Source organism: Pseudomonas sp. 18.1.10 (assembly GCF_024655625.1).
Lineage (GTDB): Bacteria > Pseudomonadota > Gammaproteobacteria > Pseudomonadales > Pseudomonadaceae > Aquipseudomonas.
In genome coordinates, this window is sequence record NZ_JANLGL010000014.1 from 1 (window position 1) to 55,020 (window position 55,020).

General features: G+C 61.3%; 51 protein-coding genes. 36 read left to right on the top strand and 15 right to left on the bottom strand.

The window, feature by feature from the left end:
* The first annotated feature begins 70 nt into the window (after positions 1-70).
* From cobU to NUV89_RS04195, 7 genes are all read left to right on the top strand, one after another.
* On the top strand, positions 71-592 hold the full coding sequence (cobU, locus tag NUV89_RS04165) for a bifunctional adenosylcobinamide kinase/adenosylcobinamide-phosphate guanylyltransferase (protein WP_257780407.1): 522 nt from the start codon (positions 71-73) through the stop codon (positions 590-592).
* Entirely contained in the window at positions 589-1,644 is a 1,056-nt protein-coding gene (cobT, locus tag NUV89_RS04170; RefSeq protein WP_257780408.1) for a nicotinate-nucleotide--dimethylbenzimidazole phosphoribosyltransferase, read from the top strand. Before cobU ends, cobT begins: the two co-directional genes overlap by 4 nt.
* The gene (gene cobC / locus NUV89_RS04175) at positions 1,641-2,216 is read left to right on the top strand and encodes an alpha-ribazole phosphatase family protein (RefSeq protein WP_257780409.1); all 576 of its coding nucleotides are present in this window, start codon (positions 1,641-1,643) and stop codon (positions 2,214-2,216) included. The genes cobT and cobC overlap by 4 nt, the downstream gene beginning before the upstream one ends.
* A gap of 2 nt (positions 2,217-2,218) precedes the next feature.
* Complete coding sequence (locus tag NUV89_RS04180) at positions 2,219-2,947, top strand: adenosylcobinamide-GDP ribazoletransferase (RefSeq protein WP_124526549.1); 729 nt, start codon at positions 2,219-2,221, stop codon at positions 2,945-2,947.
* 42 nt (positions 2,948-2,989) lie between these two features.
* Positions 2,990-3,394, top strand: a complete 405-nt coding sequence (locus tag NUV89_RS04185; RefSeq protein ID WP_124526548.1) for a MarR family winged helix-turn-helix transcriptional regulator — start codon at positions 2,990-2,992, stop codon at positions 3,392-3,394.
* 63 nt (positions 3,395-3,457) lie between these two features.
* A complete protein-coding gene (locus tag NUV89_RS04190; protein WP_177325305.1) occupies positions 3,458-4,657 on the top strand; it encodes an MFS transporter in 1,200 nt (399 codons plus the stop codon).
* Positions 4,658-4,807: 150 nt separating this feature from the next.
* Positions 4,808-5,356 (top strand): glutathione peroxidase, encoded by a 549-nt coding sequence (locus NUV89_RS04195; protein ID WP_257780410.1) that lies wholly within the window; start codon positions 4,808-4,810, stop codon positions 5,354-5,356.
* Between the two features lie 66 nt (positions 5,357-5,422).
* Here NUV89_RS04195 and NUV89_RS04200 read toward each other — a convergent pair whose 3' ends face one another.
* The 4 genes from NUV89_RS04200 to NUV89_RS04215 all read right to left on the bottom strand — a co-directional run bounded on the left by NUV89_RS04200 (position 5,423) and on the right by NUV89_RS04215 (position 8,585).
* Positions 5,423-6,700 (bottom strand): OmpP1/FadL family transporter, encoded by a 1,278-nt coding sequence (locus tag NUV89_RS04200; protein WP_257780411.1) that lies wholly within the window; start codon positions 6,698-6,700, stop codon positions 5,423-5,425.
* Positions 6,701-6,846: 146 nt separating this feature from the next.
* The gene (locus tag NUV89_RS04205) at positions 6,847-7,329 is read right to left on the bottom strand and encodes a hypothetical protein (protein WP_257780412.1); all 483 of its coding nucleotides are present in this window, start codon (positions 7,327-7,329) and stop codon (positions 6,847-6,849) included.
* 282 nt (positions 7,330-7,611) lie between these two features.
* Entirely contained in the window at positions 7,612-7,836 is a 225-nt protein-coding gene (locus tag NUV89_RS04210) for a hypothetical protein (RefSeq protein ID WP_005790139.1), read from the bottom strand.
* Between the two features lie 443 nt (positions 7,837-8,279).
* Positions 8,280-8,585, bottom strand: coding sequence for a hypothetical protein (locus NUV89_RS04215; RefSeq protein ID WP_257780413.1), 306 nt, complete (start codon positions 8,583-8,585; stop codon positions 8,280-8,282).
* A 456-nt stretch (positions 8,586-9,041) separates the two neighbouring features.
* Between NUV89_RS04215 and NUV89_RS04220 the strand changes: the two genes are divergently transcribed.
* Together NUV89_RS04220 and rmuC are read left to right on the top strand one after the other, a co-directional pair.
* A complete protein-coding gene (locus NUV89_RS04220; protein WP_257780414.1) occupies positions 9,042-9,365 on the top strand; it encodes a sel1 repeat family protein in 324 nt (107 codons plus the stop codon).
* Between the two features lie 61 nt (positions 9,366-9,426).
* Positions 9,427-10,905, top strand: a complete 1,479-nt coding sequence (rmuC, locus tag NUV89_RS04225) for a DNA recombination protein RmuC (protein WP_374684457.1) — start codon at positions 9,427-9,429, stop codon at positions 10,903-10,905.
* Positions 10,906-11,045: 140 nt separating this feature from the next.
* On the opposite strand, the gene NUV89_RS04230 is transcribed toward rmuC, so the two are convergent.
* The 3 genes from NUV89_RS04230 to NUV89_RS04240 form a co-directional block, all read right to left on the bottom strand.
* On the bottom strand, positions 11,046-14,516 hold the full coding sequence (locus tag NUV89_RS04230; RefSeq protein WP_257780415.1) for a PAS domain-containing hybrid sensor histidine kinase/response regulator: 3,471 nt from the start codon (positions 14,514-14,516) through the stop codon (positions 11,046-11,048).
* Positions 14,517-14,636: 120 nt separating this feature from the next.
* Entirely contained in the window at positions 14,637-15,020 is a 384-nt protein-coding gene (locus NUV89_RS04235; RefSeq protein ID WP_257780437.1) for a YbaN family protein, read from the bottom strand.
* A gap of 20 nt (positions 15,021-15,040) precedes the next feature.
* Positions 15,041-15,628, bottom strand: coding sequence for a YecA family protein (locus NUV89_RS04240; protein WP_257780416.1), 588 nt, complete (start codon positions 15,626-15,628; stop codon positions 15,041-15,043).
* Between the two features lie 276 nt (positions 15,629-15,904).
* Between NUV89_RS04240 and recQ the strand changes: the two genes are divergently transcribed.
* Together recQ and NUV89_RS04250 are read left to right on the top strand one after the other, a co-directional pair.
* Positions 15,905-18,031 carry a DNA helicase RecQ gene (gene recQ / locus NUV89_RS04245; protein ID WP_017734657.1) on the top strand — a complete coding sequence of 709 codons (2,127 nt, stop codon included), beginning with the start codon at positions 15,905-15,907 and terminating at the stop codon, positions 18,029-18,031.
* Positions 18,032-18,152: 121 nt separating this feature from the next.
* On the top strand, positions 18,153-18,587 hold the full coding sequence (locus tag NUV89_RS04250; protein WP_017734658.1) for a MarR family transcriptional regulator: 435 nt from the start codon (positions 18,153-18,155) through the stop codon (positions 18,585-18,587).
* Between the two features lie 141 nt (positions 18,588-18,728).
* Here NUV89_RS04250 and NUV89_RS04255 read toward each other — a convergent pair whose 3' ends face one another.
* Positions 18,729-20,918, bottom strand: a complete 2,190-nt coding sequence (locus NUV89_RS04255; RefSeq protein WP_257780438.1) for a patatin-like phospholipase family protein — start codon at positions 20,916-20,918, stop codon at positions 18,729-18,731.
* A gap of 83 nt (positions 20,919-21,001) precedes the next feature.
* Between NUV89_RS04255 and NUV89_RS04260 the strand changes: the two genes are divergently transcribed.
* A complete protein-coding gene (locus NUV89_RS04260; RefSeq protein WP_257780417.1) occupies positions 21,002-21,289 on the top strand; it encodes a SelT/SelW/SelH family protein in 288 nt (95 codons plus the stop codon).
* A gap of 37 nt (positions 21,290-21,326) precedes the next feature.
* Here NUV89_RS04260 and NUV89_RS04265 read toward each other — a convergent pair whose 3' ends face one another.
* The 3 genes from NUV89_RS04265 to NUV89_RS04275 form a co-directional block, all read right to left on the bottom strand.
* A complete protein-coding gene (locus tag NUV89_RS04265) occupies positions 21,327-21,608 on the bottom strand; it encodes a hypothetical protein (protein WP_017734661.1) in 282 nt (93 codons plus the stop codon).
* Positions 21,609-21,736: 128 nt separating this feature from the next.
* Positions 21,737-22,621, bottom strand: a complete 885-nt coding sequence (locus tag NUV89_RS04270; protein WP_257780418.1) for a DMT family transporter — start codon at positions 22,619-22,621, stop codon at positions 21,737-21,739.
* A gap of 100 nt (positions 22,622-22,721) precedes the next feature.
* Positions 22,722-23,468 (bottom strand): AraC family transcriptional regulator, encoded by a 747-nt coding sequence (locus NUV89_RS04275; protein ID WP_257780419.1) that lies wholly within the window; start codon positions 23,466-23,468, stop codon positions 22,722-22,724.
* Between the two features lie 137 nt (positions 23,469-23,605).
* Here NUV89_RS04275 and NUV89_RS04280 point away from each other — a divergent pair, with 137 nt between their 5' ends.
* Positions 23,606-24,415, top strand: a complete 810-nt coding sequence (locus tag NUV89_RS04280; protein ID WP_207045245.1) for a UDP-2,3-diacylglucosamine diphosphatase — start codon at positions 23,606-23,608, stop codon at positions 24,413-24,415.
* Between the two features lie 122 nt (positions 24,416-24,537).
* Here NUV89_RS04280 and NUV89_RS04285 read toward each other — a convergent pair whose 3' ends face one another.
* The 3 genes from NUV89_RS04285 to phhA all read right to left on the bottom strand — a co-directional run bounded on the left by NUV89_RS04285 (position 24,538) and on the right by phhA (position 26,977).
* A complete protein-coding gene (locus NUV89_RS04285; protein WP_257780420.1) occupies positions 24,538-25,731 on the bottom strand; it encodes an amino acid aminotransferase in 1,194 nt (397 codons plus the stop codon).
* Positions 25,731-26,087 carry a 4a-hydroxytetrahydrobiopterin dehydratase gene (locus NUV89_RS04290; protein ID WP_017735186.1) on the bottom strand — a complete coding sequence of 119 codons (357 nt, stop codon included), beginning with the start codon at positions 26,085-26,087 and terminating at the stop codon, positions 25,731-25,733. The genes NUV89_RS04285 and NUV89_RS04290 overlap by 1 nt, the downstream gene beginning before the upstream one ends.
* Positions 26,088-26,185: 98 nt before the next feature.
* Positions 26,186-26,977: a phenylalanine 4-monooxygenase gene (phhA, locus tag NUV89_RS04295; protein ID WP_257780421.1), complete on the bottom strand. Its 792-nt coding sequence runs from the start codon at positions 26,975-26,977 to the stop codon at positions 26,186-26,188.
* Positions 26,978-27,234: 257 nt separating this feature from the next.
* Between phhA and NUV89_RS04300 the strand changes: the two genes are divergently transcribed.
* Entirely contained in the window at positions 27,235-28,788 is a 1,554-nt protein-coding gene (locus NUV89_RS04300) for a sigma-54-dependent transcriptional regulator (RefSeq protein WP_257780422.1), read from the top strand.
* Between the two features lie 72 nt (positions 28,789-28,860).
* Here the strand turns inward: NUV89_RS04300 and NUV89_RS04305 are convergent, their stop codons facing one another.
* Positions 28,861-29,706: a hypothetical protein gene (locus NUV89_RS04305; RefSeq protein WP_257780423.1), complete on the bottom strand. Its 846-nt coding sequence runs from the start codon at positions 29,704-29,706 to the stop codon at positions 28,861-28,863.
* Positions 29,707-30,438: 732 nt separating this feature from the next.
* On the opposite strand from NUV89_RS04305, the gene NUV89_RS04310 reads away from it, so the two are divergent.
* From NUV89_RS04310 to fliJ, 22 genes are all read left to right on the top strand, one after another.
* Positions 30,439-31,179, top strand: coding sequence for a flagellar basal body rod protein FlgF (locus NUV89_RS04310; protein WP_026136592.1), 741 nt, complete (start codon positions 30,439-30,441; stop codon positions 31,177-31,179).
* Positions 31,180-31,241: 62 nt separating this feature from the next.
* A complete protein-coding gene (flgG, locus tag NUV89_RS04315; RefSeq protein WP_017735191.1) occupies positions 31,242-32,027 on the top strand; it encodes a flagellar basal-body rod protein FlgG in 786 nt (261 codons plus the stop codon).
* Between the two features lie 53 nt (positions 32,028-32,080).
* On the top strand, positions 32,081-32,776 hold the full coding sequence (flgH, locus tag NUV89_RS04320) for a flagellar basal body L-ring protein FlgH (protein WP_257780424.1): 696 nt from the start codon (positions 32,081-32,083) through the stop codon (positions 32,774-32,776).
* A gap of 6 nt (positions 32,777-32,782) precedes the next feature.
* Positions 32,783-33,892: a flagellar basal body P-ring protein FlgI gene (locus NUV89_RS04325; protein ID WP_370695328.1), complete on the top strand. Its 1,110-nt coding sequence runs from the start codon at positions 32,783-32,785 to the stop codon at positions 33,890-33,892.
* Between the two features lie 4 nt (positions 33,893-33,896).
* The gene (flgJ, locus tag NUV89_RS04330) at positions 33,897-35,165 is read left to right on the top strand and encodes a flagellar assembly peptidoglycan hydrolase FlgJ (protein WP_257780425.1); all 1,269 of its coding nucleotides are present in this window, start codon (positions 33,897-33,899) and stop codon (positions 35,163-35,165) included.
* Positions 35,166-35,175: 10 nt separating this feature from the next.
* A complete protein-coding gene (gene flgK / locus NUV89_RS04335) occupies positions 35,176-37,224 on the top strand; it encodes a flagellar hook-associated protein FlgK (protein ID WP_257780426.1) in 2,049 nt (682 codons plus the stop codon).
* Between the two features lie 14 nt (positions 37,225-37,238).
* On the top strand, positions 37,239-38,828 hold the full coding sequence (locus tag NUV89_RS04340) for a flagellar hook-associated protein 3 (protein WP_257780427.1): 1,590 nt from the start codon (positions 37,239-37,241) through the stop codon (positions 38,826-38,828).
* 281 nt (positions 38,829-39,109) lie between these two features.
* Positions 39,110-40,039, top strand: coding sequence for a ketoacyl-ACP synthase III (locus NUV89_RS04345; RefSeq protein ID WP_257780428.1), 930 nt, complete (start codon positions 39,110-39,112; stop codon positions 40,037-40,039).
* 266 nt (positions 40,040-40,305) lie between these two features.
* Entirely contained in the window at positions 40,306-42,045 is a 1,740-nt protein-coding gene (locus NUV89_RS04350; protein ID WP_257780429.1) for a flagellin, read from the top strand.
* 75 nt (positions 42,046-42,120) lie between these two features.
* Positions 42,121-42,471 (top strand): flagellar protein FlaG, encoded by a 351-nt coding sequence (locus NUV89_RS04355; protein ID WP_017735199.1) that lies wholly within the window; start codon positions 42,121-42,123, stop codon positions 42,469-42,471.
* Between the two features lie 83 nt (positions 42,472-42,554).
* Entirely contained in the window at positions 42,555-43,925 is a 1,371-nt protein-coding gene (gene fliD, locus NUV89_RS04360; protein ID WP_257780430.1) for a flagellar filament capping protein FliD, read from the top strand.
* 139 nt (positions 43,926-44,064) lie between these two features.
* Entirely contained in the window at positions 44,065-44,454 is a 390-nt protein-coding gene (gene fliS, locus NUV89_RS04365; RefSeq protein WP_026136596.1) for a flagellar export chaperone FliS, read from the top strand.
* 25 nt (positions 44,455-44,479) lie between these two features.
* Positions 44,480-44,776, top strand: a complete 297-nt coding sequence (fliT, locus tag NUV89_RS04370) for a flagellar protein FliT (protein WP_017735202.1) — start codon at positions 44,480-44,482, stop codon at positions 44,774-44,776.
* Between the two features lie 169 nt (positions 44,777-44,945).
* Positions 44,946-46,418 carry a sigma-54 dependent transcriptional regulator gene (locus NUV89_RS04375; RefSeq protein WP_257780431.1) on the top strand — a complete coding sequence of 491 codons (1,473 nt, stop codon included), beginning with the start codon at positions 44,946-44,948 and terminating at the stop codon, positions 46,416-46,418.
* Positions 46,419-46,529: 111 nt separating this feature from the next.
* The gene (locus NUV89_RS04380; protein WP_308220184.1) at positions 46,530-47,720 is read left to right on the top strand and encodes an ATP-binding protein; all 1,191 of its coding nucleotides are present in this window, start codon (positions 46,530-46,532) and stop codon (positions 47,718-47,720) included.
* Positions 47,721-47,726: 6 nt separating this feature from the next.
* The gene (locus tag NUV89_RS04385) at positions 47,727-49,103 is read left to right on the top strand and encodes a sigma-54 dependent transcriptional regulator (RefSeq protein WP_257780433.1); all 1,377 of its coding nucleotides are present in this window, start codon (positions 47,727-47,729) and stop codon (positions 49,101-49,103) included.
* A 131-nt stretch (positions 49,104-49,234) separates the two neighbouring features.
* Positions 49,235-49,564, top strand: a complete 330-nt coding sequence (fliE, locus tag NUV89_RS04390) for a flagellar hook-basal body complex protein FliE (RefSeq protein ID WP_017735206.1) — start codon at positions 49,235-49,237, stop codon at positions 49,562-49,564.
* A gap of 16 nt (positions 49,565-49,580) precedes the next feature.
* Positions 49,581-51,362, top strand: a complete 1,782-nt coding sequence (gene fliF, locus NUV89_RS04395; protein WP_017735207.1) for a flagellar basal-body MS-ring/collar protein FliF — start codon at positions 49,581-49,583, stop codon at positions 51,360-51,362.
* Entirely contained in the window at positions 51,355-52,374 is a 1,020-nt protein-coding gene (gene fliG / locus NUV89_RS04400; protein WP_017735208.1) for a flagellar motor switch protein FliG, read from the top strand. The genes fliF and fliG overlap by 8 nt, the downstream gene beginning before the upstream one ends.
* 10 nt (positions 52,375-52,384) lie before the next feature.
* Positions 52,385-53,149, top strand: a complete 765-nt coding sequence (fliH, locus tag NUV89_RS04405; RefSeq protein WP_257780434.1) for a flagellar assembly protein FliH — start codon at positions 52,385-52,387, stop codon at positions 53,147-53,149.
* Positions 53,139-54,497 (top strand): flagellar protein export ATPase FliI, encoded by a 1,359-nt coding sequence (gene fliI / locus NUV89_RS04410; protein WP_017735210.1) that lies wholly within the window; start codon positions 53,139-53,141, stop codon positions 54,495-54,497. The genes fliH and fliI overlap by 11 nt, the downstream gene beginning before the upstream one ends.
* A 3-nt stretch (positions 54,498-54,500) precedes the next feature.
* Positions 54,501-54,950 carry a flagellar export protein FliJ gene (gene fliJ / locus NUV89_RS04415; protein WP_257780435.1) on the top strand — a complete coding sequence of 150 codons (450 nt, stop codon included), beginning with the start codon at positions 54,501-54,503 and terminating at the stop codon, positions 54,948-54,950.
* Positions 54,951-55,020 lie beyond the last annotated feature (70 nt).

Below are 55,020 nucleotides of genomic sequence, written 5' to 3' on the forward strand. Positions count from 1 at the left end.
GACTGACCCACCGCATTCGCGAGCAAGCCCGCTCCCACACAAGCCCGCTCCCACAGGAAGGTATGAGTTTATGCTGCAACTGATCCTCGGCGGCGCCCGTTCCGGCAAGAGCCGCCTCGCCGAAAAGCTCGCCAGCGACAGCGCGCTGCCGGTCATCTATATCGCCACCAGCCAACCCCTGGACGGCGAGATGAACGAGCGCGTCGTCCTGCATCGCCAGCGCCGCCCTGACCACTGGGGCCTGATCGAGGAACCCATCGAACTGGCACGCGTGCTGCGGGAAAACGCCGCCGCTGACGTCTGCCTGTTGGTGGACTGCCTGACCCTGTGGCTGACCAACCTGCTGATGCTCGAAGACCCGCAGCGCTTGGCGTTCGAGCGCGATCAATTGCTGGAAACCCTGGCGACGTTGCCGGGTGAAATCATTTTTGTCAGCAACGAGACCGGAATGGGTGTCGTGCCGCTGGGCGAATTGACTCGCCGCTATGTGGATGAAGCCGGTTGGCTGCATCAAGCTTTGGCCGAGCGGTGTCAGCGTGTTGTCCTGACGGTTGCCGGCCTGCCCCTGACTTTGAAAGGACCTGCGTTATGACTGACACCTGGTGGCTCAACCCTTGTAAGGCAATCGACGCGAATGCGTACGAACAGGCCCTGGCACGCCAGCAGCAACTGACCAAGCCGGCCGGTTCCCTTGGCCAGCTGGAAGCGTTGGCCGTGCAGTTGGCGGGTTTGCAAGGCCAAGTCAAACCCGCGGTGGAGCAACTGTGGATTGCGATCTTTGCCGGCGACCACGGTGTGGTGGCGGAGGGCGTGTCAGCATTCCCCCAGGAAGTGACCGGGCAGATGCTGCATAACTTTGTCAGCGGTGGCGCGGCGATCAGCGTGTTGGCGCGGCAGTTGAACGCGCAATTGGAAGTGGTCGATCTCGGCACCGTGACGCCGACCTTGGACTTGCCTGGGGTGCGTCACCTGAATATCGGCGCGGGCACCGCCAACTTCGTCAACGGCCCGGCGATGACCGCAGCTCAGGGGCGCCTGGCCCTGCAAGCCGGTCGCGACAGTGCACATCGTGCGCTTGAGAGCGGTGCGCAGTTGTTTATCGGCGGCGAAATGGGCATCGGCAACACCACCGCCGCCAGTGCGCTGGCGTGTGCGTTGCTCGATTGCCAGGTCAGCGACCTGACAGGGCCGGGCACCGGGCTGAATGCCGAGGGCGTCAGCCACAAGGTGGCCGTGATCGAGCGCGCGCTGGCGCTGCATGCCGGGCAGCGTGGTGATGCGCTGCACACCCTGTTCAACCTGGGCGGTTTTGAAATTGCCGCGCTGGTCGGCGCCTACCTGGCCTGCGCCCAGGCAGGCATCGTGGTGTTGGTGGATGGGTTTATCTGCACCGTCGCCGCGCTGGTGGCCACGCGCCTGAACCCGGCGAGCCGCGAATGGCTGCTGTTCGGCCATCGGGGCGCCGAGCCGGGGCATCGGCATGTGCTGCAAAGCCTCGACGCGCAACCGCTGCTGGAGCTCGGCCTGCGCCTGGGCGAGGGCAGTGGCGCGGCGCTGGCGGTGCCGCTGTTGCGCCTGGCCTGTGCCCTGCACGGTCAGATGGCGACATTCGCCGAAGCCGCCGTGGCAGATCGTCCGGCATGACCTTGCACCTGGACCTGCTGCGCCACGGCGAGACCGAGCTGGGCGGCGGCCTGCGCGGCAGCCTGGACGACGCGCTCACCGCTAGGGGCTGGGCGCAGATGCGCGCCGCCGTGGTGGCGCAGGGGCCGTGGGATCGGGTGGTCAGCTCGCCGTTGCAGCGTTGCGCACGGTTTGCCGACGAGTTGGGCGCGCAGCTTAAGGTCCCGGTGAGCCTGGAGAAGGATCTGCAAGAGCTGCATTTTGGCGCCTGGGAAGGGCAGAGCGCGGCGGCACTGATGGAGACCGACGCCGAAGCGCTCGGCTTGTTCTGGGCCGATCCCTACAGCTTCACGCCGCCGCAGGGTGAGCCGGTCAGCGACTTCTCCGACCGTGTGCTTGGCGCCGTCGCACGCTTGCATCAGGCTTATGCCGGTGAGCGCGTGTTGTTGGTCAGCCATGGCGGCGTGATGCGCCTGCTGCTGGCTCGAGCGCGCGGGTTGCCCCGGGAGCAGTTGCTGAATGTCGAAGTCGGCCACGGCGCACTGTTCAGCCTGGACGTTGCGGCTGATGGCGTGTTGAAGGAAGGAGTCTGACAATGCTGCCGTTCTGGATCGCCCTGCAATTTCTCAGCAGCTTGCCGATTCGCCTGCCGGGTATGCCGCAGCCGCAGGAATTGGGGCGTTCGTTGCTGTTTTATCCGCTGGTCGGCCTGTTGTTCGGCGGGCTGCTGTGGGGTTTGAACGCGGTGTTGATGGGCGCGCCCTTGCTGCTGCACGCCGCGCTGTTGTTGACAGCCTGGGTGCTGCTCAGTGGCGGCCTGCACCTGGACGGCCTGGCCGACAGCGCCGACGCCTGGCTCGGCGGCTTTGGCGACCGCGAGCGCACGCTCACCATCATGAAGGACCCGCGCAGTGGGCCGATTGCGGTGGTTACCCTGGGCTTGGTGTTGCTGCTCAAGTTCACCGCGCTGGTGGCGTTGATCGAACAACACAATGGTGCGGCGCTGATCCTCGCGCCATTGATTGGCCGGGCGTCGATGCTCGCGCTGTTTCTGACCACGCGCTACGTACGCGCCGGTGGATTGGGCCAGGCATTGTCGGATCATTTACCGAGGGTTGTCGGCCAACAGGTGCTGATCCTCAGCGGCCTCGCGTGCCTGCTGATCGGTGGTTTCAGTGGCGGGATTGCGGTACTGCTCGCGGCGCTGTGCTTCGTCGGCCTGCGCCACCTGATGGTCAAGCGCCTGGGCGGCACCACGGGCGACACTGCCGGTGCCTTGCTGGAACTGCTGGAAGTCGCGGTGTTGGTCGGCTTGGCGCTGTAACACTTTCTTGCATTCTCTTAATCGCGGGTATATACACGTTCCATGCTTGCCTCCCAATGTTTATGCACTAACCTGCGTCGCGCCGCTCGTGGCGTCAGCAGGCACTACGACGGCGCTCTCGACGGCTTCGGGATCAACGTTGCCCAGTATTCCTTGCTGTGCAACCTGCAACGTCTCGACCAACCGAGCATTTCCAGCCTGGCCGAAGCCATGGGCCTGGATCGCAGCACCCTGGGGCGCAACCTGCGGGTGTTGGAAGGCGAAGGCCTGGTGCAGTTGGTGGAAGGCGATGACCTGCGCAACCGCCTCGTGTTGTTGACCGAAGCAGGTGAGGAACGATTGGCCGCCGCGTTACCGGCCTGGGAAGCAGCGCAGCAGAAATTGATCGATCAACTCGGCGCGGAAAAACGCGAAACCTTGTTGGCCTTGCTGGACGAACTCGCCTGACGGCGGGTTTGTTCGAATACAAGCGGGTATATACCCGCGAGCGGAGAATAAGAAATGACCTCGATGTGGCGCACCAGTGGTTGGATTCTTTTGGGGAGTGCACTGATCCTGGCGTTGTCCTTGGGCGTACGGCATGGCTTCGGCCTGTTCCTCGCGCCGATGAGCGCCGAATTCGGCTGGGGTCGTGGCACGTTTGCCCTGGCGATCGCCTTGCAGAACCTGGTGTGGGGCCTGGCCCAGCCTTTCGCTGGCGCATTGGCCGACCGTTTTGGTGCGACCAAAGTGGTGTTTGTCGGCGGGGTGCTCTACGCCGTGGGCCTGGTGTTGATGGGCTTGTCTGATTCAGCGTGGTCGTTGTCTCTGAGCGCAGGTTTGCTGATCGGTATCGGCCTGTCCGGCACCTCGTTCTCGGTGATTCTCGGCGTGGTGGGCCGTGCCGTCGCGCCGGAAAAACGCAGCATGGCCATGGGCATTGCGAGCGCCGCCGGTTCGTTTGGCCAGTTCGCCATGGTGCCGGGCACCTTGGGCTTGATAAGTTGGTTGGGCTGGTCCGCCGCATTGCTGGCGTTGGGCCTGATGGTCGCGCTGATCTTGCCGCTGGTCGGCATGCTCAAGGACAAGCCGCTGCCGGTCATGGCCGGCCAGCAAACCCTGCGTGAAGCGTTGAAAGAAGCCTGCTCCCACTCCGGGTTCTGGCTGCTGGCGTTCGGCTTTTTCGTCTGCGGTTTCCAGGTGGTGTTTATCGGCGTGCACCTGCCGGCTTACCTGGTGGATCAGCACTTGCCGGCGACCACCGGTACCACGGTGCTCGCGTTGATTGGCCTATTCAATATCATCGGCACCTACACCGCCGGTTGGCTCGGCGGGCGCATGTCCAAGCCGCGCTTGTTGACGGCGTTGTACCTGTTGCGTGCGGTGGTCATCGTGTTGTTCCTGTGGGCGCCGGTGACGCAGGTCAGTGCCTACCTGTTCGGCATGGCGATGGGCTTGTTGTGGCTGTCCACCGTGCCACTGACCAACGGCACGGTGGCGACGCTATTTGGTGTACGAAACCTGTCGATGCTCGGTGGGATTGTGTTCCTGTTCCATCAGATCGGCTCCTTCCTTGGCGGTTGGCTGGGCGGGGTGGTCTATGATCGAACCGGTAACTACGATTTGATCTGGCAAGGCGCGATTCTCTTGAGCCTGCTGGCGGCGGCCCTGAACTGGCCGGTGCGCGAGCGGCCGGTGGCGCGTTTACAGGCGCAGATGGAGGCGGCATGAGCCTAGCGGTACGGAGTTTGTTGATCGCAGCAGGGTTGATTCTGATGGTGCTGGCCTGGATGGGCTGGCAGCACGGTGGCCTGGCATTGATGCAACTGGGCATGGCGATCTGTTAAGTTCGTTGCCTGAATCTATTCAAGGACACACGACATGCAGATGCGCTGGCTCGCTGTACCCGTGCTGATGGCCATTGGCAGTGCCGCGATGGCTGCCAGTTGCCCGCCGTTGCTGGAGGGCCAATTGCCCAAGCTGCGGGCCAAGGAATCCATCGACCTGTGCCAGCGCTTTGCCGGCAAGCCCCTGGTGATCGTCAATACCGCGAGTTTTTGCGGGTTCGCCCCGCAATTCAAAGGGCTTGAGGCCCTGTATCAGCGTTACAAGGATCAAGGGCTGGAAGTGATTGGCGTACCGTCCGATGACTTCAAGCAGGAAGCCAAGACCGGCGAGGAGACCGCCAAGGTCTGCTACGTGAACTACGGAGTGACCTTCACCATGACTGAGCCGCAGAAGGTCAAGGGGCCGGATGCGGTGCACCTGTTCAAGGTGTTGGCGCAGCAGAGCAACGCGCCGAAGTGGAATTTCTATAAATACGTCGTAGACCGCCAAGGCACGGTGATCGCCGATTTCTCCAGCCTGACCAAGCCGGACAGCCCGGATTTGATCGAGGCCGTGGAGAAGGCGTTGGCTTCCAAGCCCTGATCGCCGGCCACTAAAAAGCCCCGCCTCCTTTGCAGGAGAGCGGGGCTTTTTTTACGCGGTTCTGAATCAGAACTTGTAAGTCATGCCCAGGCCGAAACCGTTGGCACTGTTTTCATACTTGGCGCGGTAGCTCGACGGCGCGGCGGTGTTGTTCACCTTCACGTCCTCTTCCTTCAGGTAGGAGTACGCCAGGTCGATGGTCATGTTGTCCATGACTGCGTAGCCCAGGCCAACGCTGAAAATCGTCCGGTCGCCGGTAGGGATACGTGGCGAGCGGTCCTGGTTATTGGTTGGCGACTGGTCGAAGGTCAGGCCGGTACGCAGCACAACCTGCTTGGTCAGCTGGTACGAGGTACCCACGGCGTAGGCCCAGGTGTCGTGCCAGTCTTGTTTCTCGGTGATGTTGCTGATTCGGCTTGGGGCGAGAATACCGCCGTTGGCTCCGGTCACACCTTCGTTGTTGACGGTGATCTCTTTCAGGCGGCTCCAGCGGGTCCAGGTTGCACCGCCGTAGAGTTTCCAGGCGTCAGTCAGGTCTTGAGTCACCGACAGGTCGTAGGATTCCGGCGTCTCGATTTTCAGCGAGGCGTCGTAACGGTTGTTGCGCAGGAAGCCTTGGGTCTGCGCCGGGCCGCTGACGGTGGTGTGACCTTCCAGCTTGTAGTTGACCTTGGAGTGGTAGGTCAGGCCGACGCGCGTGGTGTCGGTTGCCTGGACCAGCACGCCGATGTTGAAGCCCAGGGCGGTGTCGTCACCCTTGATCTTGACGTTGGTGTCAGAGAATCTCGGGTCCAGGGTTTTTTCCGATTCCAGCACGCCGGAAATCCGGTTGATGGTCGGACCGAAACCAATGGACACGCGGTCGTTGAATGCATAGCTGACAGTTGGCTGGAAGGTCATCACCTTCACTTCGCTCTTGCTGCCGAAACCACGGCCCTGGAAGCCGTTTTCATAGTCGGTCACCAGGCCGAACGGTGCGTAGACACCAAAGCCGATAGCCCACTGATCGTTGAGTTTGTTGGTGTAGAAACCGAAAGGTACGGCGGTGAATGGAACCATGTCACCTTTGTTGGTGCCGCTGGAAGCGCCACCCGTATCCTTGATATTGGTCGAGGCATCGATGGCCGCGACGCCGCCGGTGACTTGCTGGCCATTCAGGCGCGACATACCGGCAGGGTTACCGTAAACAGTGCTTGCATCATCGGCAGAAGAAGAGCGACCTGCGAAACCGGTACCCATCCCGCTGACGCTCTGTTCGTTGAGGGCAAAGCCGCTTGCGAACAGTTGGGAGGATGCCATGGCAACGGCGAGGCTAAGTGTGGTCTTGAGCATTACTTTTTTCATTATTAGAACTCCGTGGTGATCACCGCTGCGGAAAGTATCAATAAAATTAAGTTCGCGCTATAGGCTGAAATGCTGGAGATAGAGCGGTTTTGTAGGACAATCCGACCAAAATTGAGGTTTTTTGACGAATCTTGCAAATTGCCCGGTCAGCAAGCCACGTGATTCATGGGTGAAACACAGGTCTGCCAGGTCTGGGTGAAATCCCGCAGGCGTCCTTGAGGATGAAATATTTCTTTCCAGATACGCGCCATGGCCAAGACATCGCCAGGGGGTGGCAGTGCGGGGTGATGTTGTTCGACCAGCAGCCAGGCGATGGCGGTGGCGTAACGCAGGTTTACGGTGAGCTCAAGTTGTGGCGCGCTGAGGAAGGCGTGTTGGCTGGCCAGCCCACGTACAAGGCTGGCGCGTTCCGGGTCCAGTGCCAGGTAGTCGTCCCACAGGGCGCGATGGCGCGGCTCGGTGATGCTGTACAGGCCATGGCCGCGCCGGTCGTGCAGGGCCGAGCCCAGTTCTGACTGGCTGGCCGCGATGCCCAGCAGCAGGGCTTCAGCAGTCGGGTTATGGCGGCCGAGGTAGATCAACGTCGGCCGGATCACATAACGACACAATTCGCTGGCAGCGATACCCATACAAGCCTCAATCCGTGACGAAAAGGGGCGGCTAAGCCTGAGAGAGGGGGCTTGGCAGCAATGGATCGGATCTCAGGCTTGCCGGAAGCGGATCATGCCGCTTGAGTTGAAGTGTAGTGTCATATTCATGATGTAAAGGACTGTTTTTAAAACATCTTATTCATTTAGTTATATCGGTTATATCTATTCGGCCTGAGGGTAAAAGTGCATCGCAGAAATTTCAGGCAATAAAAAACCCTGTGTTTTAAACAGGGTTTTTGGTGTTTCAGCGACTCGGGTCGATCAGGCAGTCAGTGCCTGACGGGTACGCTCGATCACGGCCTGCAGCGGTTCTGCGCTGGAGTATTGATCGGGGTACAGGCGTTCGCTGTGACGAGCGATGCCGTGTTCGTTGACCAGGGTGAAGCTGAAGCAGCCTTTGCGAGCGGCCATGATTAGGCAGTTCATTGGTGCAAAAGCGTTGGTGAGGGTGCGAATGGCATCCTGAGTATGGATTTGAGCGTTCATATTATTGGTGTTCCTACAAATGACACAGATAAGAACCGTGCCGTATTAAAACGTTCCAGCGACGTTGATCACGATTGATCGAACGAAGAAACCGACTGGAACAAAGCAGCCAGTTTGAAGCGCTGATAAGTTAGGCGCGCTTGGGCTGGCAGGTAGGTACTTAGGAGGGCAGGCAACACAACAGGGGCAAAGGTTCTGGGCCCGGGGTGAAGATCCTGATCAATTTGCAGGTTGGTTCGGTCAGAGTATCAAGACTTCGCGTCACCCTTTGCTTGTACAAAGGCAGTGTCGTCGCAAGTGATACCTGGAAACCATCGAGGTGGTCGATCCCACGTTGTTCGGGGGAGTTGTTCGACCAGAATTGACTTTCAGCTTGGTACTAACGCCGCGGATAGTAACGGATTGAAACAAGGAAAGAAAGTGTGCTAGCCAAAAAACTTCAATCAACCGCCCAGCAGGCCGCGATAGACCAGCACCGTAGCGGCTGCGGCCAGCGAGCAGCCCAAGGCATAGGCGGCCAGTGTCAGGCGCAATGATTGGCCGGCCTCGATCACTTTCATCACGTCGCGCATGTCGTTGATCCGGCCGTCGCCCAGCTCGATGCACAGGCTCACGGCGGTAAAGGCGGCGGACAACAGAATGGCGATGGCAAACAACGCACCGTCGGGGGAGGGCAACGCCGCATTGATCCCCAACGATATCGCGCAGATGGCCAGGAGCAACACGGCGAATAACAGTATCCCTTTCATCGGCTCACTCACCGTTGCGCTATCGGTGGGGCAGTGTGGCGAGCCGGCCAGGATTTGAAAAGTGGCCGATTCGCGGTAGCGGTAACATTTTTGCGGCCAAGCGCTTTAAAAAAAACGGGGATATAACCATCGGATGGGTACTTGTGCACATTAGTTGCGAAGTGTGTAACCAACCTGTCATCGGCTTCGAAGGGATGCCTTTAGCCTGCGATGGAAATTTAAGTCAATGAAAAATCTCGCTTTTTTTAATTGGTGAAAAAATCGTCAGTTTGACTGCGGCCCCCGCTCCATGGGCCTTTGCGTGAGTTTAAGCAGGGTTGTCCACTGACTTATCCACAGCTTCTGTGGATTGTCCCGAGCGCTTGCTCTAGAACGGGCGTGCCGCGTTTTTTCAGCTTTACCTGTACGAAAAAAAGAGTAGAGTGGCGCGCCTTCCGTTCTGTCCCACAGTGCTTTATGAAGTTTCGCTCAGTATCACCTTCTGTTACCGACACCTCCCAAACTGTTACGGCACCCAAGCGTTTTTCCTTGAAAGTCGCGTTGTGGTTGCTCGACAGCCCGCGCCTGGGGCACAACACCAACGTCAAACACTTTGCCGGGCGCTTGCTCAAGCAGCCTGCCCGTGACGGCGTCGTGGCCGCCCAGAGCCGACTGGGCCAACTGATGTGCCGCGAATGCGGGAATGCGCGTGATCGCCGCATCGGCCATGACCTGTTGCGCCTGGCCGCCCGCGCCGGTGACCGCCGCGCCCAGCGTGAACTGGGCCAGGTCGAAGACTGAGCTGTCGCCTGGCCCTGAGCTCCGTTAACCTCTCTCTTTTTCGCTGATGGCAGAAATGGCTATGGCTTTTGACTGGACAGGTATTGCCCTGGGCCTCGCTGGCGCTGCAGTGCCGTTGTTGGCCTTGTGCTGGCAGCTGCAACGGCGGTTGACCGCACGCACCACCGGCTGGGAATTGCTCGAAGAGCGCCTGGCCACGGCACTGATGGCCCAGGAAGGCCTGGCTGCCCAGCTGGATGCGAGCCGCGATGAAATCAGTGACCTGAGCCAGGCCAATGCTGCCAAGCAAGCCGACCTGGCCGCCGTGCGCCGTGAAGTCGAACTGTTGCAGATCGACCGCGACAACGCCCGCGACGCCGCCCATGCCTGGAACCTCGACCGCAACGCCAAGGACACCGAACTGCGCCGCCTCGACGCGTTGTCGGCGGCGCTGCGCGCTGAACTGCGCGAGCAACAGGACAGCCATCAACAGCGCCTCACCGACCTGCAAGGCTCACGTGACGAGCTGCGGGCGCAGTTTGCCGAGCTGGCCGGCAAGATCTTTGATGAGCGCGAACAACGCTTTGCCGAAACCAGCCAGGAGCGCCTGGGGCAGTTGCTCGACCCGCTGAAAGAGCGCATCCAGTCCTTTGAAAAGCGCGTGGAAGAGAGTTACCAGAATGAAGCCCGCGAGCGCTTTTCCCTGGCCAAGGAACTCGAACGCCTACAGCAACTGAATCTGCGTCTGTCCGACGAAGCCACCAACCTGACCCGCGCCCTCAAGGGCCAGAAAACCCAGGGCAACTGGGGTGAGCTGATCCTTGAACGCGTGTTGGAACACGCCGGTCTGGAAAAGGGCCGCGAATACCAGACCCAGGTAAGCCTCAAAGGCCCGGACGGCGAGCGCTTCCAGCCGGACGTGCTAATCATGTTGCCTGGTGACAAGCAGGTGGTGGTCGATTCCAAGGTCAGCCTGACCGCCTATCAACAGTATGTGGGCGCGGATGATGAGGTGATCGGTCAGGCGGCGTTGAAGCAGCACGTGTTGTCCCTGCGTAATCACGTCAAAGGCCTGGCCGGCAAGGATTACAAGCGCCTGGAAGGCTTGCACAGCCTGGATTTCGTGTTGCTGTTCGTGCCGATCGAAGCGGCGTTTTCCGCGGCGTTGCAGGCCGAGCCCAACCTGTTCCAGGAGGCGTTCGACCGCCATATCGTGATCGTCAGCCCGACCACGTTGCTTGCCACCCTACGGGTGATCGACAGCCTGTGGAAGCAGGAGCGGCAAAGCCAGAACGCGCGGGAAATCGCCGAGCGTGCCGGGTGGCTGTACGACAAGTTCGTGTTGTTTATCCAGGATCTGGATGAAGTGGGCAATCGTCTGCAGCAGTTGGATAAGGCTTACAGCGCGGCGCGGAACAAGCTGACAGATGGACGCGGAAATCTGGTCAGTCGTACCGAGCAATTAAGGTTGCTGGGTGCCCGCGCCAGCAAAAGCCTGCCGGCAGATCTGTTGGAGCGGGCAATGACCGATGCCGATGGCGTAGCCCATCTCCCTGAATAAACACCGATCAAAATGTGGGAGCTGGCTTGCTCGCGAAAGCGGTGGATCAGCCAATACAAATGTCGCTGATATACCGCTTTCGCGAGCAAGCCCGCTCTCACACAAGCCCACTCCCACAATTCAGATCGAGTAAGGCCTACCTACAGCGGCAAATGCCGACTCAGCAACGCCCGCAACGCCGCCGGTTTCACCGGCTTGGCCAGGTAATCCAGCCCCGCTGCATGCACCTCGGCGACCATCTCTGGCCGGCCGTCGGCGCTGATTACCACGCCGGGGATCGGCTCCGCCAATTGCGCCCGTAGCCAGCCCATCAACTCGGTACCCGTCTCGCCATGGTCCAGGTGGTAATCCACCAACGCCAGTTGCGGGCGCACGCCGTCGGCCAACAGCGCCGCACATTGCGCCTGGTCGGTGGCGGTCCACACCTCGCAGCCCCAGCGGCTCAACAGGCTGCGCATGCCGATCAGGATGCTTTCTTCGTTATCCACGCACAGCACTTGCGCACCGCTCAATGGCAGGCCGCTTTCTTGCGCGCTCTTCACCTGCGGACTCGCCTGGTTGCGCGCCAATGGCACGCGCACGCTGAAGACGCTGCCCTTGCCGGGCCATGAACGCACGCTCAAGCGATGGCCCAGGACGCGGCACAGGCCATCGGCAATCGCCAGGCCCAGGCCCAGGCCTTTTTCGGCGCGGGTCTGGTGGCTGTCCAGGCGCTTGAATTCTTCGAAGATCACCTTCTGTTTATCCACGGGGATGCCGGGGCCACGGTCCCACACCTCCAGGCACAACTCACCCTTGCGCCGGCGTACGCCAAGCAGCACCGGGCCGTCGGCATAGCGGAACGCGTTGGTGAGAAAATTCTGCAAGATCCGCCGTAGCAGCTTGATGTCACTGTCTACCCGCAGGCGGCTGCCGCGCAGGCGGAAGCGCAAGCCTTGTTCTTGGGCCAGGGCCTTGAATTCAGCGCCAAGGGTGTCGAACAGTTCATTGAGGGCGAAGGGCTGGCGCTGTGGATTGATCTTGCCGTTTTCCAGGCGCGAGATGTCCAGCAGGTCGCTGATAAGGTCTTCGGCGGAGCGCAGCGAGCTATCCAGGTGCTGCACCAACTGCCGTGCCTCACTGGACAGGCCGTCGTTCTGGTGGGACAGGGCGGCAGAGAACAGGCGTGCGGCGTTCAGCGGTTGCATCAGGTCATGGCTGACCGCTGCGAGGAAGCGCGTCTTCGATTGGCTGGCGGACTCGGCGACGCCTTTGGCATCGGTGAGCGCCACATTGAGTTGGGACAGTTCATAGGTGCGTTCGGTCACCCGTTGTTCCAGGCCTTCGTTGGCCTCGGTCAGCGCTTGCTCGGCTTCGCGGAAGGCGGTGATGTCGGTGAAACTCATGACAAAACCGCCGCCTGGCATCGGGTTGCCGATCAGCTCGATCACCCGCCCGTTGGGGAACAGGCGCTCGGAGGTGTGCGCGCGGCCCTGGCGCATCCAGTGCAGGCGGCGCGCCACATGCACTTCCGCCTCGCCCGGCCCGCACAGGCCGCGCTCGGCGTTGTAGCGAATGATGTCGGCAATCGGCCGGCCGACGCTTATCAGGCCGTCTGGGTAGTTGAACAGTTCCAGGTAACGGCGGTTCCACGCCACCAGCTTGAGGGATTGGTCCACCACGCTGATGCCCTGGGTGATGTTTTCAATCGCGCCTTGCAACAGCGCCCGGTTGAATTGCAGCACCTCGGAGGCTTCGTCGGCGATCCGTACGACGTCCTCTAGCTGCATTTCCCTACCTTCAATCGCGGCTTTTACCACGGCCCGGGTGGACGATGCGCCAAGCACGCCGGCCAACAGGCGTTCGGTGTGGGCGATCCAATCGTTATCGGCATTCTGGTTGGGGTTGAAGCCTTTGCCCTGGCGGTAGGCGAAACGGATAAAGCTCTGCTGGGCACGCTCTTCACCGACAAAACGCGCCGCGAGGCTCAGCAGGTCGCTGATCTGCACCGACAGCATCGAGCGTGCATTGGCCCGCTGGCTGATTTCCTGGCCAATGAAGCGTCCCGCCTGCCAGTGCTCGGATACCCGTGTGCGCGACAACATCGACACCCAGACGAACAGGGTGAAGTTGCCCGCCAGGGAGAATACGGTGCCCAGGGTCAGCGAGGTCACCGACAAGCCGAACGGGTGGGAATGCATCCACGTCAGGCCGGGGAAAAGGCTCAAGGACCAGCCGAGACTTTTCGCCGTTACCGGTAGGACCAGGGTGTAAAACCACAGGAACGTGCCCGCAGCCAAACCGGCAAATACGCCACGCCGGTTGGCTTGTTTCCAATACAGCGCGCCGAGCATGGCCGGCGCCAGTTGGGTCACGGCGGCGAAGGCGATCTGGCCAATGGTTGCCAGGCTCGCGGTGGAGCCCAGCAAGCGGTAACTCACGTAGGCCAGCAACAGAATGATCACAATGCTGACTCGGCGTACCGACAACATCCAGTGGCGGAACACTTCGAACGGCCGCTCGGCGCTGGAACGGCGCAACAGCCAGGGCAGCAGCATGTCGTTGGAAACCATGGTGGACAGGGCGATGCTCGCCACGATCACCATGCCGGTGGCCGCCGAAGCGCCGCCGATAAACGCCAGCACGGCGAGGGTCGGGTGGGCTTCGGCCATGGGCAGGCTGATGACGTAGGAATCCGGCAGCACCGAGCCGGGCAGCAGCATCTTACCGCCCAAGGCGATAGGGATGACGAACAGCGCGGCGAGGATCAGGTAGGCAGGGAACACCCATTTGGCCAGGCGCAGGTCCTGGGGGTCGATGTTCTCCACCACCGTTACGTGGAACTGCCTCGGCAGGCAGATGATCGCCATCATGGCCACGCCGGTCTGCACCACCATCGACGGCCAGTTGACGGTTTCTTTCCAGTATTCCTCCAGGCGCGGCGCGAGCATCGCCTGGTTGAACAGGTCGCCGAAACCGTCGTACAGGCCGTAGGTCACGAACGCGCCGACGGCGAGAAAAGCGAACAGCTTGACCAGCGATTCAAACGCAATCGCCAGCACCATGCCGCGGTGGTGTTCGGTGGCGTCGAGGTTGCGGGTACCGAAGACAATGGTGAACAGCGCCAGCACCAGCGACACGATCAATGCCGTGTCCTGGGCGCGGGTGCCGGTGGTGTCTGCGCCGGCGCCGATCAGCAGGTTCACGCCGAGCACGATGCCTTTGAGTTGCAAGGCGATGTAGGGCAGCACGCCGACCAGGCAGATCAGCGCGACCACCACCGCTAGGGACTGGGATTTGCCGTAGCGCGCGGCGATAAAGTCGGCGATGGAGGTGATGTTTTCCTGCTTGCTGATCAGGATCATCTTTTGCAATACCCAGGGTGCCAACACCAGCAGCAGCACCGGTCCCAGGTAGATCGGTAAAAACGCCCACAACTGTTCGGCGGCTTGGCCGACAGCGCCGAAGAAGGTCCAGCTGGTGCAGTAGACCGCCAGTGACAGGCTGTACACCCAGGCGCGCACGCGTGGCGGCAGCGGCGCGCGGCGGCGGTCACCGTAGAAGGCGATGGCAAACATAATGGCCATATAGGCCAGGGCAACGGCGGCGATCAGCCCGCTGGACAGCGTCATGGTAACTCCGAGCAGAAGAACACCCAGGCATTCCAGGCCCGGTGGAGCAGTTTCGCATGATGCAGGGGGTTAGTCAGTGTCGACCAAGGTCGTGTGAGGGGGAATGTCGCAGGCTCGCGTTTAGCGCGGCGGCAGGGTTTTCTGGCGCAGGATATAGATTGTCACCAGTACGGCGCTGGTCAGCATGAAGCCTCGCGCCCACGGCAGTGGCACCAGGTAGCAGGACAGGCCGATGCTCAGCCACATCAAGCCGATGGCGTAGACCTTGCCCTTTAGGGGAATGCCATTGCCGTCCAGATAGTCGCGAATCCACGGGCCCAGGCGCGGGTGTTCCACCAGCCAGTGGTAGAAGCGCGGGGAGCTGCGGGCGAAGCAAGCGGCGGCGAGGAGCAGGAAGGGGGTGGTCGGCAATACCGGCAGGAAGATGCCGATCACTCCCAGCGCTACGCTCAGCCAGCCGATGGCCAGCAGTGCGTAACGCAGGAGCGGCGAGCGGTTGCCCATGGGTGTCACGGGCAAGCGACTCAGTGGTGACGTGGCTTGAGGATCGCCGGTTTTTCGTCAGGGGCGTTGCACAGCAGGTACAGGGCGGTCAGGGCTTCCGGGATCTGGACGATCATGTCGTCCATCAGGTTGGCATCGGAAGCGATGTCGGCGAACTCTGGCTGGTCGTCGAACAGGCCCGAACCGACCATGATCGGCAGCAGCATTTCGCTGACTTCTTCCTCGGCGGGTTCGAACCAGGCGGCTTCGCGCAGGAACACGCCTTCCATGAAACCGATGCACCAGCCGCGCAGGTCGGAGTCATCCGGCTCTTCGCCCAGGTCCAGGTCGCATGGCAGCTCGAATTCCTCGTCGGAGGCCAATTGGCGACCGATGTGGGCTTTGAGGGCGATCAGGGTCGATTCGATTTCTTCGCGCTGGGCGGCGTCCGCATAGTGCGGCTCTTCGGCGAACAGTGCGTCGATCCACTCACGATCCGGTACTTCCTCGGAACAGATGGACAGGGCGGTCAGGTAGCCGTGGGCGGCCACGTAGTCCAGCGCCTCGTCATGCAGCTCATCGGCGTCGAGGAAGGCTTGCAGGCGGGTTAGTTGCTCAGCGAAGGACATTGAAGGACTACCTTGGGAATAAACGATGCTGAATTCTAGGCTTTCTTGAGCGCCCAGGCCAGCCACACTGCATATTTGCCAGGTTTTAGATAGCCGTCGCTATTCGTCAGTCGCGCCCTTTGCCAGGTGCTGCTCGGGTATACTGCCGCGTTTTGTGATGCCCCTGCAGGCCAAGCGCCAACCCGCGAAAACTTCGCTTACGGATTATTTTCCGTAAGGCCGGGTTTTTTCGGCCAGCCTGTACAGAGGGATTTCGGCGATATTTTGGAGTTTTACATGCTCGAGCAGGCTCAACGCGTCCTCAAGGACATCTTCGGCTACGACAGTTTTCGTGGCCGCCAGGGTGCGATCATTGAGCGCGTGGCCAGTGGCGGCGATGCCCTGGTGTTGATGCCTACCGGCGGCGGCAAGTCGTTGTGCTTCCAGGTGCCCGCGCTGTTGCGCAATGGCCTGGCGGTGGTGGTGTCGCCGCTGATCGCGTTGATGGACGATCAGGTCGCGACCCTCGAAGAACTCGGTGTCGCCGCGGCCTCCCTGAACTCCACCCTCAGCGCCGAGCAGCAGCGCGACCTGGCCGCGCGGATAAAGCGCGGCGAAGTGAAGATGCTCTACCTGGCGCCGGAACGCCTGGTGCAGCCGCGCATGCTGGCGTTCCTGCAGAGCCTGGAAATCGCCCTGTTCGCCATCGACGAGGCCCACTGCGTGTCGCAATGGGGTCACGATTTCCGCCGCGAATACCTGCAACTGGGCCAACTGGCCGAGCTGTTCCCCGACGTACCGCGCATCGCCCTGACCGCCACCGCCGACAAGCGTACCCGTGAAGAAATCGTCGAACGCCTGCATTTGCAGAACGCCGAGCGCTTCCTGTCGAGCTTCGACCGGCCGAATATCTTCTACCGCATCGTGCCCAAGGAGCAGCCGCGCAAGCAGTTGCTCGCGTTCCTGTCGGAGCGGCGCAGCGATGCGGGGATCGTCTATTGCCTGTCGCGCAAGAAGGTCGATGAAGTGGCCGCGTTCCTCTGCGAGCAAGGCTACCCGGCGTTGCCGTACCACGCGGGCCTGCCTAACGAAACGCGCTCGGCGCACCAGAAGCGCTTCCTCAACGAGGAAGGCCTGATTATGGTCGCCACCATCGCGTTCGGCATGGGCATCGACAAATCCAACGTGCGTTTCGTGGCCCACATGGACCTGCCCAAGTCCCTTGAGGCGTATTACCAGGAAACCGGTCGCGCCGGCCGTGATGGCCTGCCGGCGGATGCGTGGATGGTCTACGGCCTGCAAGACGTGGTGATGCTCAAGCAGATGCTGCAAAACTCCGAAGGCGACGAGCGCCACAAGCGCCTGGAGCAGCACAAGCTCGATGCCATGCTCTCGTTGTGCGAAGAAACCCGCTGCCGCCGCCAGACCCTGCTGGCGTATTTCGACGAAGACATGCCCGAGCCCTGTGGTCACTGCGACAACTGCACCGACGGCGTGCAGACCTGGGATGCCACCGAACCGGCGCGCCAGGGCCTGTCGGCGATCTACCGCACCGGCCAGCGCTACGGCGTCGGCCACCTGGTGGATGTGTTGCTGGGCAAGGACAACGAGAAGGTGCGCAGCTTCGGCCACGAGAAACTCTCGGTCTACGGCGTCGGCAAGGCCCGTGCCGAAGGCGAGTGGCGCTCGCTGTTCCGGCAGATGGTTGCGCGTGGCCTGGTGGACATCGACATCGAGGGTTATGGCGGCCTGCGCCTGAACGACAGCTGCCGGCCGTTGCTCAAGGGCGAAGTCAGCCTGGAACTGCGCCGCGACCTCAAGCCGCAAACCACCGCCAAGACCAGCACCAGCCAGGCCAGCCAACTGGTCCGTGGCGAAGAGCGCGAACAGTGGGAAGCCTTGCGCACCCTGCGGCGCAAGTTGGCCCAGGAGCACAGCGTGCCGCCGTACGTTATCTTCCCCGACTCCACCTTGCTGGAGATGCTGCGCGAGCAGCCGACGACGATGTCGGAAATGGCCCGGGTCAGCGGCGTCGGTGCGCGCAAGCTGGAGCGTTATGGCCAGGCCTTCCTCGAAGTGCTTGGGGGCCAGGCCGAAGCGCCAAAGGAAGTCGCCGATATCCGCCATGAGCTCATCAGCCTGGCGCGTGCAGGCATGACCCCGATCCAGATCGCCGGCCAACTGCAATGTTCGGAGAAAAACGTCTATACCTTGCTGGCCGAGTCCATCGGTGCACAACAGCTGTCGCTGGAGCAGGCCCTCGATTTGCCGGAAGACTTGCTGGGTGAAATCCAGGATGCGTTCCTCGACGGCGAGGGCGAATTGCCGCCGGTTGCGGAGATCGCGCCATTGTTCACCGGGCGGGTGCCTGAGGGCGTTTTGTACTGCGTACGTGCTGCTTTGCAGTCCGAATTCGAAATTTAGTGCGTCAATTACGACAATGTAACGAATCAGTACATAGCACCTCTTGCCTACTGGCAGGGCTCATGCTTAGCTGACTAATAATTAGCCACACTTTGTTTTCAGTCTAAATCATGAGTTTTTTATGCCGTTAACCGATCAACACCGTTTTGGCATGCAGTTGGCGCAAATGTCCCGAGGTTGGCGCGCCGAGCTGGATCGCCGCCTGGCGGGCCTGGGCTTGTCCCAGGCGCGCTGGTTGGTGCTGTTGCACCTGGCGCGTTTTGAAGAAGCGCCTACCCAGCGTGAGCTGGCACAAAGTGTCGGCGTTGAAGGGCCAACGCTGGCGCGTTTGCTCGACAGCCTCGAAAGCCAGGGCCTGGTGCAACGCCAGGCGGTGGTGGAAGACCGTCGCGCCAAGCGCATCTTGTTGTGTGATACCGCCCGCCCGTTGATCGATCAGATCGAAACCATCGCTACGGCGTTGCGGCATGAGCTGTTTGTCGGTGTGGATGAAGAGGATATGAAGGTGTGCATGCGGGTGCATGGGCACATCCTGGCGAATCTGGAAAAGTCCTGATCCTGGACGACATGTGGGGGGCTGGCTTGTGTGGGAGCTGGCCTGCCTGCGATGCAGGCACCTCGGTCTGCCAGTTAAACTGTGGTGATGCCATCGCAGGCAAGCCAGCTCCCACAGAAAACAGCTCCCACACATGCTGTGTCAGAAGGTTTGGCCCAGGTTCAAATACACCGCCTTCTGATTGTCATCGTTAAACCCATAGCTGAAATTCAGCGGCCCCAACGGCGTATCAAACCCCAGGAAGATACTCGCAGCGTTGATGTACCCGCTGTCGAACTCATTGTCGTTGTTCCACGCCCGGCCCCGCTCCAGCGACGCCCCCAGGTACAGCGGGAAATCCAGCGGCAAGTACGAACGCGGCGTCAGCCGGCGGTAGTACACCGCCCGCATCAGGCTGACGTTCTGCCCGGAAATCGCATCCTCGCGAAAGCCCGACAGCTGCCGTGCACCACCCAGCAGGAAGCTGGAAATCACCACGTCGGACTTATCCAGCGTGCGCCCGTAACGCCCGCCCAGCACCAAGGTGTCCGGGCCATTGCTCATGGCCTTGTCCAGTTTGAATTCCCACTGTCGGTAGCGCTGGTCAGAGCCCAGGCCTGGCTCGAATTCGCGGTAGGCCAGGCCGATGTCTTCACCGGTGTGGGGGAAGTACACGTTGTCCAGGGAATCGAAGGAATACTTCAATTCGTAGAAGCCTTCACTGAAGCTCACGCTCGGCAGGTCGCGATCACCGATGCGCACATCCGCCTTGCCCCAGGCTTCACCGACACCAAAGCGGATTTCGCCGCTGTTGCCGATCTGCCGCCCGACGTTCAAGCCAAAGCCGTAGCGCTCCAGGCGATACTCGGAGATGGGGTCGTTGTCCAGGATCAGCTCGACGTTCTGCGCCTGGGCACTGATATAAGGGGCGACGAAGTACCGCGAGCCCGTATCCATCGGTTGGTAGAACTCGCTGTACAGCTCCTGGCGGTCACCGATCTGTACCCGTGTCAGCCATTCGGCCCCGAGGCGGTTGATGCCATTCATGCGGTAGCTGGCGCCGAGGTTGAAGGCACTGTCGCCGCGCATGTCGTCGGACAGGTTCAGGCCCAGGCGCAGGTAATCGGTACCGCTGCGTTTGCCCCGTGCGCTGATGACCAGGGTGTTGTCCTGGCCTTTCTTGATGACGCGGTATTGCACCTGCTCGAAGTAATCCAGGCCATACAAGGTGCCCATATCGGTTTGCAGGCGCCCCAGGTTCAGCGGTTCGCCCAAGGGCTGGCGGATGTAGTAGCGGATCACATCTTCGCTGACTTTCGAGTCGTTCTCCACGGTGATGGCGGTAATCACCGGCGTGCGCTCGCCTGGCGTGCGCGCCGCCACCAGTTGCGGGTCGACCGGCTCTGCGGGGCGCAGGTGGGCCAGGCGCAGGTCGAGGGCGCGGGTAGCGCGGTAGCCGGCGTCGATCATCTCTTTGGCGCGGCCGAAGTCGGTCACGCCAAAGGCGGCCAGGGGCGGCTGGATCAGCACGTCCCTGGGGTGCAGGGCCTTGAGTTGTTCCTCGGAATTGCTGCGCGTCATCAAGGTGATGGACTGGTTGAGCACATCCACCACCGTCGCCAGTTGTTTGCGCGAACGCAGTGGGGTGCCGATGTCCACCACAATGGCGATGTCCACGCCCATCTCCCGCGCCACGTCCAGCGGGATATTGTCGGTCATGCCGCCGTCCACCAGCAGGCGGCCGTCCAGCTCCACCGGGGCAAACACGGCGGGGATCGACATGCTGGCGCGGATCACCTGGGGCAGGTGGCCCTTGCTGAACACGACCTTTTCGCCGGTGGTGATATCGGTGGCCACCGCGCGGAACGGGATCGGCAGTTTGTCGAAATTGCGCGTGTTACTGCTGTGGGCAAACATGCTTTCCAGCAGCAGCGCGAGGTTCTGGCCCTGGATCACGCCCAGTGGCAAGCCCAGGCTGCCGTCGTCGCGAAAGCTGAGTTTTTGTTTGACCAGGAAGTCGCGGTCGTCCTGTTTGCGGCGAAACGGCACGTCTTCCCGTGGCGGCGCGTCGGACAGTGCCTGTTGCCAGTCGATGCTCAGCGCCAGTTTTTCCAGCTCCTCGATCTTGTAGCCCGACGCATACAGCCCGCCAATCACCGCGCCCATGCTGGTGCCGGCAATCGCATCGATATGAATGCCTTGCTCCTCCAGCGCCTTGAGCACGCCGATATGCGACAGGCCACGGGCGGCACCGCCGGAGAGCACCAGGCCGATTTTCGGGCGTGGGGTTTCGACGGCTTGGGCGAGGAGGGGCAGCAGGCACAGCAACAGGCAGGACAGCAGGCGGCGCATCATGAATCTCAAGGCTCGGCGATAAAGGCCGGTATTATAGCCATCCGACCCTCCAAGCCCGTCACCCAGGAGCCTATCAAGTTATGTCCACGAGCAAGCCCGAGATCGTCATCACCTATTGCACCCAGTGTCAGTGGCTGCTGCGCGCGGCGTGGCTGGCCCAGGAGCTGCTCAGTACGTTTTCGGATGACCTGGGCAAAGTGTCGCTGGAACCGGCCACCGGCGGTGCGTTTCGCATCACCTGCGATGGCGTGCAGATCTGGGAGCGCAAACAAGACGGTGGCTTCCCGGAAGCCAAGGTGCTCAAGCAGCGGGTGCGTGACAGGATCGACCCGCAGCGCGACCTCGGGCATAACGACCGCACGCAATGAAGGTCACCGCTCCTGGGGAACGGTGACCGGGACGCGGCTACTTGGCGGCCATCTTCTGCTTGATGAACCCGACAACCCACGTCAGCACCAAGCCGCCGAGGCCACCACCGGCAATGTTGGTGCCCACCGCCGCGACGTCCAGTGCCGCGCCGTCGGCTGTGCCGGTGAACTGCGCAATGACCTGGCCCAGGACCAGGCCGCCCACACCGCCGAGAAAGGTGTTGAGCCCGGTCCCCAGGCTCTGCTTGGTCATGCCGGCCAAGTTGCCGCCGACGGCTCCGCTGATGATCTGCACCAGCAAGCTGATAAGTGTTTCCATGATGAAACCCCTGCATAGCGTTAATGGAGTGACCACTCGCTTGCAGCAACTTCAAACGTCAGGGCTGTCGTCGAGAAGTCTTTATCCGTTGAACGACGACAGACTGTTGCGGATCGCCAGAGTATAGATCAGGCCGTTGCCGCCGGCTGTTTGGCCTGGCTGGCACTGCCCATCAGCCCCGACAGCACGATGGCGACGATTATCAGCGCGCCGCCCAGAAGCATGCGCAGCGTCGGGGTTTCGGCGAACAATAGCCAGGCCACGGTAATGCCGTAGACCGGCTCCATGGCAAACACCACCGACGCGGTACGCGCCTTGATCACCGCCAGGCTGGCGACAAACAGGCTGTGGGCCAGGCCGGTGCAGAACACGCCCAGCAAGCCGATCCACAACCAGTCAATGCCGCGCACATCGGCCAATCCAGGCGCCGCCACGGGCAACAGCAACGCCGCGACTACCACGTTCTGGCACAGCGCTGCCTGCACGGCGGGAATTCTCCCGGAGCTGGCGCGATTGTTCAGCGACAACAAGGAGAACAGCAGCCCTGAGGCGATGCCCCATAACAGGCCGCCAGTGGCTTCGCTGGCTAGATTGAAGTCTGGGGTGACCAGCACCAGGCCGATGCTGACCAATACCACCAGCAGCACTTCGTTGGCGCGGATACGCTCGCGGAAAATCAACCCTTCGAGGATTACCGTAAACGCCGGGAACGCGGTAAAACCCAGGGTCGCGACCGCGACACCGCCCACCTTGACGGCCATAAAGAACGTCACCCAATGCGCCGCCAGCAATACGCCGCTGACCAGCAGCCGGCGCCAGTCGCGGCTTTGCAGTTTTTTCCACGGGGCATTGCTGGCAAAGCGCGCAAACACCGCCAGGGCGAGCACCGCAAACGCGGCGCGGCCAAACACGATAATGGCCGGCGAGGCGGCTGCCAGCTTGCCGAATACGCCGGTGAGGCCAAACATCAATGCGCCGATATGCAGGGCGCCGAGGGCTGAACGGGGAGTCATTGCGATCCTTGAACGTACGGTGTGACGAAAAACCCAGTCTAGAGGCATGTTGGCCTGGGTGTCTGTCGTCGGGCTCGCGTTGTTTGTCGCGGGACTCTTGCTACGGTGCGCGCCGCAACTGACCAGGGGAGGCGCCGAATTCCCGCAGCATCGCGGCGGCGAAGGCACTTTGCGAGCTATAGCCGACGCGCTCGGCTATTTCACCGATGGGCAGCGGTGTTGCGCGCAACAGGTCGAGGGCCATGTGCAAGCGACGGCTGCGGATGTAGTCCATGGGCGTCTGCCCGCATTCGGCCATAAACCGTGCATGCAGGCGCGCCGGTGACAGGTCGGCGATGCGCGCGAGGTCGGCGACCTGCAGCGGGTGGGCGACGTGGCGCTCAATGTGCGCATTGAAGGCGGCGTACGGCAGGCGTTTGCCCAGCAGGCGCTCTTGCTGATGGTTGAGGCTGGCGAGCAGCAGCACCGCGCCTTGCTGCACGATCAGCGGGTCATTCACCGGGCTGTGTGCCAGCCACTGCACCAACTGGTGTTGCCGGGCGTCCAGGGCCAGGCGCGTCGGTTGATCGAGCAGGCGGCAACTGGCATCCGCATGCTCCCCCAGCGATTGCAGCACCCAGTGCTCGGTGGGCACGTCCAGCACCAGGCAGCGGCTGCCATCGCGGCTGTCGCAGACGTGGTGGGCGGAGTAGGGCAGCACCATCACGCTGCTTTCGCGCACCTGGCTGCCACGGCCCTCGACCTCGAAGTCCAGGTGCCCGGACAGGCCGAACACCAGCTGCGCATGGTCATGGCTGTGGTCGATGGGCGCTTGGGTGTAATGGCGTAGCGTGAGGATCGGTCTCATCGCGGTCTCCTGGGGCAGGCTGTCGCAGTCTACAACGCTTCGCGCCCGATGGGCGCTGTCATCAGACTGACGCACCGTTGTCATGGGCTATTAATCGCCTTGGCGCAAGCTCGCGAAAACACCGTCGAGGGATGCCCATGACCAGTGCCGAGTTCACCAAGCCCAGCCGCAAGCAACGGGTGCGTACCCTGTGGATTTCCGACGTGCACCTGGGCACCCGGGATTGCCAGGCCGAACATTTGTCGCAATTCCTCAAGGGCTACCACGCCGACAAGATCTACCTGGTGGGTGACATCATCGATGGCTGGAAGCTGCGCGGCGGCATGTATTGGCCCCAGGCCCACACCAACGTGATCCGCCGCCTGCTGACCATGGCCAAGCGCGGCACCGAGGTGATCTATGTCACCGGCAATCATGACGAATTCCTGCGCCGCTATTCCAAGCTGATCCTTGGCAATATCCAGCTGGTGGACGAAGCGGTGCACGTGACGGCGGACGGTCGGCATCTGCTGGTGATTCACGGCGATCAATTCGATGTCATCACCCGCTATCACCGTTGGCTGGCGTTCCTTGGCGATTCGGCCTACGAATTCACCCTTACCTTGAATCGCTGGCTGAACCACTGGCGCGCGCGGTATGGCTACGGCTACTGGTCGCTGTCGGCGTATCTGAAGCACAAGGTGAAGACGGCCGTGAGCTTTATCAGTGATTTCGAAGAAGCCATCGCTCACGAAGTGACCAAGCGCGAGCTGCACGGCGTGGTGTGCGGGCACATTCACCATGCGGAGATTCGCAAGGTGGGCGAGGTGGATTACCTCAATTGCGGGGATTGGGTGGAGTCGTGCACGGCGTTGATCGAGCACTGGGATGGGCAGATCGAGTTGTATCGGTTGGCGGATGCGCAGGCGAAGGAGGCGCAGCTCAAGGCTGAGATGGTTGCAGGCTAAAGGCCGGCGCTGTCCAAATGTGGGAGCTGGCTTGCCTGCGATAGCTGTCTATCAGTGCAAACTGTGGGGCTGACACACCGCTATCGCAGGCAAGCCAGCTCCCACAGTTTGATTCGGTTTCGTCAGCGGGAAACGTCGGCGATCGCTTCGGCAAGCAGCGCCAGTCGTGTGGCGTCGATGCCGGCCACATTCGCCCGCCCCGAATTGACCATATACACACTGTGCTTCTCGCGCAGTTGCTTGACCTGTTCGGCACTCAAACCAGTGTAGGAAAACATCCCACGCTGTGCGCCGATATGCGCAAACCGCTCAGCCAGACCGTGGGGCGCCAAGGCTTCCACCAGCCCGGAGCGCAAGTGCGCAATCCGCGAACGCATGGCTTCCACTTCACCACTCCACAGCGCTTTCAGCTCGGCATCACCGAGGATCGTCGCCACCACCGCCGCACCATGATCCGGCGGCGTTGACCACAGGTTACGCGCGATATTCGCCAGTTGGCTGCGCACATCCGTCAGCTTTTCGGCATCCGCCGCGCACACGAGCAACGCGCCGACACGGTCGCTGTACAGGCCGAAGTTCTTCGAGCAGGAGCTGGTGACCAGCACTTCCGGCAGCTCGGCCGCAAACAGCCGCACGGCCCAGGCATCTTGCTCCAGGCCGTCGCCAAAACCCTGGTAGGCAAAGTCGATCAGGGGCAGCAACTGGCGCTCGCGCACGATCTGCAGCACCTGGCGCCAGTCGTCCTGGGACAGGTCGAAACCGGTCGGGTTGTGGCAGCAGGCGTGCAGCAGCACCACGTCGCCCATGGGCACGGTGGCCAGGGTGGCGAGCATGGCCGTCACATCCAGGCGGTTGTCCGCGCCCACGTAGGGGTAGTGGCTGACCTTGAGGCCGGCCTTGGCAAAGATGCTTTCGTGGATCGGCCAGGTCGGGTTGCTCAGCCACACGCCACGGCCCGGCAGGCTGTGGGCGATGAAATCGGCGCTCAGGCGCAGGGCGCCGGTGCCGCCTGGGGTCTGGGTGGCGCCGGCACGGCGCGCGCGGATCAATGCGGAGTCCGCGCCGAGCACCAGCTCGCTTATCAGCTTGCCGAAGGCCGCATTGCCGTGGCCGCCGATGTAGGTCTTGGTGGTTTGCGTGTCCACCAGGCGCTGCTCGGCCAGCTTCACTGAGTGAGGAATCGGGGTCAGGCCCTGGTCGTCCTTGTACACGCCAACGCCAAGGTCGAACTTGTTCGGGTTGCTGTCCTGGGCATACAGGTCCATCAGCCCGAGGATCGGGTCGCCGGGTACACGGCCAATCGCATCAAAGTGCATTACTTGCGGCCCTCGGCGTCCTTGGCCACTTCGTCGGTGCGGGCGGCCATGATGAAGTCATTGCGGTGCAGGCCTTTGATGGAGTGGCTCCACCAGGTCACGGTGACCTTGCCCCATTCGGTGAGCAGGCCAGGGTGATGGCCTTCGGCTTCGGAGATGTCACCCATGGCGTTGGTAAAGGCCAGGGCGAACTTGAAGTTCTTGAACAGGAAAACCTTTTCCAGCTGCATCACGCCATCGCGCACTTCGATGTTCCAGTCGGGGATCTGCTTGATCAGCACCGGCAGCTCTTCATCGCTGACTTGTGGGGCGTCGGCACGGCAGGCTTCGCAGTGGGCTTGGTTCAAGGTGGTCATGTGAAAGTGTCCTGAATTCGAATGATGAAGGTCAGTGGCGTCACCCTAAAGCAACGCGGGGCCGGGGAACAGACTCACCTGGCCCTAAAAAACGAGGTTTAGGCGGCTTTGGGCTTGGGCGGAAACTTCGGTGCATGCAAGCCGAGCTGCATGCCGCGTTCGACCATGCCCATGATGTCTTCCTGCGCCACTTCGAACAGGCGCTTGAGCTCCGGCAGCACGAAGTACAAGGGTTGCAGGATGTCGATGCGATACGGCGTGCGCATCGCTTCCAGCGGGTCGAAAGCCTGGTGCTCGGGCTCGGCGGACAGGCTGTACACCGTCTCCTTGGGCGACGACAAAATGCCGCCACCGTAGATGCGCAGGCCGGCGGGCGTGTCCACCAGGCCGAACTCGATGGTCATCCAGTACAGTCGCGCCAGGTAAACCCGTTGCTCTTTGCTGGCAGCGAGGCCGAGCTTGCCGTAGGTGTGGGTGAATTCGGCGAACCAGGGGTTGGTCAGCAGCGGGCAGTGGCCGAAGATCTCGTGGAAAATATCCGGCTCTTGCAGGTAGTCCAGTTCTTCACGGGTGCGAATAAAGGTCGCGACCGGAAACTGCTTGTTGGCGAGCAGTTCGAAGAAGGTCTGGAAGGGGATCAGCGCGGGGACGCGGGCCACTTGCCAGCCGGTGGTCGCGGCCAGCACTTTATTGATTTCGTCCAGTTGCGGGATGCGATCCAGGGGCAGGCCGAGCTTGTCGATGCCGTCCAGGTATTCCTGGCAGGCGCGGCCTTCGATCACTTTCAACTGGCGCGTGATCAGGGTGTTCCACACCGCGTGTTCTTCCGGCGGGTAGTGGATAAAACCTTGCGCATCGGGCTCGCGGGCCACGTAGTGCGTCTGCTTCATACGGCTCTCCTGCTAGGCATTCGTTCTTGTTATGTCCTGCGATGCCCCTATTGATAACCCGTACCGCGCAAGACTCCATCCGTGTTCCAGGCTGGAGTGTGGGAAAAGTTACTGGCTTTCGTAAAGTATTCGTTACGGTTGTGGCGCCAGTCGCTGCAATGGGCTGGGAAAAGGTCACGAGCTGTCACATAATCTTGACGACTATCTGCGCCCAGCGACAAAAAGACGCGGCGCCTACCCACTTTCCGAGTCCTTTCATGCGTATCAAAGTGCACTGCCAGAACCGCATCGGCATCCTGCGGGACATCCTCAACCTGCTGGTGGAGTACGGCGTCAACGTCGCCAAGGGCGAGGTCGGCGGTGAGCATGGCAACGCCATTTATCTGTTTTGCCCCAACCTGGTGAACATGCAGTTCCAGGCGCTGCGCCCGCAGTTCGAGGCGATTGCCGGTGTATTTGGTGTGAAGCGTGTAGGGCTGATGCCCAGTGAACGTCGGCATATGGAACTCAATGCGTTGCTCGGCGCCTTGGAGTTTCCGGTGCTGTCGATCGACATGGGCGGCTCCATCGTCGCCGCCAACCGAGCGGCGGCGCAGCTCCTCGGGGTGCGGGTGGATGAGGTGCCGGGCATTCCGCTGTCGCGCTACGCCGAGGACTTCGACTTGCCGGAGCTGGTGCGCGCGAGCAAATCGCGGATCAATGGCCTGCGGGTCAAGGTCAAGGGCGACGTGTTCCTGGCGGATATCGCACCGCTGCAATCCTCGGAGCACGATGACAGCGAAGCCATGGCCGGCGCCGTGTTGACCCTGCACCGTGCCGACCGCGTGGGTGAGCGTATCTACAATGTGCGCAAGCAGGAGCTGCGCGGCTTTGACAGCATCTTCCAAAGCTCCAAGGTGATGGCCGCCGTGGTCCGTGAGGCCCGGCGCATGGCGCCCTTGGATGCACCGCTATTAATAGAAGGCGAAACCGGCACCGGCAAAGAATTGCTGGCGCGTGCCTGTCACCTGGCCAGCCCGAGGGGGCAGTCACCGCTGATGGCACTCAACTGTGCCGGTTTGCCGGAGTCGATGGCCGAGACCGAACTGTTCGGCTACGGCCCCGGTGCCTTTGAAGGGGCGCGGGCCGAGGGCAAGTTGGGGCTGCTGGAGCTGACAGCGGGCGGGACGTTGTTTCTGGATGGCGTCGGGGAAATGAGCGCGCGTTTGCAGGTGAAGTTGCTGCGCTTCCTGCAGGACGGCTGCTTCCGCCGTGTGGGCAGCGATGAAGAGGTGTATCTGGATGTGCGCGTGATCTGCGCAACCCAGGTGGACCTGTCGGAACTCTGCGCCCGTGGCGAGTTTCGCCAGGACCTTTATCACCGCCTCAATGTGCTGTCGTTGCATATTCCGCCGCTGCGCGAATGCCTTGATGGTCTGGCACCCTTGGTCGATCACTTCCTTGACCAGGCCAGCCGGCAAATAGGCTGCCCGCTGCCCAAGCTGGCGCCAGCGGCCATGGAGCGCCTGAGTCATTACCACTGGCCGGGGAATGTGCGGCAGTTGGAAAACGTGTTGTTCCAAGCGGTGTCGTTGTGCGAGGGCGGCACGGTCAAGGCTGAACATATTCGCTTGCCGGACTATGGGGTGCGTCAACCCCTTGGCGATTTTTCCCTGGAAGGTGGGTTGGACGACATTGTCGGGCGGTTTGAGAAGGCGGTGTTGGAAGCGCTTTATGCAGAACACCCCAGCAGCCGACAGTTGGGCAAACGCCTGGGGGTTTCTCATACCACGATTGCCAATAAGTTGCGGGACTTTGGCGTGAGCAAATAGTGTCTTGTACATACATAGGCTGAACACTGCAGCGAATGGCGCAGTGTTCACTCCAGGCAGCGGTGAGTGTGGTCAGGACGGTCGACCATCCTCAGTACCAATGGGCACGATATTTCCGCTGCCTTTTTCCACCCAGGCGAGCAGGGTATCGTCGTTCTCGTTATGTTTCGGGAACGAAGTTAGCGTGTAACTTTTATCTTGTTTCAGTGCTTCAAGGCTTTTTTTGATTTCCGGGTGAAGTGGGCCATGTTTGCCTGCTTTCAACGCATCGGTGGTTATGCCTTCATTAATGAACTTTATTGGTGCGGACATTATTTTTGGGAGTCGCCACAGTGGATGCATTCTGTCGAGAGTTACAGGGCCTTCACTCGCCATTGCCTGGATGAATACAGGCGTGTCGCTGTTGGCCGTTATCCAGGCCGATGCTGTACCTGAGGGGCTGTCCAGTGTTACCAAGCGGTAGTCTTGATTTTTATCCAGTTTTTCAAGCTCTTTGAGGGCTTCCGGTGAAAGCGTACCGAATTTGCCGGCGCGGATGTCATTGGCCGTGATGCCACGGTCGGTCTGTACAAGCTGGTCTGGCATGCTGTCGAGGAGTTGACGTAGTGCGCCCACTGTCGTGTTTGCCTGAGGCGGGCTGGGTGTGAAATCCGGGCGCATCTCCCAATCACGGCGGACGTCGGGGAATCCACGGTCAGGGTGGTAGTCCCAGTCACGGCGGGCGTCGGGGAATCCACGGTCAGGGCGGCAGTCCCAGTCACTGCGGGCGTCGGGAAATCCACGGTCAGGGCGGTAGTCCCAGTCGCGGCGGGCGTCGGGGAATCCACGGTCAGGGCGGTAGTCCCAATCGCGGCGGGCGTCGGAGCGCCTGCGGTCGGGGCGGTAGTCAAAATCCCTGTGGGAGTCCGGACGATTCAAGTCGACTCGATGGTCGTGATCGCAGCGGTGATAGTGAGGTTCCACAGGCGGGCGCTGGGAGGCGCGTAATTCATACTGTCGGTCCCGTTCATATGGTGAGGCGGGCTCTCTGAAGTAAGTCGGGTATGCACCGTTGATTCTAAACATATTACTGGCCTTGTATTGATAAGGGTGTGTGTCACAAAGTTGTTCAGTCAAAGTTGATTGACGGATGCGACTGTGCGCGGTGCGAGAGTTGCGTAAGTAAGCGTGGGGTGACAAGTTGGCATTGTTGAGTATTTGTAAATGTATGTCGGAATAATCTGCCGGCCACTAATCGTCGGTGGTTTTTTAAAGCGTCAAGTTAAAACACACACGCTAACTAATTGAGTAGGGTGCGAGGAATGGTGGTTGGCGTGTGGTGCGTGAGTGTTGAAATGATAAATGATGTGAGTGCAGGGTTTTATTTCAACAAGCTGCGGTTACATCTGATCGGATCGGCGTAGGTTGCGCAGGGCGCAAGGCCAGCACCTTGCGCCTGCAATGGTGCTCGCCGTCGGCACCGGTCTTTGCCGTAAGCGGCATGACACCGCCGTTTTTTCGACTCGCCTGCCGGACGTGTCGACCCTGTCAAGCCCTCGACACCCCGTATCCATTGGGTTTTCCGGCTGTTTCAAAAGTTGGTTCGCAAATTGCTTAACCCTCATCAGCACAGCGGTGGGCGGCAAACGTCCGTCAGAAAGAGGAAAGAGCGTGGACAAGTACCTTTATGTGGCAATGACCGGCGCCAGCCAGAATGCTCTGGCGCAGAAGGCCCATGCCAACAACCTGGCGAACATTTCCACCAATGGTTTCCAACGTGACCTGGAACAGGCGCGTTCGATGCCGGTGTTTGGTGACAGCTTTCCGGCGCGGGCGTTTGCCCTCACCGAACGCCCGGCCACCGACTTCAGCCCCGGCGCCATGATTGAAACCGGGCGTGACCTGGACGTGGCCGTCAGTGGCGACGGCTGGATGGCCGTGCAGACCCCGGATGGCGGCGAAGCCTACGTGCGCAGCGCGAGCATGAACGTCGATGCATTGGGCGTGCTGCGCGCCGGCAACGGCATGCCGATCATGGGCAACGGTGGCCCGATTGCCGTGCCGCCCCAGCAGAAAATCGAAGTGGGCGCCGACGGCACCATCAGCATCCGCGCCATGGGCGAAGGCCCGCGCGTGATGGCTGAAGTGGACCGGATCAAGCTGGTGCAGCCCGATCTGAAGAACATGACCAAGGGTCTGGATGGCAGCATCCACACCAAGGACGGCCAGCCGGCCCAGGTCGATGCGGGCGTCAAGCTGACCTCGGGTTTCCTGCAGGCGAGCAACGTGAATGCGGTGGAAGAAATGACCGCAGTGCTGGCGCTTTCCAAGCAATTCGAGCTGCACATCAAGATGATGAACAGCGCCAAGGAAGACGATCAGGCCATGACGCGCGTCATGGCGATGACCTGATTGCAACCCACTAACTAATTTGTGATGCGGCGCCAACACACAGGCGCCCAAAGGAGAACAGCATGCTTCCGGCTCTATGGGTTGCCAAAACCGGTCTGTCCGCCCAGGACACCAACCTGACCACCATCTCCAACAACCTGGCCAACGTGTCGACCACGGGTTTCAAACGTGACCGTGCCGAATTCCAGGACCTGCTCTATCAGATCAAGAAGCAGCCGGGCGCCCAATCGACCCAGGACAGCGAACTGCCGTCGGGCCTGCAACTGGGTACGGGTGTGGCGATTGTCGGCACCCAGAAGAACTTCAGCGCCGGTAACCTGCAACAGACCGGCCAGCCGCTGGACATGGCGATCAACGGCCGTGGTTTCTTCCAGATCCTGCAACCGGATGGCACTACTTCCTACACCCGTGACGGTACTTTCCACCTGGACTCCAACGGTCAGATGGTCACCGCCAACGGTTTCGCCCTGGAACCCGCCGTGATCGTCCCGGCCGATGCCAAGACCTTCACCGTCGGCAACGACGGCACTGTGTCGATCACCGTGGCCGGCAACCCGGCGTCGCAAGTGATCGGCAACCTGCAAACCGCCGACTTCATCAACCCGGCCGGCCTGCAAGCCATGGGTAACAACCTGTTCCTCGAAACCGCCTCCAGCGGCGCGCCGCAAATCGGCACCCCTGGCCTGAACGGTTTCGGTACCACGCTGCAAAGCACCCTGGAAACCTCCAACGTGAGCACGGTTGAGGAGATGGTCAACATGATCACCACCCAGCGCGCCTACGAGATGAACTCCAAGGTGATCTCCACTGCCGACCAGATGCTCTCGTTCGTCACGCAGAATCTGTAATCAAGTCTATGGGGCGCCCTTGAGGGCGCCTGCAACACCGTGAGGTAAGGGTCATGAATCGCTACGTTTCTGTTCTGGCATTGAGTGGGATCACCGTGCTCGCGGGCTGCGTCGCCCCGACGCCGAAACCCAATGATCCGTACTACGCGCCGGTGTTGCCACGCACGCCGTTGCCGGCGGCGGCCAACAATGGCTCGATCTACCAGGCCGGTTTCGAACAGAACCTGTACAGCGACCGCAAGGCGTTCCGGGTCGGTGACATCATCACCATCACCCTGAACGAGAAGACCCAGGCCAGCAAGAACGCCAACTCGCAGATCGGCAAGACCAGCAAGACCGGCATCGGCCTGACCTCGCTGTTTGGCGGTATCCCGAACACCAACAACCCGCTGGGCAGTGGTGACTTGAGCCTGGAAGCCGGCTACAGCGGCGACCGTGCCACCAACGGCAAGAGCGCGGCGGGGCAGGGCAACAGCCTGACCGGTTCGATCACCGTGACCGTGGCCGATGTGTTGCCCAACGGCATCATCGCCGTACGCGGTGAAAAGTGGATGACCCTCAACACCGGCGACGAGCTGGTGCGGATTGCCGGCATGGTGCGTGCCGATGACATCTCCACCGACAACACCGTGCCGTCCACGCGGATTGCCGATGCGCGCATTACCTATTCGGGTACGGGCTCGTTTGCCGATGCGAGCCAGCCGGGCTGGTTCGACCGTTTCTTCCTTAGCCCGCTGTTCCCTTTCTAGGTGGCCATTTTGAACTTCAAACAGCTGATGGTGGCGGCCTTGTTGCTGTCCCTGAGCGCCGTCGCCCAGGCCGAGCGCCTGAAAGACATCGCCAGCATCTCCGGCGTGCGCTCCAACCAGTTGATCGGCTACGGTCTGGTGGTGGGGCTCAACGGCACGGGTGACCAGACCACCCAGACCCCGTTCACCTTGCAGACCTTCAACAACATGCTCTCGCAGTTCGGCATCAAGGTGCCGGCCGGTTCGGGCAACGTGCAGCTGAAAAACGTCGCGGCCGTGTCCATCAGTGCCGACTTGCCGGCGTTCTCCAAGCCGGGCCAGGTGGTGGACATTACCGTGTCCTCCATCGGTAACTCGAAAAGCCTGCGCGGCGGCACTTTGCTGATGACCCCGCTTAAAGGTATCGACGGCAACGTCTACGCCATCGCCCAGGGCAACCTGGTGGTGGGCGGGTTTGACGCCGAAGGCCGTGACGGTTCGAAGATCACCGTCAACGTGCCCTCCGCCGGGCGCATTCCTGGCGGCGCCACGGTGGAACGCACCGTGCCGAGCGGTTTCAACCAGGGCAACAGCCTGACCCTGAACCTCAACCGTTCCGACTTCACCACCGCCAAGCGCGTGGTCGACAAGATCAACGACATGCTCGGCCCTGGCGTGGCCCAGGCCATCGACGGCGGCTCGATCCGCGTGACCGCGCCGCTGGACCCAAGCCAGCGTGTGGACTACCTGTCGATCCTGGAAAACCTCGAAGTCGATCCAGGCCAGGCCGTGGCCAAAGTCATCATCAACTCGCGTACCGGCACCATCGTGATCGGCCAGAACGTCAAGGTATCGCCGGCCGCAGTGACCCACGGCAGCCTGACCGTGACCATCACCGAAGACCCGATCGTCAGCCAGCCTGGGCCGTTGTCCAATGGCCAGACGGCCGTGGTGCCACGTTCGCGGGTGAATGCCCAGCAAGAAGCCAAGCCGATGTTCAAGTTCGGCCCCGGCACCACCCTGGATGAGATTGTCCGCGCGGTGAACCAGGTGGGCGCAGCGCCCGGCGACTTGATGGCGATCCTTGAAGCCCTGAAACAGGCCGGCGCCTTGCAAGCCGACCTGATCGTGATCTGAGGCCATGGCCATGGATATGCGCAAGAGCGGCATCAGCAGCACGGCGGACTCGGGGTCGTACTCCGACTTGAACCGGCTTAACCAGCTCAAGGTCGGCGCCGACAAGAACAGCGAAGGCAATATGCGCAAGGTGGCGCAGGAGTTCGAGTCGCTGTTTTTGAGCGAGATGCTCAAGTCCATGCGTTCGGCCACCGAAGCATTGGGCAAGGACAACCCGATGAACACCCCGGCGGCCAAGCAGTACCAGGAAATGTACGACCAGCAACTGGCGGTATCGATGTCCCGCGAGGGCGGCGGTATCGGCCTGGCCGACGTGCTGATGCGGCAGATGCAGAAGAACAAACCGGTGGAAGCCCAGGCGGCCACCTTGCAAGGCCCGGTGGCGGCTGAGCCGGTGAAGAAAGTTGATGTGCCGACTGAGATTGGCGCCGGTACCCAGGCCGAGGGCCCGTTGGGCCGCTCCAATGGCCAGCGCCCGTTGTGGGCGTATCGCGTGGCGGAGCCGCAGGCGGGCGCGGCGGCCTCCCACAGCAATGACATGGAGCTGATGAACCAGCGCCGCATCGCCTTGCCCAGCAAGCTCACGGATCGCCTGCTGGCCGGCATCGTGCCGAGCACTGACACCAGCGTGGCCAAGGCCGCGCCACTGCGTAACAGCGCCGCCGAAGACAACGTCATCAACAGCACCGCACGCAGCTTTGCCGTGCCGAGCGGGCGCATGCAGGTCTATGGCCGCGCCATTGCCCAGCCACCGCTGGCACCGGCGAAAAAAGCCTTCGGCTCCCAGGACGAATTTGTCGCCACCATGCTGCCGATGGCCAAGGCGGCCGCCGCACGCATTGGCGTCGATCCGAAGTACCTGGTGGCCCAGGCCGCCCTGGAAACCGGTTGGGGCAAGTCGGTGATGCGTGCCGAAGACGGCAGCAGCAGCCACAACCTGTTCGGCATCAAGGCCGGCCAGAGCTGGCAGGGCGGTCAGGCCCGGGCAATCACCAGCGAGTTCCGCGATGGGGCGATGGTCAAGGAAACGGCGCAGTTCCGTTCCTACGATTCGTACCAGGACAGCTTTCACGACCTCGTGACATTGCTGCAAAGCAATGATCGCTATAAAGAAGTTGTGAAGTCGGCCGACAACCCGGAACAGTTTGTACGCGAGTTGCAAAAGGCCGGTTACGCAACCGACCCGGCCTATGCCAGCAAGATTTCGCAGATCGCCAAAACGATGGACAGTTACCAGAACTACGCTGCCGCTGGCGCAACCACACATTTATAAGGTCTGAATCATGAGTTTGCTCAGTATCGGGATGTCAGGGCTCAATGCCGCTCAAGGATCGTTGTCGGTCTTGAGTAATAACATTGCCAACGTCAACACCGCGGGCTACTCACGTCAGCAGGCCACCCAGAACGCCAGCGCGTCGAACCAGTTCGGCGGCGTGTTCATCGGCAGCGGCACGACCCTGGCGGATGTGCGTCGGGTGTATAACGAGTATTTGGATGCGGCGTATCAGAACAGCACCGCCCTGAGCAGCGATGCCAATGCCTACCTCGGGCAGGTCAGTGCCATCGACAAAGTGTTGTCGGACAAGACCACCGGCATGTCGTCGGCGCTGAGCTCGTTCTTTGCAACCCTGCAGACCGCGTCGTCCAACCCGAATGACCTGTCGGCGCGCCAGCTGCTGGTGTCCAACGCCAAGACGCTGAGCAACCGCTTCAATTCGATCTCGACGCAGCTGACCCAGCAAAAAGAAACCATCAATAGCCAGCTGAGCACCATGAGTGACCAGGTCAACCAACTGACCTCCTCGATTGCTTCGCTGAACAAACAGATCTCCCAGGCCCAGGGCTCGGCGACCAATGCGCCGGCGAACCTGCTGGACTCGCGCAACGAGGCCGTGCGTGCGCTCAATGAGCTGATCGGCGTCACCGCGACGGAGAAGAACGGCCAATTCAGCATCAACACCGGCACCGGCCAGTCGCTGGTGGAAGGCGGGATTGCCAACACCATTTCGGCGGTGCCGAGCAAAGACGACAACAGCCAGTACACCATCCAGCTGAATGTCAACGGCACTGCCCTGGACATGGGCTCGGTGATTAGCGGCGGCAGCATTGGCGGCTTGTTGCGCTATCGCAGCGACGCCCTGATGCCGGCCATCAACGAGCTGGGGCGCCTGGCGATTGCGACTGCGGATACGATCAACAATCAGCTGGGCCAGGGCCTGGATCTGAACGGTGATTTCGGCACATCGCTGTTCAAGGACATCAACAGCGCCACCGCCATTGCTTCGCGCAGCCAGGCGGCGGCGGGCAACAGTGCCGCGTCCAGCAACCTGAATGTGACGATCAACGACAGCAGCAAGCTGACGACCTATGACTACAAGGTCACCTTCAGCGACAAGACCAACCCGAACATCATCACCGTGGAGCGCTCGGACGGTAAGTCCATGGGCAACTTCGACATCAGCTCCACCACTGTGCCGGTGTCGTTTGACGGCGTGACCGTGACGCTCGATGGCAAAGGCACGATGAGCTATGGCGACAGCTTCAAGGTCAGCCCGACGGCCAACGGTGCCAGCGCTATCGGCGTGGACATGGCGGACGCCAACAAGCTTGCATTTGCCGGCCCGCTGATCGGCGAAGGCGGCAAGACCAACAGCGGCACGGGCACCTTTACCCAGCCGACACTGACGGCGCCACTGGATATCCATGGCGGCGCGGACACGGCGAAGCTGCGCACGAACATCGAAGGCCTGATGCCGGTGAAAATGGTGTTTGGCAAACCGGCCGCCGACGGCACCCAGTCGTATACGATCAGCAACGCGCAGGGCAAGGCGATTGGCACCGGCACCATTGTGCCGGGGCAGGGCAACAAGATCACCGTCAATGTGCCCGAGCTGGACGCCAGCGGTACGCCGATCCCGGGTTCCGGTTTCAAATTCGACACCACCATCAACGGCTCGCCGGCTGACGGTGACAGCACCACGTTCTCGTTCAACAGCGCCGGCAAGTCCGACGGCCGCAACGCGCAGCAGTTGCTTGACCTGCAAACCAAGGCCACGGTGGGCATGGGCGACGGCAACGTCGGTGTGAGCCTGGTGGGGGCCAATAGCCGACTGGTGTCCCAGGTGGGCGCCAAGGCCAGTCAGTCGAGTGTCGATGTGGCCGCGACTGGCGCCTTGCTGGCCGCCAACAAAGGCGCGCGCAACTCGGTGTCCGGGGTCAACCTGGATGACGAGGCGGGCGACATGATCAAGTTCCAGCAGTACTACACCGCGTCGTCGCAGATCATCAAGGCCGCGCAAGAAACCTTCACCACATTGATCAATAGCCTTTAAGGGAGTCTGGGACGATGCGTATTTCTACACAGCAGTATTTCGAAACCAGCTCCACCAAGTACCAGGAAAACTATTCCAGTGTGGTCAAGGCGCAGGACCAGGCCAGCTCTGGCGTGCGTGTGCAAACCGCTGCGGATGATCCGGTCGCGGCCGCGCGGTTGCTGATGTTGCAACAGCAGAAAGACATGCTGGGGCAGTACAACACCAATATCGACACGCTGAAAAACTCGCTGCAGACCGAAGACAGCGTGCTGGAGAACATCAACACGGCGATCCAGCGTGCCAGTGAGCTGGCGCTGAAGGTCGGCAACGTCGGGATCAGCGATGCTGACCGCAAATCGACCGCCGCCGAAATCGGTGCCCTGGAAGACCAGATCATGGGTCTGCTCAATACCAAGGATGCCAGCGGCAACTACCTGTTCTCCGGCAGCAAGACCGACACGCCGCCGTACACGCGCAACAACGATGGCACCTACACCTATCAGGGCGATGACACCGCGCTGAACCTGCGGGTAGCCGAGAATCTGTCGGTGCCGATGGGCGATACCGCGAAGAAAATGCTCGAGACCTCGGCCAACACCGGTCGTACCCAGGCCACACCGGTGCTGGTTCCCCCGGCGGTGGATGACGGCAAGGTCACGATCTCGGCGGGCCTGATCGCGTCGGGTGTCGATGTGAAGTTTGCCGACGGCCAGCCTTACACGCTGAAGTTCCTCAGCAGCACCCAGTACACCGTCAGTGACAGCACCGGCAAGGACATCACGTCCGAGATCGCGGGCAATGGCACCTTTGACTCCACCAAGGAAGGCGGTTCGACCATCAGCCTGCGTGGCGTCAAGTTCGACATCGGCTTGAACCTGGGCAAAGACGTCTTGCCGGGCGCGCCGTCGGATGCGCTGGTAAAAGACCGCGAGTTCACCCTGGCCCTCAAGCCGGACTCGTTCAGTGTTTCGCGTACCGCCAGCAACCCAAGCGCGGCCCAGTTGACCGGTGGTTCGGTGAGTGATCCGGCGGCTTATGCCAGCACCTTTCCCAACGCCGGCCTGGTGGTCAAATTCGGTGCGGGCGGTAGCTATAACGTCTACGCGCAGCCGTACACGGCGGACAGCAAATCCATCGCCAATGACACGCTGGCTGCGGGCGCGACCTCGATCACCGTGGCGGGCGTGACGCTGGGTGTGACCACCGCGCCGGCACCGGCAGACGGCGACCAGTTCCTGGTGGGCGCCACCAGCAACAAGAACGAAAACGTGCTCGACACCCTCAGCCGCCTGCGCCGCACGCTGGAGACCCCATCGGATGGCAACCCGGCGGCGCAGAAGGAACTCAAGGACGTGGTGGCCCGGTCCATTGGCAACCTGACCAACGCCTATAGCCAGATCGATCAGGTTCGCGGTGATATCGGCGCACGCCTGAACACCCTGGATATCCAGAGTGCCGAAAACACCAGCCTGAGCCTGGCGAACGCCACCACCATGAGTTCGCTGGGCAACGTTGACTTCGCCGAAGCCGCGATCAACCTGAGCCTGCAACAAACCATGCTGCAAGCCTCGCAGCTGGCGTTCGTGAAAATCTCCCAGCTGAGCCTGTTCAACAAGATGTAATCGGCCCGCTGCACAGCAACGGCCCAGCCTGGAAACAGGTTGGGCCGTTGTCGTTTCCGGGACTTAATTGTTTGAAGGTTTTGCAGAAAGCACACACAATTAGGTGACCTGCGAGTCATAAAGCGCATCTTCACTGTATCGTGTGAAAAGGATAAGTCGTCCAAGGCGCCTTGCGCAGCGGCTTTCAGCGAGTTCTTCACGGGGTTTGTCCCCTTTATTGTCACCACTTCGCGAGGCAGTTCGCGGGGTGTTCTCCAGCTATTTAGTATTGGGAAGCCACAATGATTGGCATAAAAAGCATCGCCAGTTACGTGCCGGCCGACGGCATTGATAACTACGCCCAGGGTGCCAAATTCGCCAAGGATGAAGAGTTCATCATTGGCAAGATCGGTTCGGCGTTCCTGCCGCGCAAGGAAGCTGCCCAGGAAACTTCCGATCTGTGTGTCGAGGCAGTCAACGCTTTGTTTGCCAACAACCCTACGCTTTCACGCGAGTCCATCGACGCGCTGATCGTCGTCACCCAGAACGGTGATGAAGAGGGTTTGCCCCACACCGCCGCCATCGTCCAGGACAAACTGGGCCTACCGACCCACGTCGCCGCGTTCGATATCTCCCTGGGCTGCTCCGGCTACGTCTACGGCATCTACGCGATGAAGGGCTTCATGGAAGCCGCCGGCCTGAAAAACGGCCTGCTGGTCACCGCCGACCCGTATTCGAAGATCGTCGACCCGGAAGACCGCAACACCACCATGCTGTTCGGCGACGCCGCCACCGCCACGTGGATGGGTGAAGACGCGCCTTGGCTGCTGGGCAAGTCGAAGTTCGGCACCGACGGTTCCGGCGCGCCGCACCTGAAGGTCAGCGACGGCGTGTTCTTCATGAACGGGCGCCAGGTGTTCAACTTCGCGCTGCTCAAAGTGCCAGCGCATCTGCACGAGCTGCTCGATGAGTCGGACCTCAAGGCCGACGACATCGATGCCTTCTGCATTCACCAGGGCAGTGCGGCGATTGTCGATGCCGTGGCGCGCCGCTTTGAAGAGGCGCCGGTGGAGAAGTTCATCAAGGACATGGTCGAGACCGGCAACACCGTGTCGTCGAGCATTCCGCTGCTGCTGGAAAAGCACGTGATGGACGCCACCTGGAAGCGTGTGGCGATCAGTGGTTTTGGTGTGGGCCTGTCGTGGGGCTCGGCGATTCTCTATCGTCCGTGACGCTTTAACCGGCAATACAAAAAACGCCGATGATCTCTCGATCATCGGCGTTTTTTATTTGGCGCCAGAAAAGCCAATGAATACTGGGTTTTGCGCCTGTGTAAGCCCTTGAATTGCAAGGGGTGGCACCAAGCCAGCAAAAAAATCAAAAAAAAGACTCAAGCAACCGGCACACACGACGATAACTATTACGAAGGTTCTCTAGGCCACACCCGGCGGTTGCCAGGGCCGGAAGCCGCAGCATCCCATCCAACGAGGATTTCGTCATGGCATTATCAGTTAACACCAACATCACGTCTCTGGGGGTCCAGAAGAACCTGAATAAGGCTTCCGACGCTCTGAGCCAGTCGATGAACCGTCTGTCCTCCGGCCTGAAAATCAACAGCGCCAAAGACGACGCTGCCGGCATGCAGATCGCCAACCGTCTGAACAACCAGGTCAAAGGCCTGAACGTTGCCATCGCCAACGCCAACAACGGCGTGTCGATTGCCCAGACTGCTGAAGGCGCGATGCAAGAATCCACCAACACCCTGCAGCGTCTGCGTGAACTCGCCCTGCAAGCGGCGAACGGTGATAAAAGCGACGCTGACCGTGTTTCCCTGCAGCAAGAATTCACCGCTAAAGTGGGCGAGCTGAACCGTATCGCCAGCACCACTACCTTCGGTGGTCGTAACCTGCTGGACGGCTCGTTCCAGAACGTAGCTTTCCAAATCGGCGCCAACGCCAACGAGACTATCTCGTTCGGCATGACCGACATCAGCTCCACCGCGCTGAAAGGTAACTTCAGCGAAGCCACTGTTAACAGCACCGCATTGAGCGGTCTCGCTGCTACCACTACTGGCTCGGTACTCACTGATAAAGCCACTGTCTCGGGTTCCGCTGCTGTCGGCGCTACTGTGGCGAGCGACAATATCAAAATCAACGGTACAACAATCACTTTCGGTGCTGTCGCAGCTAGTGACTTGGGTGTTGCCGCAGCTGCTGCTATCAACAAAGAGACAGCTACCACCGGTGTTACTGCAAGCACCGATGCTACTGGCGTCCTGACACTGAGCTCCACCAAGGCTATCAACCTCGCAGCTGGCGATGTTGTAACTGCTTCTGCTGGCCCACCCCCAGTCGCTGCCAAAACTGATGGCTTGGCTAACCTGAAGCTGACTGCTAACCCTGCCATTGCCACTACCAGCAACCTGACCTCTGACGGTGCGATCACTGTAAACGGTGCTGCAGTAACTTGGGCGAAAGGCGACGCCATGTCGACCGTTCTCACCAAGCTCACCAATGCTGCTGGCGGCGCTGCAGCGGGTGCTTCCGCTACCTTCACCGAAGGTCGTCTCAAGCTGACCTCGGGCAACGGTGCAGACATCAAGCTGGCTAACACTAACAGCGGTTCACTGTCGCAACTGGGTCTGTCTGCCGGTACCACTCAGGCCAAACTGACCGACGATACTTCCATCTCCGTCAACGGCGTAGAAGTCAAGTTCAAGAAAGGCGACACCGCTGACGCAGTTGTAGCTTCGATCAACAGCGCTAGCACCGGTGTACAGGCGAGCAAAAACACTGACGGTACTCTGAGCCTGTTCGCAGACAAAGACATCACCATCAAAGACGGCAGCGCCGGTACCGGTCTGAAAGCCCTGGGCCTGACCACTGTTGCTGCCAACGGCACCAAAACCGCCGTGACCATGGAAACCAGCGTTTCCGACCTGAACATCCTGTCCGCCGCTTCTTCGCAGCAGGCTATCCAGGCTCTGGACGACGCCATGCAGCAGATCGACAGCCAGCGTTCGCAGCTGGGTGCCGTACAAAACCGTTTCGCCAGCACCGTGGCCAACCTGCAGAGCATTTCGCAGAACTCCTCCGCTGCCAAAGGCCGCGTAGAAGACGCTGACTTCGCTTCTGAAGCTGCTGAACTGACCAAGCAACAAACCCTGCAACAGGCTTCCACTGCGATCCTGTCCCAGGCCAACCAACTGCCATCGTCTGTTCTGAAGCTGCTTCAGTAATAGCGGTAGCGGTTAAATAACGGGAGGGTGCGTGCATAACGTGCCCTTCCGTTTTTTCAGTTTGGAGGTGATGACATGGACATGAGCATCAAGCTGAACACGCCGTACCCGGCTGCTGTAACTCAGCCCAGCACTGCACCTGTCGCCCAGGCCCAGCCTGCGGCCAACAGTGAAGCGAAAGTGCCGGCGAGCGAAGAGCCGCAGCGCGTCGCGCTGGAAAAAGCCGTAACCGATATGCGTGAGTTTGTGCAGGCTTCACAGCGCAACCTGGATTTTTCCATCGATGACTCCACTGGCATAGTGGTCGTCAAGGTGATCGCCACTGACAGTGGTGAAGTGATTCGACAGCTTCCATCGGAGACCGCGCTGAAATTGGCGCAGAATTTGAGCGATGCCAGCAGCCTGCTGTTTGATAGCAAGGCTTGAGTTGGCACGAAACATGTTTCTGATTGCGGCATCGGCGCTTGAGCGCCAAAAAACGGCCGCTTCAGGACAAGGAGAATAAGCAGATGGCTAGTTCAACGATTTCCGGCCCAGGTTCGGGCTACAACACGCAAGCGATCGTCGAGGCACTGGTTGGGGCTGAAAAGGCACCCAAGGCAGCCCAGATCTCTAGTCAGCAAAAAGACGCGACGATCAAATTGTCGGCGGTCGGCTCGATCAAGACGGCGTTGGAAGCCTACCAGGCGGCAATCACCAAGTTGAACAACGTCACTGCGTTCAACGGGCTTTCTGCCAGTTCCTCCGAAGAGAAGAACATCAAGGTCACCTTGGGTGACGGCGCCTCCAGCGGCAAGTACGCGGTGAAGGTCGATAGCCTGGCCACCGCCGCCAAAGTCACCACCAAGGTGAATACGGACGGTGCCACGGGCAAGGCCAACAGCACTGACGAAGCGCAGACGTTGACCATCAACCAGTCGGGCAAAAGCTACGACGTGGTGATTGCCGGCGGCGCGACCCTCAAGGAAGTGCGGGAAGCCATCAACACCCAACTCTCGGCCCAGGGCATCAGTGCCAACGTGCTGAGCGACTCCAACGGCGCACGCCTGGTCCTGACGTCGACCAACACCGGCGAAGGCACCGACATCACCCTCAGCGGTGACTCGGAGCTGGTTGCCGGTTACGACAAAGGCACGGCCCCGACCAACGCCAAGTACAACATCGACGGCGTCGAGATGTCGTCCGCCACCAACAAGATCGATTCCGCCATCAGTGGTGTGACCCTCGACTTGCTGGCCGTTGACTTGACCAAGCCGACCACCACCATCACCGTGGCCACCAATACCGACACCTTGAAGACCTCGGTGCAGTCCTTCGTTACCGCCTACAACGCGTTGACCACGGCGATCAACACCCAGACCAAGGTGACCGCCACGGGCGATGCGTCGACGACGGTTGCGGGTGCCCTGACGGGTGATGCGTCGATGCGTCAGCTGGTCAACAGCATGCGTTCCGAGCTGACCAGCGGCTCCGGTGCGGGCAGCATGACCAGCCTGGCACAAATGGGCGTCACCACGGACCAGAAAACCGGCCTGTTGAGCCTGGACGACAAGGCGTGGGACAAGGCCGTGGTCAAGGGCGCTGGCGATGTGGCCAAGTTCTTCACCGGCGACACGGGCTTGATCACCCGCATGAACAAAGCCACCGCCAGCTACGTCGGCACCACCGGCACCCTGGCGACGCGTGCCACCGATCTCAACAACAAGTTGACCTCGCTGACCACCGAATCCACCGCCCTGGACGTACGCATGGAGGCCTTGAAGAAGTCCCTGAGCGCCAAGTACACCGCGATGGACACGATGATCGCGCAGATCAACGCCAGCAGCTCCAGCATCATGACCACCCTCAACTCGCTGAACAACGCGAAGTCGTCGTCCTGATTGATCGGGGCGCTTCGGCGCCCCGCAGCAGGGCTTACCGGTGGTCTGGCGTATGACGCCTGGATTAAAGAATTTTGTGACCTGGTCGAAAAACTGGTTAAGCAACCCTATTCGACATGGCCAGTAACGAGGTAGCAACATGAACCCGATGAGAGCCCTTCGCCAGTACCAGAAGGTCAATTCCCACGCCCAAGTCTCCGAAGCCAGCCCGCACCGCCTGGTGCAGATGCTGATGGAGGGCGGTCTTGATCGCATGGCGCAGGCCAAGGGGGCATTGAGCCGTGGCGATATCGCTCAGAAAGGTCTGATGCTGGGCAAGGCGATTGAAATCATCTCTGGCCTGCGTGATGGCCTCGAACCGGAAAAAGCGGAAGATCCGGCGTCGGTGCAGCAGCTGGATGCGCTGTATGACTACATGAGCAACCGTCTGGTTGAAGCCAACCAAGTGAACGATGCCGACATGATCGACGAAGTCGCGCGGTTGCTGATTACCGTCAAGTCCGGCTGGGATGCCATCGCTCCACAATAAGGCCAAGCGCCTTGAGGAACACATCATGAGCCAAGCACTGCAACGCATCGATGAAGCCCGCGACGCCCTGATAAGCGCGTTGGCCGAGCGCAATTGGGATGCTGTCGGTGAGCTGGATATGGGCTGCCGTGCGGTGATCGATGAGGTGCTCAGCGAGGCGCCGGTGGACGAGGATGCGCTGCGCGAGAAGCTGGAGAGTCTGCTGGCGGTGTATCAGCAGTTGCTGGAAGTGACCACTGGCGAAAGACAGGCGATTTTTGAAGAGATGTCGCAGATCAACCAAGCTAAAAATGCGTCAAAGGTTTACCATCTGTTCGGCTGAACGGGCTCAGTTAAACCGAATGCGCGTCATAAATTTGACTGCGCGTGATTTTTTGACTTAACTAGTGCTGTTTTCAGATTTCAGAGGGGTGTAAAGCAGAAAATGCTTACAGCCATCTAGATTGCCCAGACTTCAGGGCACTTGAGTTAACTAGGGAAGTTGCTATTGCATGTGGCGTGAAACCAAAATTCTGCTGATTGATGACGATAGCGTCCGCCGCCGCGATTTAGCGGTGATTTTGAATTTTCTTGGCGAAGAAAATCTGCCCTGCGGCAGCCATGATTGGCAGCAGGCGGTCAGCTCATTGTCATCGAGCCGTGAAGTCATTTGTGTGCTGATCGGGACGGTAAACGCTCCTGGCGCTGTTTTGGGCTTGTTAAAGACACTGTCTACCTGGGATGAGTTCCTTCCCGTGTTGCTGATGGGCGATATTTCTTCCGTCGAGCTGCCTGAAGACCAGCGCCGCCGCGTGCTCTCCACCCTGGAAATGCCGCCCAGCTACAGCAAATTGCTCGATTCCCTGCACCGCGCCCAGGTCTATCGCGAGATGTATGACCAAGCCCGCGAGCGCGGTCGCCACCGTGAACCCAATCTGTTCCGCAGCCTCGTCGGCACCAGCCGTGCGATTCAGCACGTGCGCCAGATGATGCAGCAAGTGGCCGATACCGACGCCAGCGTGCTGATCCTCGGCGAGTCGGGCACCGGCAAGGAAGTGGTCGCGCGCAACCTGCACTATCACTCCAAGCGCCGCGACGGGCCATTCGTGCCGGTCAACTGCGGGGCGATCCCGGCAGAGCTGCTCGAAAGCGAATTGTTCGGCCACGAGAAGGGCGCCTTTACCGGGGCGATCACCAGCCGTGCCGGGCGTTTCGAGCTGGCCAACGGCGGCACCCTGTTCCTTGACGAAATCGGCGACATGCCCCTGCCGATGCAGGTCAAGCTGCTGCGTGTGTTGCAGGAACGTACCTTCGAGCGCGTGGGCAGCAACAAGACCCAGAGCGTCGATGTGCGCATCATCGCGGCCACCCACAAGAACCTCGAAAGCATGATCGAGGTGGGCAGCTTCCGCGAAGACCTGTACTACCGCCTCAACGTCTTCCCGATCGAGATGGCCCCGCTGCGCGAGCGCGTGGAGGACATCCCGCTGCTGATGAACGAACTGATCTCGCGCATGGAGCACGAGAAGCGCGGTTCGATCCGTTTCAATTCCGCCGCGATCATGTCCCTGTGCCGCCACGGCTGGCCGGGCAACGTGCGTGAACTGGCCAACCTGGTGGAGCGCATGGCGATCATGCACCCCTACGGTGTGATCGGCGTGGTCGAGCTGCCGAAGAAATTCCGCTACGTCGATGACGAAGACGAGCAGCTCAATGACATCCGCACTGACATGGAAGAGCGTGTAGCGATTAACGGCCACACGCCGGACTTCGCCTCCACCGCCATGTTGCCGCCGGAAGGCCTCGACCTGAAGGACTACCTCGGTAACCTGGAACAAGGCCTGATCCAACAGGCCCTGGACGACGCCAACGGCATCGTCGCCCGCGCCGCCGAGCGCTTGCGTATCCGCCGCACCACCCTGGTGGAGAAGATGCGCAAGTACGGCATGAGCCGTCGAGACGGGGATGAACAGGCGGATGATTGACGCCTAAATCACAAACCGCTGATTAGTCAGCGGTTTTTTTTTAGGCACGGGTATTGCTACAGCCCTCGCAACGTTCCGTTTAACTGACGGTCAGCCAAGCGAGAGAGCATGATGCCCCACGCCGCCCAACTATCTTCGGTGCCTGACGCCGAGCAGCTCAGCCGCAATGGCCTGGAACAGGCCTTTTCGCTGTTCAACCAGATGTCCAGCCAGCTGACAGACTCCTACAGCCTGCTGGAAGCCCGGGTTTCCGAGCTGAAAGGCGAGCTGGCCGTGGTCAGTGCGCAGCGCATGGAAGAGCTGGCCGAGAAAGAGCGTCTGGCCAACCGTCTGCAAAACCTGTTGTCACTGTTGCCCGGCGGCGTGATCGTCATCGACGAAGACGGCCGCGTGCGCGAAGCCAACCCGGCTGCCTGCGACATGCTTGGCCTGCCGCTGGAAGGCGAGCTGTGGCGTCATGTCATCACCCGCTGCTTCGCGCCCCGTGAAGACGACGGCCATGAGATCTCCCTGAAGGACGGCCGCCGCCTGTCCATCGCCACGCGCTCCCTTGATGCCGAGCCCGGCCAGTTGGTGTTGCTCAACGACCTCACCGAAACCCGTCACCTGCAAGACCAACTGGCGCGCCATGAGCGTTTGTCGTCGTTGGGCAGGATGGTCGCTTCTTTGGCGCATCAGATCCGTACGCCGCTGTCGGCGGCGCTGATCTACGCCAGTCATTTGACTGATGAGCAACTGCCGCCAGAAACCCAGCAACGTTTTGCTGGCAGGCTCAAGGAGCGTCTGCACGAATTGGAGCACCAGGTGCGCGATATGCTGGTGTTCGCCCGCGGCGAATTGCCGCTGACCGACCGCGTCACCCCGGCCGACCTGATGCGCGCCCTGCAAGCCGCCGCGAGCACCCATATCCAGGACGCCGAAGTGCGCTGGCAATGCGACAGCCACCTCGGCGAGTTGCTGTGCAATCGCGACACCTTGGTTGGCGCGTTGCTCAACCTGATCGAAAACGCCACCCAGGCCAGCACCCCCGGCGCGCGCCTGAAAATTCACCTGTACAGCCGCGCGCAAACCCTGCGCCTGTGCATCAGTGACAGCGGCAGTGGCATCGACCCGCAGGTGCTGCAGCGCCTCGGCGAACCCTTTTTCACCACCAAGACCAACGGAACGGGCCTTGGCCTGACCGTGGTCAAGGCCGTGGCACGTGCGCATCAGGGAGAATTGCAGCTGCGTTCCCGGTTGGGGCGTGGCACCTGTGCATTGATGACCTTGCCGCTGTTTTCAGGCGCGGCAAGCGCGGAGTAGACGAACATGGCAATCAAGGTTTTATTGGTAGAAGACGATCGCGCCCTGCGTGAGGCATTGGCTGACACGCTGCTGTTGGCGGGCCATGACTATCGGGCGGTCGGTTCAGCCGAGGAAGCCTTGGACGCGGTGGAGCAGGAGCCCTTCAGCCTGGTGGTCAGCGACGTCAACATGCCCGGCATGGACGGCCATCAGTTGCTCGGCCTGCTGCGTACACGCCAGCCGCAACTGCCGGTGCTGCTGATGACCGCCCATGGCGCCGTGGAGCGCGCGGTCGACGCCATGCGCCAAGGCGCGGCGGATTACCTGGTCAAGCCGTTCGAACCGAAAGCCTTGATCGAACTGGTGGCCCGCCATGCGCTCGGCGTGCTTCCGGCCAGCGATGGCGAAGGGCCGATTGCCTTCGAGCCGGCCAGCGCGCAACTGCTGGAACTGGCCGCCCGTGTGGCGCGCAGCGATTCCACGGTGTTGATCTCCGGCGAGTCCGGCACCGGCAAGGAGGTGTTGGCGCGCTATATCCACCAGCAATCCAGCCGTGCCAGCCAGCCGTTTGTCGCGATCAACTGCGCGGCGATCCCCGACAACATGCTTGAAGCCACCTTGTTCGGCCACGAAAAGGGCTCGTTCACCGGCGCCATTGCGGCTCAGGCGGGCAAGTTCGAACAGGCCGACGGCGGCACCATCCTGCTCGACGAAATTTCCGAAATGCCCCTGGGCCTGCAAGCCAAGCTGCTGCGTGTGTTGCAGGAGCGTGAAGTGGAGCGGGTCGGCGCACGCAAGCCGATCCAGCTGGATATCCGTGTGGTCGCCACTACCAACCGCGACCTCGCCGGCGAAGTGGCGGCGGGGCGCTTCCGTGAGGACCTGTTCTACCGCCTCTCGGTGTTCCCCCTGGCCTGGCGCCCGCTGCGTGAACGCCCGGCCGACATCATCCCGCTGGCCGAGCGCCTGCTGAACAACCACGTCAAAAAAATGAAGCACGCCCAGGCGCGCCTGTCGGCCGAGGCCCAGGCCTGCCTGATCGCCTATCCGTGGCCTGGCAACGTGCGGGAATTGGACAACGCGATCCAGCGCGCCCTCATCCTGCAACAGGGCGGCCTGATCCAGCCCCAGGATTTCTGCCTGGCGATGGGCAGCGGCGTGGCGCCATTGCCGAGCCTGGCACCCGCGCCGGTACTGGCCGAAGCCGAATCTGCCGGTGCCCTGGGCGACGACCTGCGTCGCCGCGAATTCCAGATGATTATCGACACTCTGCGCGCCGAGCGCGGTCGCCGCAAAGAGGCCGCCGAACGCCTGGGCATCAGCCCGCGCACCCTGCGCTACAAGCTGGCGCAGATGCGTGATGCGGGGATGGATGTGGAAGCGTATCTGTTTGCCACCTAGCTGGTACCAAGGCCGACAAGGTTTGTCGCCTTTTCTTACGAATCGATACAGAGCTGGCACCCTTGTTGCTACTTCCCCTAGTAATTGCGGCGTAGTGTCAAAAATTTGCGGGTTGTCGGAGAGAGAAGGTCATGAGCCAGGGTATTGAGTTCAATCGGTTGATGTTGGATATGCGCTCCATGCAAATGGATGCCATGGCTCAACCGAAATCCGTCGCGCAAGCGCCGGAATTGGGCCAAAGCAGCTTTGCCGACATGCTCGGCCAGGCGATCAATAAAGTCAGCGACACCCAGCAAGCCTCCAGCCAGTTGGCCACCGCGTTCGAAATCGGCAAAAGCGGCGTGGACCTCACCGATGTGATGGTCGCTTCGCAAAAAGCCAGTGTGTCGTTCCAGGCGTTGACCCAGGTGCGTAACAAGTTGGTTCAAGCCTATCAAGACATCATGCAGATGCCGGTTTAAGGACGAGATTTAAGTCATGGCAGAAGCAGTCGTGGACAACGCACCCGCCAAGGCAGACGGCAAGCCGCCGCTGTTTGGCCTGTCGTTCCTGGAAAACCTCTCCGAAATGACCATGCTGCGTCAGGTGGGCCTGATGGTCGGCCTGGCGGCCAGCGTGGCGATTGGTTTTGCCGTGGTGTTGTGGTCGCAGCAACCGGATTACCGCCCGTTGTACGGCAGCCTCGCGGGCATGGATTCCAAACAGATCATGGAAACCCTCGCCGCCGCCGACATCGCCTACACCGTCGAGCCCAACTCCGGCGCCTTGCTGGTCAAGGCCGACGACGTGGCCCGTGCGCGGATGAAACTCGCCGCCGCCGGCGTGACGCCGTCCGACGCCAATATCGGTTTTGAAATCCTCGACAAAGACCAGGGCCTGGGGACTTCCCAGTTCATGGAAGCCACCCGCTACCGTCGTGGCCTGGAAGGCGAGTTGGCCCGCACCATCTCCAGCCTGAACAACGTCAAGGGCGCCCGCGTGCACTTGGCCATCCCGAAAAGCTCGGTGTTTGTGCGCGATGAGCGCAAGCCAAGCGCCTCGGTGCTGGTGGAGCTGTTCTCCGGCCGCTCCCTGGAGCCTGGCCAGGTGCTGGCGATCATCAACCTGGTGGCCACCAGCGTGCCTGAGTTGAGCAAGTCGCAGATCACCGTGGTCGACCAGAAGGGCAACCTGCTCTCGGACATGGCCGAAAACTCCGCGCTGACCCAAGCCGGCAAGCAGTTCGACTACAGCCGCCGCATGGAAAGCATGCTCACCCAGCGCGTGCACAACATCCTGCAACCGGTGCTTGGCAACGACCGCTACAAGGCTGAAGTGTCGGCCGATGTGGACTTCAGCGCCGTCGAATCGACCTCCGAACAATTCAACCCGGACCAGCCCGCGCTGCGCAGCGAGCAGTCCACCAGCGAACAACGCACCGCCAGCAGTGGCCCGCAAGGTGTGCCGGGTGCCTTGAGCAACCAGCCGCCTGCGCCAGCCTCGGCGCCGCAAACCACCGGTGGCGCCGCAGCCACCGCGGGCGCCATCGCCCCGGGCCAACCGCTGCTGGACGCCAACGGCCAGCAGATCATGGACCCGGCCACCGGCCAGCCGATGCTCGCCCCGTACCCGGCGGACAAGCGTAACCAGTCCACCAAGAACTTCGAGCTCGACCGTTCCATCAGCCACACCAAGCAGCAACAGGGCCGCGTCAATCGCCTGTCGGTGTCGGTGGTGGTCGATGACCAGGTCAAGGTCAACGCAGCGGACGGCACCATTACCCGTGCGCCATGGGGCGCCGATGAATTGGCACGCTTCACCCGCCTGGTGCAGGACGCGGTCGGTTTCGACGCGAGCCGTGGCGACAGCGTCAGCGTGATTAACATGCCGTTCTCCGCCGAACGTGGCGAAGTGATCGCTGAAGCAGCGTTCTACACGCAGCCGTGGTTCTGGGACATCGTCAAGCAAGTGCTGGGTGTGTTGTTCATCCTGGTGCTGGTGTTCGGCGTGCTGCGCCCGGTGCTCAATAACATCACCGGTAACGGCAGCAAGAAACAACTGGCGGCCTTTGGTGGCAGCGACGTCGAGTTGGGTGGCATGGGCGGCCTGGATGGCGAACTGGCCAACGACCGCGTCAGCCTCGGCGGCCCGCAAAGCATCCTGTTGCCAAGCCCGAGCGAAGGTTACGACGCGCAGTTGAATGCAATCAAAAGTCTGGTGGCAGAAGACCCGGGCCGTGTGGCCCAGGTCGTGAAAGAGTGGATCAACGCAGATGAGTGATAATCGAGCCGCTGTTGCCAAGCTCACCAAGGTCGACAAAGCGGCGGTTCTGCTGCTGTCCCTCGGTGAAACCGACGCCGCCCAAGTGCTGCGCCACATGGGCCCCAAAGAGGTTCAGCGCGTCGGCGTGGCCATGGCGCAAATGCGCAATGTGCACCGCGAGCAAGTCGAACAGGTGATGAGCGAGTTCGTCGAGATCGTCGGCGATCAAACCAGCCTGGGCGTCGGCTCCGACAGCTACATCCGCAAGATGCTCACCTCGGCCCTGGGCGAAGACAAGGCCAACGGCCTGATCGACCGCATCCTGCTGGGCGGCAACACCAGTGGTCTCGATAGCCTCAAGTGGATGGAGCCGCGCGCGGTTGCCGACGTGATCCGCTTCGAGCACCCGCAGATCCAGGCCATCGTCGTCGCGTACCTCGACCCGGACCAGGCCGGTGAAGTGCTCGGCCACTTCGACCATAAAGTGCGCCTGGACATCATCCTGCGCGTGTCGTCGCTGAACACCGTGCAACCGGCGGCGCTGAAAGAACTCAACACGATCCTGGAGAAGCAGTTCTCCGGCAACTCGAATGCCGCGCGCACCACCTTGGGTGGTATCAAGCGTGCCGCCGACATCATGAACTTCCTCGACAGCTCGGTCGAAGGCCAGTTGATGGACTCGATCCGCGAGATCGACGACACCCTGTCCGGCCAGATCGAAGACCTCATGTTCGTGTTCAACAACCTTTCCGATGTCGACGACCGTGGCATCCAGGCGTTGCTGCGCGAAGTGTCCTCCGACGTACTGGTGCTGGCCCTCAAGGGTTCGGACGAAGGCGTCAAGGAGAAGATCTTCAAGAACATGTCCAAGCGCGCCTCCGAACTGTTGCGCGACGACCTCGAAGCCAAGGGCCCGGTGCGCGTCAGCGACGTGGAAACGGCGCAGAAAGAAATCCTCACCATTGCCCGCCGTATGGCCGAAGCCGGAGAAATCGTTCTCGGCGGGAAGGGCGGCGAAGAAATGATCTAAGGCGCGCCCCATGTCGAACAAAGATGAGACGCCCAGCGATCTGATTCGCGCGCGGGATGTCGGCGGGTTCGACATCTGGTCGTTGCCCAGCTTCGACCCGCATGTGCCGGAACCGGAGCCCGAGCCGGAACCCGAGCTGCCGGCGGAAATGGAAGAAGTGCCGCTGGACGAAGTCCAGCCACTGACCCTCGAAGAGTTGGAAAGCATCCGCCAGGAGGCCTACAACGAAGGCTTCGCCGCCGGGGAAAAAGACGGTTTTCGCAGCTCCACCCTCAAGGTCCGCCAGGAAGCCGAGGCCGCGCTCGGCGCCAAGCTGGGCAGCCTGGAGCGCTTGATGCGCAGCCTGTTCGACCCGATCGCCGAGCAGGATTCGCAGCTGGAAAAATCCATGGTCGGCCTGGTGGAGCACATCGCCCGCCAGGTGATCCAGCGCGAACTGGTGCTCGATTCCAGCCATATCGAAAGCGTCATGCGCGAAGCCCTCAAGCTGCTGCCCCTGGGCGTCGGCAATGTGCGCTTGTACATCAACCCGCAGGATTTCGAACAGGTCAAAGCCCTGCGCGAGCGCCATGAAGAAACCTGGCGCATCGTCGAAGACGCGGCGTTGCAGCCCGGTGGTTGCCGCGTCGAAACCGAACACAGCCGCATCGATGCCACGGTGGAAACCCGCATCAGCCAGATCATGGCCAAGCTGCTGGACCAGGCCCACGAGCAGGTGCTGAACCCGGCCGAGCCGGATTTGAGCGTGGACCTGGACGCCCCTGATGCGCCTTGATCGCACCAGCTTCGCCAAGCGCCTGAGCGGTTACGCCGAGGCCACGGAGTTGCCCGGCCAGCCGATCCTCGAAGGGCGCCTGTTGCGCATGGTCGGCCTGACCCTCGAAGCCGAAGGCCTGCGCGCCGCCATGGGCAGCCGCTGCCTGGTCATCAACGACGACAGCTACCACCCGGTGCAGGTCGAAGCCGAAGTGATGGGCTTTTCCGGCAGCAAGATTTTCCTGATGCCCGTCGGCAGCCTGGCGGGCATCGCCCCCGGCGCCCGCGTGGTGCCCCTGGCCGACACCGGCCGCCTGCCCATGGGCATGAGCATGCTCGGCCGCGTGCTCGACGGCGCCGGCCGTGCGCTGGATGGCAAGGGCGGCATGAAGGCCGAAGACTGGGTGCCGATGGACGGCCCCACCATCAACCCGCTCAAGCGCAACCCCATCAGCCAGCCGCTGGATGTGGGCATCCGCAGCATCAACGGTTTGTTGACGGTCGGGCGCGGCCAGCGTCTGGGCCTGTTTGCCGGTACCGGCGTGGGTAAATCCGTACTGCTGGGCATGATGACCCGATTTACCGAGGCCGACATCATTGTGGTCGGGCTGATCGGCGAACGGGGCCGCGAGGTGAAGGAATTCATCGAGCACAGCCTGGGCGAAGAGGGCCTCAAGCGTTCAGTCGTGGTCGCCTCGCCGGCGGATGATGCGCCGCTGATGCGCCTGCGTGCCGCCATGTACTGCACGCGCATCGCCGAATATTTTCGCGACAAGGGCAAGAACGTCCTGTTGCTGATGGACTCCCTCACACGTTTCGCCCAGGCCCAGCGGGAAATCGCCCTGGCCATCGGCGAGCCGCCGGCGACCAAGGGTTATCCGCCGTCGGTGTTCGCCAAGCTGCCCAAGCTGGTGGAGCGCGCCGGTAACGCCGAGGCCGGGGGTGGCTCGATCACCGCGTTCTACACCGTGCTGTCCGAAGGCGATGACCAGCAAGACCCGATTGCCGACTCGGCGCGGGGCGTGCTCGACGGCCACATCGTGCTGTCGCGGCGCTTGGCGGAGGAGGGGCACTACCCGGCCATCGACATCGAAGCGTCCATCAGCCGGGTGATGCCGTCGGTGGTCACGCCGACGCACATGGCGCGGGCGCAGCAGTTCAAGCAGCTGTGGTCGCGCTATCAGCAGAGCCGCGACTTGATTAGCGTTGGCGCCTACGTCGCCGGTGGCGACCGCGACACCGACCTGGCGATCGCCTTGCAGCCGCAACTGGTGACCTACTTGCGCCAGGGCCTCAACGACAAGATCAGCATGGGCGAAAGCGAAGCGCACCTGAACTCGATCTTCGCCCCGGCACCGGGCGGCTAAGCCATGGCCAGCACTCGTTCGTCGCGCCTCGCCCCAGTGGTGGACATGGCCGAAAAGGCCGAAAAAACCGCGGTGCAACGCCTGGGGTATTTCCAGGGCCAGGTGCGCCTGGCGGAAAGCAAGCTCGGTGACCTGGAGCGCTTTCGTGGCGAATACCAGCAACAGTGGATCGAACGCGGCACCAAGGGCGTTTCGGGCCAATGGTTGATGGGTTACCAGGGCTTTCTCAAGCAGCTTGAAACGGCCGTCGACCAGCAGCGCCAAAGCCTGCAGTGGCACCAGAACAATTTCGAAAAGGCCCGCGACAGCTGGCAGCAGGCGTACGCCCGGGTCGAGGGCTTGCGCAAGCTGGTGCAACGCTACATCGACGAAGCGCGGGCGCTGGAAGACAAGCGTGAGCAAAAGCTGTTGGATGAGTTATCACAGCGTCTCCCGCGCCAATCCCAATACTAACTTTCACCACTGGCCTACTGTGGGAGCGGGCTTGCTCGCGAATGCGGTGGCTCAGTGACAGATGCATTGA

Coding starts and splice junctions, on each gene's coding strand:
- cobU (WP_257780407.1), top strand. CDS start 71: ATGCTGCAACTGATCCTCGGCGGCGCCCGTTCCGGCAAGAGCCGCCTC.
- cobT (WP_257780408.1), top strand. CDS start 589: ATGACTGACACCTGGTGGCTCAACCCTTGTAAGGCAATCGACGCGAAT.
- cobC (WP_257780409.1), top strand. CDS start 1,641: ATGACCTTGCACCTGGACCTGCTGCGCCACGGCGAGACCGAGCTGGGC.
- NUV89_RS04180 (WP_124526549.1), top strand. CDS start 2,219: ATGCTGCCGTTCTGGATCGCCCTGCAATTTCTCAGCAGCTTGCCGATT.
- NUV89_RS04185 (WP_124526548.1), top strand. CDS start 2,990: ATGCTTGCCTCCCAATGTTTATGCACTAACCTGCGTCGCGCCGCTCGT.
- NUV89_RS04190 (WP_177325305.1), top strand. CDS start 3,458: ATGTGGCGCACCAGTGGTTGGATTCTTTTGGGGAGTGCACTGATCCTG.
- NUV89_RS04195 (WP_257780410.1), top strand. CDS start 4,808: ATGCAGATGCGCTGGCTCGCTGTACCCGTGCTGATGGCCATTGGCAGT.
- NUV89_RS04200 (WP_257780411.1), bottom strand. CDS start 6,700: ATGAAAAAAGTAATGCTCAAGACCACACTTAGCCTCGCCGTTGCCATG.
- NUV89_RS04205 (WP_257780412.1), bottom strand. CDS start 7,329: ATGGGTATCGCTGCCAGCGAATTGTGTCGTTATGTGATCCGGCCGACG.
- NUV89_RS04210 (WP_005790139.1), bottom strand. CDS start 7,836: ATGAACGCTCAAATCCATACTCAGGATGCCATTCGCACCCTCACCAAC.
- NUV89_RS04215 (WP_257780413.1), bottom strand. CDS start 8,585: ATGAAAGGGATACTGTTATTCGCCGTGTTGCTCCTGGCCATCTGCGCG.
- NUV89_RS04220 (WP_257780414.1), top strand. CDS start 9,042: ATGAAGTTTCGCTCAGTATCACCTTCTGTTACCGACACCTCCCAAACT.
- rmuC (WP_374684457.1), top strand. CDS start 9,427: ATGGCTTTTGACTGGACAGGTATTGCCCTGGGCCTCGCTGGCGCTGCA.
- NUV89_RS04230 (WP_257780415.1), bottom strand. CDS start 14,516: ATGACGCTGTCCAGCGGGCTGATCGCCGCCGTTGCCCTGGCCTATATG.
- NUV89_RS04235 (WP_257780437.1), bottom strand. CDS start 15,020: ATGGGCAACCGCTCGCCGCTCCTGCGTTACGCACTGCTGGCCATCGGC.
- NUV89_RS04240 (WP_257780416.1), bottom strand. CDS start 15,628: ATGTCCTTCGCTGAGCAACTAACCCGCCTGCAAGCCTTCCTCGACGCC.
- recQ (WP_017734657.1), top strand. CDS start 15,905: ATGCTCGAGCAGGCTCAACGCGTCCTCAAGGACATCTTCGGCTACGAC.
- NUV89_RS04250 (WP_017734658.1), top strand. CDS start 18,153: ATGCCGTTAACCGATCAACACCGTTTTGGCATGCAGTTGGCGCAAATG.
- NUV89_RS04255 (WP_257780438.1), bottom strand. CDS start 20,918: ATGCGCCGCCTGCTGTCCTGCCTGTTGCTGTGCCTGCTGCCCCTCCTC.
- NUV89_RS04260 (WP_257780417.1), top strand. CDS start 21,002: ATGTCCACGAGCAAGCCCGAGATCGTCATCACCTATTGCACCCAGTGT.
- NUV89_RS04265 (WP_017734661.1), bottom strand. CDS start 21,608: ATGGAAACACTTATCAGCTTGCTGGTGCAGATCATCAGCGGAGCCGTC.
- NUV89_RS04270 (WP_257780418.1), bottom strand. CDS start 22,621: ATGACTCCCCGTTCAGCCCTCGGCGCCCTGCATATCGGCGCATTGATG.
- NUV89_RS04275 (WP_257780419.1), bottom strand. CDS start 23,468: ATGAGACCGATCCTCACGCTACGCCATTACACCCAAGCGCCCATCGAC.
- NUV89_RS04280 (WP_207045245.1), top strand. CDS start 23,606: ATGACCAGTGCCGAGTTCACCAAGCCCAGCCGCAAGCAACGGGTGCGT.
- NUV89_RS04285 (WP_257780420.1), bottom strand. CDS start 25,731: ATGCACTTTGATGCGATTGGCCGTGTACCCGGCGACCCGATCCTCGGG.
- NUV89_RS04290 (WP_017735186.1), bottom strand. CDS start 26,087: ATGACCACCTTGAACCAAGCCCACTGCGAAGCCTGCCGTGCCGACGCC.
- phhA (WP_257780421.1), bottom strand. CDS start 26,977: ATGAAGCAGACGCACTACGTGGCCCGCGAGCCCGATGCGCAAGGTTTT.
- NUV89_RS04300 (WP_257780422.1), top strand. CDS start 27,235: ATGCGTATCAAAGTGCACTGCCAGAACCGCATCGGCATCCTGCGGGAC.
- flgG (WP_017735191.1), top strand. CDS start 31,242: ATGCTTCCGGCTCTATGGGTTGCCAAAACCGGTCTGTCCGCCCAGGAC.
- flgH (WP_257780424.1), top strand. CDS start 32,081: ATGAATCGCTACGTTTCTGTTCTGGCATTGAGTGGGATCACCGTGCTC.
- flgJ (WP_257780425.1), top strand. CDS start 33,897: ATGGCCATGGATATGCGCAAGAGCGGCATCAGCAGCACGGCGGACTCG.
- flgK (WP_257780426.1), top strand. CDS start 35,176: ATGAGTTTGCTCAGTATCGGGATGTCAGGGCTCAATGCCGCTCAAGGA.
- NUV89_RS04340 (WP_257780427.1), top strand. CDS start 37,239: ATGCGTATTTCTACACAGCAGTATTTCGAAACCAGCTCCACCAAGTAC.
- NUV89_RS04345 (WP_257780428.1), top strand. CDS start 39,110: ATGATTGGCATAAAAAGCATCGCCAGTTACGTGCCGGCCGACGGCATT.
- NUV89_RS04350 (WP_257780429.1), top strand. CDS start 40,306: ATGGCATTATCAGTTAACACCAACATCACGTCTCTGGGGGTCCAGAAG.
- NUV89_RS04355 (WP_017735199.1), top strand. CDS start 42,121: ATGGACATGAGCATCAAGCTGAACACGCCGTACCCGGCTGCTGTAACT.
- fliD (WP_257780430.1), top strand. CDS start 42,555: ATGGCTAGTTCAACGATTTCCGGCCCAGGTTCGGGCTACAACACGCAA.
- fliS (WP_026136596.1), top strand. CDS start 44,065: ATGAACCCGATGAGAGCCCTTCGCCAGTACCAGAAGGTCAATTCCCAC.
- fliT (WP_017735202.1), top strand. CDS start 44,480: ATGAGCCAAGCACTGCAACGCATCGATGAAGCCCGCGACGCCCTGATA.
- NUV89_RS04375 (WP_257780431.1), top strand. CDS start 44,946: ATGTGGCGTGAAACCAAAATTCTGCTGATTGATGACGATAGCGTCCGC.
- NUV89_RS04380 (WP_308220184.1), top strand. CDS start 46,530: ATGCCCCACGCCGCCCAACTATCTTCGGTGCCTGACGCCGAGCAGCTC.
- NUV89_RS04385 (WP_257780433.1), top strand. CDS start 47,727: ATGGCAATCAAGGTTTTATTGGTAGAAGACGATCGCGCCCTGCGTGAG.
- fliE (WP_017735206.1), top strand. CDS start 49,235: ATGAGCCAGGGTATTGAGTTCAATCGGTTGATGTTGGATATGCGCTCC.
- fliF (WP_017735207.1), top strand. CDS start 49,581: ATGGCAGAAGCAGTCGTGGACAACGCACCCGCCAAGGCAGACGGCAAG.
- fliG (WP_017735208.1), top strand. CDS start 51,355: ATGAGTGATAATCGAGCCGCTGTTGCCAAGCTCACCAAGGTCGACAAA.
- fliH (WP_257780434.1), top strand. CDS start 52,385: ATGTCGAACAAAGATGAGACGCCCAGCGATCTGATTCGCGCGCGGGAT.
- fliI (WP_017735210.1), top strand. CDS start 53,139: ATGCGCCTTGATCGCACCAGCTTCGCCAAGCGCCTGAGCGGTTACGCC.
- fliJ (WP_257780435.1), top strand. CDS start 54,501: ATGGCCAGCACTCGTTCGTCGCGCCTCGCCCCAGTGGTGGACATGGCC.